The following is a 56,397-nucleotide window of genomic DNA, read 5'->3' as shown; positions in this document are numbered from 1 at the left end:
CCGGTCCTTCGACAGGCCGAACTCCTTCGTGATCAGGCTCCAGGCCAGTTCGATCGCCTGCGGCTTGAAATAATCGCCGAAGGAGAAATTGCCGAGCATCTCGAAGAAGGTGTGGTGGCGCGCGGTATAGCCGACATTGTCGAGGTCGTTGTGCTTGCCGCCGGCACGGACGCATTTCTGCGCCGTGGTGGCACGGTTGTAAGGCCGCTTCTCGACGCCGGTGAAGACGTTCTTGAACTGCACCATCCCCGCATTGGTGAACATCAAGGTCGGGTCGTTACGGGGAACGAGGGACGACGACGGCACCACGGCGTGTTCCGCCTTGGCGAAATAGTCGAGGAAGGCCGACCGGATCTCGTTGACGCCGCTCATCGTGAAATGACTCTGTCGTGCGCTTGGGGCGGTCGAGACGACAACCCGAGGCTTCTTCGTGGCTTGCGCCCTCATAAGGAGGCCGGACCGTCGAGTCACGCCCGCTCCGCGATCGTGCGTTCCTGTTTCTTAACGCTGCACCCTTCGAACGCTCGACGGCGCTCGTCTCTGGACTTGGCGATCGACCAAAGAGCGAGCATCGGGCCGATTCGCACCGATAGGATAGTCCGAACATGAAAGAGGCCGCCGCGATGGTCCGCGACGGCCTCTTTCATGACTTACGAGGCGATCAGGCCTCGCCTTCGTCCAGATCGTCCGCCGTGGGCTTGGCGGTCTCGAGGATCTTGTCGGCCAGCAATCCCGAATTCTGCCGGATCGCGGCTTCGATCTTGTTGGCGATGTCCGGATTGTCGCGCAGGAACCCCTTCGAGTTCTCGCGGCCCTGGCCGAGGCGCTGGCTCGCATAAGAGAACCAGGCGCCGGACTTCTCCACGATCCCGGCCTTCACCCCGAGGTCGATCAACTCACCGACCTTCGAGACGCCCTCGCCGAACATGATGTCGAACTCGACCTGCTTGAAGGGCGGCGCGACCTTGTTCTTGACGACCTTGACGCGGACCTGGTTGCCGATGGCCTCGTCACGATCCTTGAGGGTCGAGATACGACGGATATCGAGGCGCACCGACGCGTAGAACTTCAGTGCATTGCCGCCGGTGGTCGTCTCCGGGCTGCCATACATGACGCCGATCTTCATCCGGATCTGGTTGATGAAGATGACCATGCATTTCGAGCGCGAAATCGAGCCCGTGAGCTTGCGCAGGGCCTGGCTCATCAGGCGGGCCTGAAGGCCGGGCTGGCTGTCGCCCATCTCGCCCTCGATCTCGGCGCGGGGCGTGAGCGCCGCCACCGAATCGACCACGAGCACGTCGATAGCGCCCGAGCGCACCAGGGTGTCGGTGATCTCCAGGGCCTGCTCGCCGGTATCGGGCTGCGAGATCAGGAGATCGTCGAGCTGCACGCCGAGCTTGCGCGCATAGACCGGATCGAGAGCGTGCTCCGCATCCACGAAGGCGCAGACGCCGCCCTTCTTCTGGGCCTCGGCGATGGTGTGAAGGGCAAGGGTGGTCTTGCCTGATGATTCGGGGCCGTAGATCTCGATCACCCGGCCACGCGGCAAGCCGCCGACGCCGAGCGCGATGTCGAGGCCGAGCGAACCGGTGGAGACGGTCTCGACCTCCGCCACCTTATCGTTCTTGCCGAGTCGCATGATCGAGCCCTTGCCGAAAGCACGCTCGATCTGGGACAGCGCGGCATCGATCGCCTTCGCCTTGTCCTTGTCCACCATCGGGGAATCCACAACTTTCAGCGCGGGCTGAGCCATTCGTCGGCATCCTTATGCATGGGGAGAGCTCAAGGCTCAATGTGCCTCGGATGCGAATGATGTACTTGTTTTGTTCTCTTTTTGCAAGGTGCCGGGTGCTGATTTCGCATCATTCGGCGGGAGAACGTCGCCCTAACGGGCGATCGTCTCCTTCACCGTTTCCACGAGCTGCTTGAGGCTGAAGGGCTTGGGCAGGAAGTTGAAATCCTCGCCGTCGGGCAGGTTCTTGCGGAACGCGTCCTCGGCATAGCCGGATACGAAGATGACCTTCAGATCAGGACGGTGCTTGCGCAGTTCGCGTAGCAGCGTCGGGCCGTCCATCTCCGGCATCACCACGTCGGAGACGACGAGGTCGATGGTTTGGTCGACATCGCTGATGAGGGCCAGGGCGTCCAGGCCCGAGGCCGCTTCCAGCACCGTGTAGCCCCGTGCCGACAGGGCCCGGCTGTTGACCGCGCGGACCGGGTCCTCGTCTTCCACCAGCAGGATCACGCCCTGCCCGGTATGATCGGGCGAGGGTTTGCGCGGGGTGGATTGCCCGCTGCCGGGCTTTTCGAGGTCGCGCGCGCCCCTGAGACGGCTCGCGGCGATCTCCGCGTTGCTCTGAGGGGCGGCGGCGGCGGCGATTTCCGGAACGGGCTCGGCCGCGGGTTCGTGACGCGGCAGGTAGATGCGGAACGCCGTTCCACTGCCCACGGTCGATTGCACGTCGATGGTGCCGCCGCTCTGTTTGATGATGCCGAACACGGTGGAGAGGCCGAGGCCGGTCCCCTTGCCGATATCCTTCGTGGTGAAGAAGGGCTCGAAGATCTTCTCCATCACGTCGGGCGGGATACCCTCGCCGGTATCGAGCACCTCGATCAGGACATGATCGCCCGCCGGTGCGCCGGGTTGGCGCTCGTTGGTCTCTTGGCCTTCGAGGATGTTGGCGGTGCGGATGAGCAGCTGGCCGCCATTCGGCATCGCGTCACGGGCATTCACCGCAAGATTGACGATGACCTGCTCGAACTGGTTCACGTCGGCCTTGATCGGCCAGATGTCGCGCCCGTGCTTGAGGTCGAGATCGACACGCTCGCCGAGCAGGCGCTTCAGCAGCAGCGTCAGATCGGACAGGGCTTCGCCGACATTCATCACTTCCGGGCGCAGGGTCTGACGCCGCGAGAAGGCCAGCAGCTGCCGCACCAGGCTCGCGGCCCGGTTGGCGTTCTGCTTGATCTGCATGATGTCCTGGAAGGCCGGATCGGTCGGCCTGTGACTGGCCAGCAGAAGGTCCGAATATCCGATGATGGCCTGGAGGACATTGTTGAAATCGTGTGCGATGCCGCCGGCGAGCTGGCCCACCGTGTCCATCTTCTGCGTCTGGGCGATCTGCTGTTCGAGCTGGCGCTGCGCCGTGGTGTCGAGGGCATAGAGGATCACGCGCTCGCGATCGGCCGGCGTGGCCGCATCCGCTGCCGCCGAGGTGTCGCCGCCGGCCGGGCTGAGCCAGACCCGCGCGGAACGGTTTCCCGGCCCCGCCAGCGCCACCTCGATCGGTTGGACCTCCACGGTCCCGTCGGCGGCCTTCACCAGGGCGCCCTCGAGGACGGCCCGGTCGCGGTCGAGAAGGGCTTCCCACATCGTCGGCTCGGTGCCGAGCTCGCCACGCCCATCCGGCACGGCCTGGCGTGGGGTGCCGCCGAACAACCGGGCGAAGGACGCGTTGGCGCGGGCGATGCGCCCGGTCCGGTCGAGGGTCGCGATGGCGATGGGGCTGTTGTTGAGGAAGCGGGCGAGCCGCACCTCGGCGGCGCGCTGCGGCTCGTCGCTCTCGGCCCCGGCCGAGCGGTTGAGCACGAAGGTGCGCGACGGGCCCGGCTTGCCGTCCTGGCCGAAGGCGACGCGATGGTAGAGCCGGGTCGGCAACGGCTGGCCGTTGCGGCGCCGCAGGTCGAGGTCGAACCGGTCGGTGCGCACCTCGCCGGGCAATCCCTCGGTGGCGGTGAGCACGTCGGCGCTGGGCGCAATATCGGGCAGGCGCAGCCCGCCTGACCCCACGGTCGCGAGGTCGTAGCCGAGCCAGAAGGCCAGCGTCGCGTTCATGTAGACGATGGAGCCTGCCGGATCGATGGACAGGAAGCCGGCCGGCGCATGGTCCAGATAATCGATCGCGTGTTGAAGCTCCTGGAAGACGTTCTCCTGGCGCTCGCGCTCGTGCGTGATGTCGGTGACCGTCCACAGGGTCGCCGGGAGTCTCGGCCTCTCCACCGCGCGCACGGCGATGCGGAACCAGGCGAAGGCGCGCTCGGTCTCGCCCTGAGGCGGGGGCGCCATGCGAATTTCCTCCACGTGGCCGCGCCCGTCATGGGCTGCCTGGGCGAGGCGGTAGACCGCCTCCGACACATCGGGCGAGCCGACGAAGACGCGCTCCACCGGCCTCAGGTTCGAGAAGGTCTCTCCACCGGAAATACGGAGATAGGCTTCGTTGGCGTAGATGAGGCGGCCGCCATCCTCCACCACGATGGCGCCTTCGGGCGACGCGTCGACGATGGCTTTGGTGATGTCGTCGCGCCCGGTCTGTCCCGAGAGCTGGAGCGCGCCGATCGCCAGGGCGAACAGGCAGAACACGCCCGCCATGGCCAGCAGCGCGAGGAGGCCGAGGATCAGCGGCTGCGCCTGTTCGTTCGCGACGAAGGACAAGCCTACCGCCGCGCCCACGAGAAGTCCGGCGAGAACGAGGAGCAGTCCGACCCGCCCAGGCCTCTCCGACCGGTCGATGGCGCTCGACACCGGTTTCGTTGGTCCGCTCACCTCAGCCATTTCGGCGCCATTCCACCCTCGACCGATCCCGGTTAGCGCCCGGGCCGCGTCGGCAGCAAGGGTATCCTCAGGACGTCACGGACCAGTCTCGTCAAAAAAGGTGCATAAAGCGTGGCGTTTTCACGCCGCGCGGCGCTTCAGCCGCATGACGAAGCCGATCACCTCCGCCACCGCGCGGTAATGTTCGGCCGGAATCTCGGAATCGATCTCCACCGTGGCATGGAGCGCCCGGGCCAGCGGCGGGTTCTCCATGATGGGAACATCGTGCTCCTTGGCCACGGCCCGGATGCGCAGCGCGAGGGAATCGACGCCTTTGGCGACGCAGATCGGAGCCGCCATCCCGGCCTCGTAGCGCAGGGCGACGGCATAGTGGGTGGGGTTGGTGAGAATGACCGTGGCGGTCGGGACGTCGGCCATCATGCGCTTGTTGCCCCGCGAGGCGCGGATCTGCCTCATGCGCCCCTTCACTTCCGGATTGCCCTCGCTCTCCTTGTGCTCCTGTTTCATCTCCTCCTTGGTCATGCGCAGCTTCGAGCGCCAGCGGAAGCGCTGATAGAAGGCGTCGCCCATGGCGATGACCACGAACATGGCGAGCATGCCGCCGAGAAGCTTGAGGGCGATGCCCAGGATGGCAGGCAGCATCGCCGCGGGGTCGAGCCGGGCGAAGACCTCGAGCCGGTCGCGCTCGTTCCACAGGATGGTGCTGGCGACGACCCCCACCAGCATCAACTTGGCCAAGCCCTTGATGAACTGGACCATGGCCTCCACGCCGAAGATGCGCTTGACGCCGGCCATCGGCGAGATACGATCGAATTTCGGCATCAGGGCATCGGTGGAGAAGACCAGGGGGTGCTGGACCAAACCGCCGGCGAGGCCCGCAATGACCACGAGGCTGACGGGAATCATGAGCGCCTGGCCGCAGATCAGCAGCATCCTCATCCCCATCTCGGTATAGGCGGTGGGGTCGGAGGGGACCTGATGCGCGTTCATCAGGAAGGCGCGCAAGCTGACGAGGAGGTCCTTGGCGATCGTTCCCGATGCCAGCAACAGCGCCATCGTGAAGGCGGACAGGATGAAGAAGGTGTTGACCTCGATGCTGTTGGCGACGTTGCCCTGCTCGATCGCTTTCTCGATGCGCCGCTGAGTCGGCTCTTCTGTCTTGTCTTCCTGATCGCTGTCGTCGGACATGGCTCAGCGCTCCCCTGTCCGCTGTCTCACAGGTCCTTTCGACACTGCCGTCACCGCCCGGTCAACTCGCCGAGATAGCGGCCGATGTCGTCGAGGAAGACACCCATCATGATGCCGAGGCTGCCGAACAGGATCAGCATGCCGATGAGGACGGAGGCCGGCACGGCGATGAAAAAGACCTGCATCTGCGGCATCAGGCGCGAGAGCACACCGAGCCCGACATTGAACAGGATGCCGAACGCGATGAACGGCGCTGAGATCTGGACCGCCAGGAGGAAGCCCCGCGCCATCGCCCGAAGGGCGAGCTGGGCCGCCTCCCCCATGGCCAGTATGCCGCCGGGCGGCAGCATCACGTAGCTTCGCCCGATAGCGTCGAGAGCCACGTGGTGCAGATCCGTGGCGAGGATGAGGGTGATGCCGAGCATCATCAGGAAATTGCCGAGCGCCGCCTGCTGGCCGCCCTGCGTCGGGTCCACGGTCATCGCGTAGGACAGGCCCAATTGCTGCGAGACGATGACGCCCGTGGTCTGCAATGCGGCCAGCACCATGCGGACGGTGAGGCCGAGGACGAGCCCGATCAGCAATTCGCCGATAAGAAGCGAGATCAATCCGGGGGCCGCGAGGGTGGCGCCCTGCATCGGCAGGAGCGGGCGCACCATCGGGAACAGGATCAGCGAGACCAGCAATGCGAAGGCGAGGCGGATGCGCGGCGAGACTGATTGTTCGCCGAGCCCCGGCAGCAGCATCATCAGCGTGCCGATACGCGCGAAGGTGAGCAGGTAGGCCGCCGCGATGCCAGGCAGAAGCAGGTTCATGACCCTGCATAGCAGCGCCCGGCCCGGCGCGTCACCCGCCGGACACGATGCGGGCGGCGATGCGGGTCATGTAGCCGGCGAGCGCATCACCCATGAAGGGCAGCATGAAGAGAAGCGCTGCGAAGACCGCGACGATCTTGGGCACGTAGATGAGCGTCTGTTCCTGGATCTGCGTCAGCGCCTGGAGCAGCGAGACCACGAGACCGACGACCAAGGCGACGATCATCAGCGGTCCTGCGACCTTGAGAAAGACGAAGATCCCGTCCCGGGAGACGTCGAGGATGGCAAGGCCGGTCATGGAAGTGAGCTCGCGGATTGTTTCAGGGCGGTGGCGATGTCGGCCGGCATCTCATCTGCGCCCTCGTCCTGAGGTGCCGGAGCGGAGGCCTGGAAGGAGGGCTCCAGTTCGCTCGCCGGGCTCTGGAGGGCTCCTTCGAGGCCCGCTGACGCGGGCACTTCATGATGAGGAGGCGGGTAGGAGGGCAACGAAAGGCGGTGGCGACTAAATCTGCATCCGCATGATTTCCTCATAGGCGGAGATCACGCGGTCCCGGACGGCGACCAGGGTCTGGAGTGCCGTCTCGCTCTCCGCCACGGCGGTCACCACATCGACGACGTTGGCCTTGCCGCCCGCCACTGCCAGGGTTTGCGCATCTGCCTTGGCGCCGCTCTCGCCGATCTTGTCCAGGGCCGAGGAAAGAAGCGACGTGAAGCCGCCATCCGCTGCCGAAGTCGGGGCGATCTTGGGCGCGCCGCCCTTCATGCCGCCGATATTCTGGACGGCGGCGTAGGCTCCTGCGGCAAAGGCGTTGGTCGGCATGGCGGCGGACTTTCGGAGGGAGAGGAGCGTCAGGCCTTGAGGATGGCGAGGGTGGCGTTGATCATCTTGCGGGTCGCGGTGACCATGTTCAGATTGGCCTCGTAGGAGCGTTGGGCCTCGCGCATGTCCATGTTCTCGATCAGCCCGTTGACGTTGGGCATCCGCACTTCACCGCGCGCATCGGCGCTGGGATTGCCGGGATCGTATTTGGTGCGGAATGGAGAGGGATCGCGCCTGACCCGCCCGGCCTCCAGCATCGACGCGCCGGTCTCCCGGTCGATGTGCTGGGTGAAAGTCGGAATCTTGCGCCGATAGGGTTCGGCGCCGACCGCGCTCGGGGCCGAATCCGCATTGGCGATGTTTTCGGCGATGATCCGCATCCGGCCCGACTGGGCCTTGAGACCGGATGCGGCGATGGTCAGGGATTTGAGGAAGTCCACGGCAGGTTCTCCGCAAGCTCAGAGGGCGGGACGATCAGCGCTTGCCGATGGCGATCTTCAATTTGTCGAGGCTCTTCTGGTACATCGTCGCGGCGAATTGATATTCGGCCTGGTTGTCACCCGCCTTCATCATCTCCTCCTCCAGATTCACTCCGTTCCCGCTCGGCCTGATCTCAAAGCCATTGAACCGGCGGGGATCGGCACCCGGTCCTTCGGGACCGCCGTTCAGGGCGATGTGGGCCGGGCTGGTGACCGCGAGGCCCGAGTTGCCGCCCATGGAGCCTGCCGGCTGAGCGAGGTCGCCGGCTCCGTTGCCGAAGCGCGGGCTCGCGAGATCACGCGGTTTGAAGCCCGGCATGTCGGCGTTGGCGACGTTCTCCGAGAGCAGCTTCTGGCGCGTCTGGTGCCATTGCATCCGGGTGCGGAGCATGGACAGGATGGGAAGGTCGGTGACGGACACGGTGCTCGAAGCCCCTCGGCGCCGCCGGAATCTCCCGGAGCGCTGGGCAAAATCTGCCGCCTCCATGGTTAATGTTCGGTTAAGAACATTCCTGGACGCGACCGGCGTTCGGGGCGGAAATTTTGTGTTAACGAAGTCTTAAGGAAGAATGCCTGACCAAAGGCTGACCGGGATATCGGCTCCCGCACGCGCCGCCCAATCAAACCGAGTTAGCAGATAGCTTCGATACGGCCTGATGTGCCGTTCGTGAACGATGACGGGTCCGTTTTCGCTCCTCCTCCAGCACATAGCTGAGCTTTACCAGGACCATGGGACATCCCCCCCCCTCTGCAGAGCGGATTATACCAGATGGCCAGACGGAGGCTGATAATATAAATTTACATTTTTACTGATTAACAGGCTGGCTGGATTTTGCTTGCGCCATTAGAGTTCTCGTTTCGGCTGGGCATAATGTATCCGCTGATCAACAGATTTAGTCTCTCCGTTCAGGCGAGGACGAAGAGCGCCATTTCGCAAGCAAATAAATGGCAGCCATGACAAGCAGAATCGGGATGCTAAACCATAGCCATCCCATATCCGGGTAATGGCTGCCCGCTGGGCTGGGGGCCGGTTGGGTCCGACCCGCTTCGGTATGTGGTTGGTCTACGGATTGTGCGAGTGAAGCGGTCGTAGTCACCACCCATATTGCTGGGGTAAGTCGTCTCGCTTTGGACATGACGGATCACTTTCACGCTGACAGTTGCGAGGACGCGACAGCCGGATACTGATCAGGGGTTCGGTACGGTTTCATCCTGCTCGACCGCGTTGGTTATCTCGTCCCCTGTCATCCATTGCACCCCTGCGGGAGAATGAATGGCATGCGCGAATAATCCCATTTGAAGTTTCGTTTTGGCGGCTGCCAGGGCCTTCTCGGAGCTTTCATGCTCCTCGTGATTCCATTGCCCGCCGGCTCGGTTGGTGCTGTCGCCCCATTGCAAGATCCACATCGCGTGCTCCTTCTTCGAGGATCAATCCTGCAATACCCCCGGCTGGTTCCGCGTACGGTGTCGGACAGTGACGGGTCGGCAATCAGATTGACCTTCGGCCTCTCTCAGCCGTCCTTCAGGCTCGAACCCGATGCGTCCTTGCGAAGAGCGCGGCCAGAGCCGCGAGGCAGGCCGTCAATCCCGCCGGGAAGATCAAGGCGAAGATACCGATCGCGCTGTAGACGGCGGCACCGCCAATGGCTCCGATCAGCAGGGCCAACCAAACTGCGGCATCACCAATCCAGCCCAGCGGCGGTCCCGTCCTCGTGAAGGCAGCGGCGATCTTCTGGCCGAGGCTGAACAGCGCTCCCGTGATGAACGTCGTTCCCGCCCGGAAGCCCTGCACCGAGCCGAGAACCGCGTTCTGTGCGCCCATGGCGAGAGCCAGGAAGAACGACACCAGACCTAAATCAGGCAGTTGCAGCCCGAGGGCGAACGCTCCGAAGACCAGGATGGCCTCGTAGGTCAAGACGATCGTCGTCTTCCAGGGCGCGGGCGTGACGATCGACAGGCCGCTGGCAATGGTCGACCCGAGCAGGAACGTGACGATCAGGACTGCCGGTTTTACGATGCCGTCCACCGCACCGTGAGAGATCGACACCCCCATCTGTGTGGTGTTGCCACTCATGAACGATGTGTAGAGCCCAGTGAGCTGAATGAACCCGATGGCATCGATGTAGCCCGCCAGGCCGGTGAGCAGCAGGCCGAAGGTAAGTTGTGACGGTCGGTTCAAGATCCCGCTCTTCGATACGCCCACACAGTTCGACGCGCTGCCAGTCTACCTTGCCGTCCTGACGGCGTCTGGCGCAAGAGCCGGATGGGTGCAGCTCCCGACACGTTAGAACGGGTCGCCGGGAGATGGGCCGGCTGGACTTTTGAAGGACGCCATGGCCGGCCAAGAGGTCATGCGGGTGTTCCTCAGCGGGAATACGACGCTGCTCATTGGATGGATGGTGACGGGAGCGCGCGGCGAGAGGGAACACTGACCGCCGCCGGCTCCCGTAACGGTGGCCGACGTGCCGCCGTTCCTGCAGGTGCCGCGCGCGAAGTAGTCGACGTGTTGAAGGAGTTCCGTGACCTTGTCACCCGGCAGACCGAGGTCACTAACCGGATCGCAAAGACCGTCCGGGTCATCCGTGACCAGCGGGGGCCTGACAGCGGGTTACTGACCGCAATCGTGTGAGAGCGAGCAATCGAGAACCAAATGCACAGATGCGATGCACGTGTTCAGCGCGCCCTTACAGCATACTGGACCCGACGCTGCGCATCCCGACTTTCGGTCATTCTGACAGCACGATCTGGCCCCGCCCGGTGAAAACCGGAGCGGGGTTTCCTTAACGCGTCTTTGCGCAGCGGTGTCTGCTGATCAGTAGCCGCGATAAACCGGGCGACCGTAGGGCCGGTAGTAGGGGCGGGCGTAAGGCCTCGCATAGCCAGGGCCATAGAAGCGGCGCGGGCCGTGATTGATGGAGCCGTTGCCGCGGCAGCGCCCGGTGAAGCGGTCAGGGTAATAGCCGAGGCCGCAATATCCCGCCGCCTTGGTCACAAGACCGTCCTCCAACGCGCCCGCAGCCGGTGCAGCGGCGAATGGGGCTGCCTGTGCGGCACTGCCAAAGCCAATGGCGCTGGCCACGATCGCAATCGCAGAGAGCATTTTGAACGTCATCGTTTTCCTCCAAAACCAACCTTAGGCTGGGCATATCGATGAGCCCAAGCCGTCGCATCAAGGAACCTATACGCCAACTCGATGAATGCGGCATGAGGGCCAGTCACCCTTCACCAGCCCGGTTCACACCACAGCGGATTCTGGTTTTCAATCGAACCAGCGACGAGGCGTGAATCCATAGACGGCCAGGAGCGCCAGCATCGCAAGTAGGAATGGCAGATCGTAGAGAAGCGCCAAGATCAGCAGGCCAAAGTAGCCGATGGCGGCCGAGGCCATGATAACCGCAACATACGGGCTCATTGCTTAGTGCCCCTTCCGAGTCTCCCGCTGCCTGTTTTCACAGCTTGTCCAACTTGGTCATCAATCAGACGGTTCGGTGCATTCGGCACGATAATGCTGTTTCAGCCTTGCACAAACGTATGGTAGCCCATACAAGACTATAGGTAAATGAAATCTATAGTTGTATAATTCACGATCCAATGAAAAAATCAGTTGGCCGCCTTATAAACAATATCTCCGGCGTCGTATTATCTGCTTGGCCGGGTCGAAAGCTGCGAAGAATAGAAACTGAGATCGCCAGAATGGAGCGGATCATTGAAAAAGAAACAATGATGAGTTCGCCTAAACATGATTTAATTAGAAATGCAGAGATGGTTCTTCTAAAACTCAATGGCGACAAAACAAAGTCGCGAAAGAAAAGCCGTCATACCGCATAAATATTGTAGGATAATAAAAATTTTTCTGCTGTAGTGGTACATAACACGTCAGAATCTTACGTAAACATGATTGCCGCTACCGTAAGAGTTCCTGCTTTGCTTAGTCAGATGCATATCGGTGGAACGCCTCATCCGATTAAGGAAGTGCAGAGTAAGGCGGATCGAAACTTTGCCTTGTCGAACGAGGCGACGGGAACCCCTACGTAAGATCCCATCTTTCGGACAAGATGCGATAGGTTTCTGGCGTCCTTACTTGATACATCTACTCCGCAAGGCCGCGTGAGAATGAAAGCCCGTAGTCTGACTAGATATGCCCGCGAATACGCTAGGCTGATGCTACAGCCGGCCTTTCGATTTCCGAATTGGATTTGAAGCAGCGGAATATCCAGCGGATCCCTAGCGCGCCAAGTGCCGTCGCTGCGCTCCAGCCCAACGCGCTATCACGCGGTAGGTACGTTATCAGCCCAAACCATATCTGATAGCTCAGCCATAAGAGTATGAGGCCCGCGATGCCCTTGAGGGGCCTTACGACATATCGAGATTGTGTCGGCACCATTGCTCTTGGCCCCCAAGTCCTGCCCATCCAGGCAGTTCGAGCTTCACCGTTAATATCTGCGCGCTTGCACAGATGACGTGAGACAAGATCCTGCTCGAACATCCGTCTCGCCCAGTCGTTGGTCTCGTTCAAGACGCCAGCGAGGACACCATGACCGAGAAGAAAACGCCCCAAACCGATGAGGCAGGCCCAATGGCTGCGCCGGACCCTCAGGATCCGCTGAACGTACCAATGGATCAGGTCATCACGAAAACCTCGAAGATCGAAGGCAGCCATACGCAGGAAACCATCGATCCGGCGGAGCGGCTGTCTGATGATCCCGAGGAGCAGAACGATCTCGCTTGACCCTCTGCGTGTTGCGAATTCTACCCCGCATGGCTCCGGCCACGCGGGGCATTTCGCTCATCGCTCAACGGGTCAGGCAGCCCCAACCTCGAATTCCATTCCCCGCCCGGGACCCTGGTCGGTATAATCGACTAGTACGTACCCGCGCTCAGCCAAGTCCGCTTCGAGGATATCGCGGTGCTTCCGGTACATCTGGCCGATCGCCAGGGGGGTCAGCCGGGGGTTGCCGCGTCGCAACTGCTCGACGCCAATGCTGACCGGCGCTCCTTCGCGGTCGGCAATCCGAGCAAGGGCAAGCGCCAGTTCGGCGGCCTTCGTCTCCGAGGCGGATTTTGCTTTGAACGCCATCGCGGTCCCCTTCCCTCAAGCCACCCGCAGGGCTGAGCCGGCATACTCGAACCTTAGGCTTCGACAACTGATCGAGGAAACCCCGCGGGCCTTATCGGCCAGTTCAATCGCAAACGCAGCGCTTCTTCGATGATCGCGAAGGACGAGTGCAATCGTCGCCCCGAACGTGAGGCCGTCGTGCCGGCTCAAGCCGGCCTGCAGAAGAAGCGGACCCGGTCGACGAAGTTCGAGATGCTCAGTCCGCGCTTCACGACACAGATTCGGAATAACCCAGCGCGCGTGGTCGAAAGATAGGTCCGTCGTGGCGACCAATCCGCGGGCCTTAACCCCTCGGCCTAATCCGAAGCACGAAGGCTGTTGATGAAACGCCTCGCTATCTCGCGCACAGCCTCATCATCTCGGGTGTCGTCATGAGCCTTGTCCCAAAGATGATCCACGCTGCGGTCGAGTTCGTCCAGTAAGTCCGGGTGGCGCTGGGCGACGAACCGAATCGTGCCAAACAGCAGATGCTCAATCGCGATTTCCCGGCGGTTCGCATCCGCGATCTTGTCCGAGGTCGGGGTGTGAGGCGTATTTGTCATAAACCCACAACGTCACGCACCCTCGCTAGGTTCGCCACGCGAACCCGGTACGAGTGCCGCAGCACCGTGCGTTTGCGGCACGCGAGACGAGGCAGATATCTCGACACAGGACTCGTGGCTCGAACGGTCATCCGGTGCGTCTAACGCTTCACCGCCCAGATCGGCACGGCACCGTGCGGTCGCCCCGGCACAGTCCGAAAGTATCGCGTCCGCTCAAAACGGATGAAGTCCGGCTCGACCTTCGACACGAGATCGCTACTCAGAACGAGGGCTCCGCAGAAATCGGAGCGGATCACGCCGAGTTCGGGGTGCACGCCGAACAAGTCCAGCGTCGTCCAGCCGAGACGGCCAGCCTCGTCGGCGTACTTGTCGAGGAAGTCCAGGGCCGCGGCATGGACGCCCTGCCAATTCTGTACCGTCAGCCCAGGGCAAGGGACCACATTAGGCTTCATGCTGAGGAAGGCTTCACGCCACGATTGGGGGCTGCCCGGTTCGATCTTGAAGGCGGGTGATGCAGACATGGGGCCCGGCAGTTGTGATGGGCCGGACGGAATAGGGGGCGCGGGGCGGAGGCGCTATGCCCGATGCATCACAGGTGACGGCCCAACGTCATCATCCAATCAGTCCGAAGCGGTGTAGGAGCTTCTGTCCATCAAGGCCGCGGCGAACGATTCCCGATGGCGGGCGTTTAAGGCCATGCTTGCGCGATCGCCCCTTCGACAGTCTCATTCCAGGGCATCGGCTATCGCCGATCGTTTCGAGGCTGGAGACGTCACGGCGGGGCTGACGCTCGCAGGCGCCAAGGATCATCCGGCCGTTCGAGCGCTAGGGCTAGCGAGCGAAATCGGGAGTTGGAAGTCGCTGCTCGCTCTGTCGGCTGGTGCTTTGGCCTTGGGCATCGTGAAGCGCGATCGCCGCCTCGCACAGGCAGGCCGACACATGCTCCAGGCCGGTATTCTGGCGAGCGTCGTGAAAACGAGCTTGAAACGGACGGTGCATCGAACGCGCCCAAACGTCCTCATGGATGAGGGGATTTACGCGCGAGGGTGGCCCGGAACCGGCAACGGACCATGGCAATCCTTCCCCTCGGGCCATTCCGCCCTGAGTACTGCGGTCGCTTGTGCCGCCGCTCGAGTCTATCCTGAGGTCAAGGGTGCCGCGTATGTCACCGCTGCCGGGGTTGTCGCAGCTCAAGTTCTACGCGGGGCGCATTTCCCCGCAGATGTGTTGACAGGCGCTCTGATAGGTCTTGCCGCAGAATCGGTGGTCAATAGGCTCACGACGCAAGGCCCGAGGACGCGTTCCTAGCCAAGTTCCCCCACAAATAGGTCGGCTCGCTCCGGCTGTCTCTCGCATCTCAACCTGTGCATGCAATGTGCAGGCTCGTTTAGATTATTATCGCGACGGATCTGTTTTCAGCACCGAGACGACCGGCACGCGATAGTCATTCCGCCGGATCGCGCCGGGCTCCAGCCGCCACAACCTTCATCATGGTGTCGGGCAGCGGGCGCTGTAGCTCGAGGGCGATCTCGGTCGGCGCCTCGAGCCACGCCCGCCACTCCTCCGGTGTCGTCAACAGGACCGGCATGGCCTTCGGGTGAACCGGGCCGACGATCCCATTGGCCTCTGTCGTGAGGAACGAGAACAGCCGGTGCTCGGCCTCCTCTCGGTCGGGGTTCTCGGCCTTGGTACCGCGCACGCCGGTCCAGGGACGCCAGATGCCGGCGAAGGCGAAGAGCGGACGGTCGTCATCGAGGGCGAACCACGTGGGCGTCTTCTTCGGCTTGGTGTCCGCGTACTCGCTGAAAGAGGAGACCGGGACGAGACAGCGGTATTCCGGCTTCAGCCAGGGCCGCCAGTGCGGGCTCTTCACGTTCCGGACGTTTGTGACCGGATGCTCGCCGTACTGCTTCGGACCTGGGATGCCCCATCGAAACATCTCGAGGGCCTGCCTGCCATCCTCGATCCGCACGATGGGCGCCATCTGGTCGGGGAAGATGCCCGGCATCCTCGGGAGGTTTCCGGCGCGATCCTCCGCAACGCCGAATGCATTACGGATGTCTGCCTGCGAAGTGATGAGGCTGTAGAGGTTGCACATTCCAGCACCATTCTGCCGCAGCTACGAACGGCCTTCTGTCACGTTAGCCGAGGCCCTCGGAAGGACAGACGATGACCTCAGACCCACGCACCGCCGGCCCCCGCCCGCCTTTCCCCGGAGACCAGCAGCAGGAACGACCTGGCTTGACCTCGAAGATGACGCCCGTGCCGGACCATGGTGAGGAGAGCTATGTCGGCAAGGGGTTGTTGATCGGCAAGGTCGCCTTGATCACGGGTGGCGACAGCGGAATCGGACGCGCGGTGGCGATCGCCTATGCCCGTGAAGGAGCGGATGTCGCAATCTCCTACCTGCCGGTTGAGCAGTCCGATGCGGAGGAGACCGCTCGGTGGATCGAGAAGGCCGACCGGCGTGCTCTGTTGCTGCCGGGCGATCTACGCGACGAGGCGCATTGCCGTGAACTCGTCGCTCGCACCGTCGAAGCGCTGGGTGGCATCGACATCCTGGTGAACAACGCAGCTGCGCAGACGGTCAACGAAGAGCTCGACGACGTGACGTCGGAGGATCTCGAAGGGTCGTTCAGAGCCAATGTGTTCGCCATGTACTACCTTTGCCAAGCAGCGGTACCACACATGAAACCCGGCTCCGCGATCGTCAATTCGACCAGTCAGCAGTCCAAGATCGCCGATAAGACGATGCTGATCTACGCAGCGACAAAGGGCGCCATCGCGAGCCTCACCATTGGCTTGTCGAACTTGCTCGCCCCCAAGGGTATTCGGGTGAATTGCGTGGCGCCCGGCCCGATCTGGACACCCATCCAACCCATCGTGAAAAGCCCGGAGCAGATCGAGAAGCTCGGAGAGGACACCCCCCTTGGCCGAGCGGGTCAGCCTGCCGAGCTCGCGCCGGCCTATGTCCTTCTGGCTTCGCGCGAGGGCAGCTACATGTCCGGCGCGTTGGTGCCGGTGACAGGAGGCACTCCCATGTTCTAGGCGGGCGGCACATCCCGGCATCGTCGAAAACGGCCGACACGTCACTGTGGGGCTGGACGAGTTCCGTGAGGCGGCGGCTTGCCGGTAGCGGGGTGCGCGATCGACCTACAGACCTCTCTGAGCTGATTTCTCCTCTGTACAGGATCGCACCAAGTCGGAACCAGCACGGCCTCTTGGGCATGACCTCGTGTTCCTCCCCTGAACGGACTTCGCCCGCCCGGCTCATGCCGCGGCGGGCTTTTTGTTTCAGATGAACGTCTCACCGGTCATCGACGACTGGCTGGATGGTCACAATAATTCCATCGACCTCAGCAATACGCTCGCCAAGCACACGATCACTGGCGTATTGCCGCTCCGCTGCTTGAGCTCGTGCGATCGCTCGCTTCTTGGGTGACCAAGCATTTCTGTAAGCTCGGTCATACACGTCAAATAGCACTGGTCGCTGGCGGTCCCGGTTGCTCTTGGCCCTACCGCGGTTATCGCGTGCCGGGCTTTTTCTGTGGGCAACGGCATTCCTGCAATTTCAGCGAGCAGGGGAACGTGCGTTAACCAAATCAACGAGTTACCTTAAACGAAATCTTAACGTTATTGCCTGTGACCGCCCCAAGCGTGATATCAGGACAACCTGTGCGTATGGCCTCGGCCAGAAACCCGAAAGAGCCCGATCTTGTCAGCGTTCTTTAATTCGGACGGCTCGTTTCCGCTCCAGTTCCTGATCATCTTCGCCGTCATCTTCGCCGTGCTGGCCGCGATCGTGCTGGTCTTCCGGCGATTCTCGGGAAGGGGCATGGCGTTGGCCAAATCCGGCCCCCGCGGACGACAGCCCCGCCTCGGTATCGTCGATATCTACGAACTCGACAGGCAGCGGCAACTGATCCTGCTGCGCCGGGACAATGTCGAGCATCTGCTTCTCGTTGGTGGCCCCAACGACGTCATCGTAGAACGCAACATCCATCGTGGCGCCGGCGCCCGCCTCCCTGTCGACGAAGTGGCCAAGGTCGATCCGCTCCAGGAGGAGTCGACCTTCGAGCCTGCGCGGCCGACCGAGCCTCCGATGTTCCAGGCGCCGGTCTTTCAAGTGCCGGATCTGCAGCCGCCGACACCCCAATCTCAAGTCTCGAAAGCTCAGGCCTACAGCGAGCCGAGTTCACCGGCAGCGGCGCCGGAACTGGTGGCAATGCCCAGGCCGCGCAGCGATGATCCCGAAGAGCCGAAGACCGCTCCAAAGCCCAGCAAAGCCGACATCATCGCCGCAAAGGCGGCCCGTCGGAATCCGCCGCCGCTCGCGAACCTCAAGGCCGAAGCCCCCGACCGTCAGCGCCCCACGGAGACACGCTCGGATGCGGCCGATGGACCGGTGTCCTCCGCGGCAACGCCGAATGCCAATGAGGTCGTTGAAGCCCCCCCGGCCCCGGTCGCGCCACCGATGACCGAGCCTGCGCGCACCGAGCCGCCGGTGCGTCCACAACCCACGGCGAAACCCGCCCCGATGGTCGAGCAGGTTCCCGCCGTTCCGCCGCCGCTTGCGCGGCCGACGAGTTCCCGTCCGGTGGACGCGGCGATCCTGTCCGACATGGCAAGGCAGCTCGAAGAAGCTCTTCGCCGGCCATCCGCCGCGATTTCTCCGTCGCCGCAGGCTGTGCCGCCGAAGGCACCCACGCCGCCGGCGGAACCCAAGCCTGCGCCGAGGCCTGAGCCGGTTCTCGATCCGATGACGACAGAGAAATCCGCCCCTGATCGGCCCGTGGATCCGATTGCGGCCGCCATGGCCGAGCCCGCAGACGCCGAACCGCCGCAGGCCGCGGTGCCTCCCAAGGCCGATCCATCGACGGTGAAGCCGAGCCGGGACGAGCCCGTTCCGAGTGAGCCTGCTCCCGACGGTCAGGAAAAGAGCGGACCGGAAGTATTCTTGCCGACACCACCACCTCCTCTCCCAGCCGCTCGGGAACCGGCGAGCAAGGAGCCGCTGGCCCCGCGTCGCGCCACTCCCGCCGCGCAGAATCCATTCTCAGTGGAGGAGATCGAGGCCGAGTTCGCGCGGCTGCTGGGGCGTCCCCTCGATAGGAAGGGCTGAGACCAGCGCCTACTCGGCCGCGGAGCGTGACGGAAAGCCCTTTCCGTCATTGGCCAGTGTGGCCGGCAGGGCGAATACCCCCTCGGTGGGTTCGTCCTTCCGCCCGATAAAACGGCCGAAGAGTCGGACGAAAAGGTGAGACAGGTCGTCGACCAGGACGAAGATGGCCGGCACGAAGATCAGCGACAGGCCGGTCGAGACGATGAGGCCGCCGATGACCGCGACGGCCATCGGCGCGCGGAATTCGCCACCGATGCCGAGCGCCATGGCCGACGGCACCATGCCCGCCGCCATGGCGATGGTGGTCATGACGATGGGGCGGGCGCGCTTACGCCCCGCATCGATGATCGCGGTGGCGCGATCCACGCCCCGCGCCATTTCCTCGATGGCGAAATCCACCAGCATGATCGCGTTCTTGGTGACCACGCCCATGAGCATCAGGATGCCGATGACCACCGGCATCGAGATCGGCATGTGGAAGATCAGGAGACCGAGGATCGCTCCCCCGATGGAGAGAGGGAGCGAGAACAGGATGGTGAGCGGCTGAAGGAAGTTTCCGAACAGCAGCACCAGAACGCCGAAGACCATCATCAGTCCCGCGCCCATGGCGAGGGCGAACCCTTCGAACACCTCGCCCATGATTTCCGCGTCGCCGGTCTGGCTGATGCTCACGCCCGGCGGCAGGTTCTGCGCGGTCGGCAGCGCCATCACGGATTCGATCAGGGTGCCCAGCGCGTCCGAGCCTTCCATGTCGGCCTCCAGGGCCACGCGGATCGAGCGGTCGTAGCGGTCGATCGCCGTGGGACCGCGACCGAGGCTGAGATCGGCCACCGTGGAGAGCGGAACGGAGGCGCCCCCCTTCACCGGGACTTTCAGGCTCTCCAGCTGGGACAGGTCCCCGCGCAGGGCGAGCGGCAGCTGCACACGGATCGGCACCTGTCGGTCGACGGCGTTGAACTTGGCGAGGTTGGCACCGATGTCGCCGATCGTCCCCACCCGCACGGTCTCGGCGATGAGATCCGTGGAGACACCGAGATCGGCGGCGACGCCAGCTTTGGGGCGGATGCGGATCTCGGTACGGTCGAGCGGTGCCGTGGAAAGTACGTTGACGAGGTGGGGCACGGTGGTCGCCTCACGCTGCAACTGCGCCGCCGTCTCCGAGACGAGGCGCAGGTCCGGCCCCGAAATGATGAGCGCGAGATCGCGCTGCCCGCTGTCTCGCAGCGACCAGAACCGGATGTCGGGCTCCTCCCGCAGGATCGCACCGATGACGCTGTCGAGCTGCTTCTGGGTGCGGTGGCGGGCGTTCTTCGGCGTCAGGTTGATGGTGAAGCTCGCGAGCCGCACCTCCTTCTTGGCCGGCAACTGGCGGCCGCCATCCACGAACACGCTGCGGACTTCAGGCAGCGCCCTGATCTTGTCGACGATGCCGTCCGTGACGCGGGTGGTGTCGGCGAGGCGGGCACCGGGCGGCAATTCCACGACGAAGATCGTTCGTGCCGCATCCTCCGCGGGAAGGAAGCCGGCGGGTAGCAGCCCGGTGGACATGATCGACCCGGCAAAGCACGCGAGGCCGACGACCAGCGTGACGTATTTATGCCTGACGGACCAGGCGACCACGCGGGTATAGGCCCGCATCACAGGCCCCTCGCGCTCGTGATCGGGTCCGTGATCGCGCAGGAAATAGGCGGCGAGCAGCGGCGTGATGAGGCGCGCCACCAGCAGGGACATGAACACGGCCGCCGCGATGGTGAGGCCGAACTGTTTGAAATACTGACCGGCGATGCCGCTCATGAAGGAGACGGGTGCGAAGATCGCGATGATCGTCGCGGTGATCGCGATGACAGCGAGGCCGATCTCGTCGGCGGCTTCGAGAGCCGCCCGGTAGGCGGATTTCCCCATCCGCATGTGGCGGACGATGTTCTCGATCTCCACGATCGCATCGTCCACCAGAATGCCGGTCACGAGGGTGATGGCGAGCAGGCTGACGGCATTGAGCGAGAAGCCGAGGGTGCTCATCACCCAGAAGGTCGGCAGCACCGAGAGCGGCAGCGCGATGGAGGCGATGAGCGTCGCCCGCCAATCCCGCAGGAACAGGAACACGACGATGACGGCCAGCGCCGCGCCTTCGATGAGGCTCAGCATCGCCGAATGGTAGTTGCCCACCGTGTTGATGACGGAGGTGTCGATCAGGTCGAACCGGACACCGGGATTCTTCGTGCCGAGATCGGCGATCTTGCGAGCCACAGCGCTGGCGACCTCGGCATCGCTGGCGCCCGTCGCGCGCGAGATCGCGAAAGCCACCACCGGCTCGCCGTTGAAGCGCGCGAAGGTGCGCGGCTCCTCCGATCCGTCCACCAGCGTCGCCAACTCGTCCAGGCGGACCTTGCGGTTGCCCGGCACGACGATCGAGGTTTGGGCCAGGGTATCGAGGCTGGCGGCACCGGCCAGCGTCCGGATCGACTGTTCCTGGCCGCCGAGTTCGCCGCGCCCGCCCGCCATGTCGGCCGAGGTGAGGCGGAGCTGGCGGTTCACGTCCGCCGCGGTGATGCCGAGTGCCAGGAGCCGGTCGGGTTTGAGCGTCACGCGGATTTCGCGAGCGACACCGCCCAGACGCTCGACGCCGCCGACGCCTTTCACGCCCTGGACCTGCCGTGCGATCACGTCGTCGATGAGCCAGGACAGGTCCTCCGGCGTCATCGCCGGCGCCGAGGCGCCGTAGACCATGATCGGCAGCCCGGCGATCTCGACGCGGCTGATGATCGGCTCGTCGATGGTGCGCGGAAGCGTCACCCGCATCTTGGCGATGGCGTCCTTCACGTCGTTGACGGCGCGGTCCACGTTCACTTCGAGGCGGAACTCGATGGTGGTGGCCGAGACGCCCTCCGAGATCGTCGAGATGATGTGCTTGACGCCCTTCACCCCAGCGACCGCATCCTCCACCACCTTCGTCACCTGGGTCTGCAGCTCGGAGGGAGCCGCGCCGGCCTGGGTGACCTGGATCGCCACGATCGGGATGTCGATGTTCGGGAATTGCGTGATCGGCAGCGAGCGGAAGCTGACGAGCCCGAGGATCATCAGGACGAGGAACAGCACGATCGAGGTGATCGGCTTGCGGATCGCCCAGGCTGAGATGTTGAGGCGCATGGGCTGACGGGTCCGATTCTCAGCGCGACGTCACGGAGGCGGCGGCTTCGGCTTTCGGCTGCACCGGTCTGACCCGGTCGCCATGGCGAAGGAAGCTGCTGGCCCTCGCGACGACGGCCTCCCCGGATTTCAACCCCTCGCGGATTTCCATGAACCCGTCCGCCGCGAGGCCGGAGACGACCTTGCGGGCTTCCACCGTGCCGTCATTCACCACGTAGACGAGGGCCGAGCCATCGATCCCGTAGAGTACGGCGGAGAGGGGGACGGCCACGGAATCGCGCCGCGCCACCTCGACCTTGCCGCGCGCGAAGGCGCCGATGCGCAGGGCCGGGTCGCGGTCGAGGCTGATACGGATCTTGCCGAGGCGCGTCAGCCGGTCGATCTCGGGGTCGATCCGTCGGACCTTGCCCGTCACGATTCGCCCCTGATCCGCTTCGAGGCGGACGACATTGCCGAGCATGATGCGCGGCATCCAGGTTTCCGGCACTTCGCCTTCGAGTTCGATCTCGCCGCGCGCGATAAGCCGGAACAACGGTTCGCCCGTGGACGTCGCCGCCGCGCCGATCCGGGCGGTGCGGCGGCTGACGATGCCTCCGTCGGGTGCCTTGATGTCGGTGCGCGCGCGCTTGAGCGCGATCTCGTTGCTCTGCGCCCGCGCCGCCGAGAGATCGGCCTCGGCGAGTTGCAAGCCGCCCTTCGCCGCGGCGAGCCGGCCTTCGCCGCCTTGGGCTGCCGAGACCCGCTGCTCCAGCACCGCCGCCGTGGCGTTCCCGGTCTTGATGAGGGAGCGGGCGCGTTCCAGAGCGAGGTTGGCCTCGATCTGCGCGGCCTCGGATTGGACGATCTGGCTACGGGCCTGAACGATGGCCGCCTGCGCCTTGGCGACGGCGGCGGCGTTGGCCGCCTCCTGCGTGGCGATCATCTCCAACGAGAGCCGGGCCAGGACCTGGCCCTTCGTGACCTCTGCCCCCTCCTCCACCAGCAATTCCGTGATGCGGTAGCCCTCGATCTCAGGCGCCACCAAGATCTCGTCGCGCGGGACGAGCGTGCCGGTGACCACGGCCTGCTCGACGATTTCCCGGCGGTCAGCCGGCACGATGGTCACTGCCGGGGCTGGCGCGGTTGCGCCGCTCACCGGCGGCGCCTCAACCGCCCGAGCCGTCGAGGACAATGCCAAGAGCATGAGGATCGGGAGAAGCTGAAGCAGGCGCATGGAAACGTGGCTCACCGTTCAGCGGAGAAGTCTGGATGACTCAGGCGAAGCGAAGCCGCCGCGCTTGTCTCTTCTCTAAGACGCCGGCCTTTTCATGACGCACGATCAATAGAGGTTTCGCGCTGGCCTGAGCTTCGATCATCCGAGTCGCAGACTTGCGATGGCAGCCTGGCAACCGGGCTGCCGTCATGACTGCTTGGCGAAAGCCTTTTCCAGGAACTTCGCGGCCGAGAGCGCACGAGCATCGTCCCCGAAACGGGCGATGATCTGCACGCCGAGCGGGGCCCCCTCCCCCGGCACGGGGATGGTGACGCAGGGCACTCCCATCAGCGTCCAGAGCCGGTTGAAGCGGGAATCCCCGGTGGAGGCGTACCCCTCCGGCGCCCGGCCCGGGGCCGAGACTGTCAGCAGGATGTCGAGATCGGAATCGCGCAGGATGTCCCGCAGGCTGCGCCTCGCATGATGAGCGACCCGCCGGGCGGCATCGTAGGTAGCGGCCTCGATGGTCCGGGCGGTGTCGAGATGGCCGCGCAGGAGCGGCGGCACCGAATCGCGGTGGGTTTCGTATTCCCAGGCGAGGGCTTGCGCCGATTCGAAATCCTGGATCGTCGCGTGCGCATTGAAGGCATGGCGGAACTCGTCGGGCAACGCGAAGTCGCGGATGTCGGCAGCTGCCGCTTCCGCCATCACCCGCGCCCGGTCGAGAGCCTGCAGCGCGTCGGGTTCGGCGGCCTCGCAATACTCGGGAACGAGGAGGCCGATCCTTGGAATCGGCCCCGTCCCGTCGATCTCCGGCCGGCCGGCGATGAGGGCGAGGGCATGGGCAGCGTCGGCTGCGCTCGCGGCGAACAGGCCGAGTGTGTCCAGGGTCCAGGAGAAGCACTTCACGCCGACCGTCGGCAGCAGCCGGAACGAGGGTTTCACGCCCACCACGCCGCAAAAGGCCGCTGGCCGGATCACCGAGCCGCCGGTCTGTGTTCCCAGTGCCAGCGGCAGCATCCCGGCGGCCACCGCCGCTGCCGAACCAGCGGACGATCCACCCGGGGTCCGGCCCGGCGCGCGGGGATTTCCTGTCTCCGTGGGATCGACGAAGGCGAAGGCGGTCGTCGTGGTCTTGGCCAGGGGCACGGCGCCGAGGCGCTTCAGACGCGCCACGATCGGCGCATCGGCGCGCGGCTGCCAACCGGCATAGATCGACGATCCCATCTGCGTCGGGAGGTGCGCGGTGTCGATGATGTCCTTGAAGCCAACCGCGATGCCGGCGAGCGGGCCCGTATCGGATACCTGCGGGGTTGCATCGGCCGCCACGAAGGCACGGACCGACGGTTCGTGCTCCGCTATCGCGTCCCGGGTCCGCACGATGGCCTGTGCGGGGGTGAGCGTTCCCGCCTCGATACGGGCGCGGAGGGACAGGAGCGAGAGCATCGTCATCGGGTGGCTCGCTGGGGCACGATGAAAGGGAGAGCCGGCGGCTTGTTCCAGGAAGCGCCGTCGGGAGCGGGTGTCACAAGCGTGTCTCGGGCCGCTCGACGAACAGTCGAGGTGATGCCAGGAACGTCGGGAAGCGTCCAGCACATCACGGTGGCGCTGGTGCTGCGGCCTTGCAGCTTCTGCGAGAGTTTTCGATTCCCGCTCAGCTTTGGTCTCGCTCATGCATGGCGGTTGCGTCACCGGTGGGCGACGATGACAAGCGTGCCGGAGACACGCCCGTGGCCGAAACGCTGCGAAGAGGGATGCGAGTGGGCGATGGCGGGAATTGAGACGCAGGTGGTCAAGGATCGCGTGGGAATGATGTGCCAATCCCTGCGCCGCGCCATCGTCGAGCGCGCGCTGGCGCCCGGTGATCGCCTGCCGGAAGATGCCCTTGGCGACCGTTTCGGCGTGAGCCGCACCATCGCGCGGCAGGTGCTGGGGCAACTCGCCGGTGAAGGGCTGGTGGAACTCCGCCGCAACCGGATCGCCATCGTGGCGACGCCGAGCTGGGAAGAGGCACGCGACACGTTCGAGGTCCGCATCTCCCTGGAGCGCCTCGTGGTTCAGCGTCTGGCGGGTCGCCTGACCGCCGAACAGGAAGCGATTCTGCTCGCACATATCGACGAGGAGGACGCGGTCCGTGGCGGACCGGAAGCCCCATCGATCCGGCTCGCCACCGAGTTTCACCTCCTGCTGGCGCGAATGACCGGCAGCCCCGTCCTCGTCCGCTACGTGGCCGAGCTCGGCTATCGCTGCGCGCTGACCCTCTCGCTGTACAGCCGTCCGCACTCCTCGGATTGCGCCGTCAACGAGCATCGCGAGATCGTGGCGGCGCTCATGGCCGGCGACGTCGATCGTGCGACCCATCTGATGGATCATCACCTCGATGCCGTGGCCGTGCGGGCGCATATCGTTGCCGAGCCCCCGCGCGAGCGTGACCTCCGCCGGGTCCTGGCACCCTACGTCACCGAGAAGAGTACTTTGCGACGCCGGGCTAGTTGAAGCGGCGCAAATGCGATTCCGCGCCGGCTTGCGACATGCGCCAATCCGGCGGCTTTAATCTCTCGGCAACCCTGAAAGCCTAGGCCCCTCTCCTCGGACCGTCGGCCCTGACAGGAGAAGCCCGCCTTGCGTGAACCGTTCGTTCCCGATGCGCTGGCCGAGCGGCTGCGGGCCAAGCGGCGCAATACGAGGCCGGTGGCGGCCCTGGTCTGCGAGCCCGCGAAGCCCCTCTTCGCCGAGTTACTCGATGGGCGCGGGCATGGCACCGGGCAGTTCGTGCGTCTGTCGCAGGGAATGGTGGAGCGCATCGCGCGGGTGATGCGCGATGAGGTGGTCGGCGAAGAGGCTTGACCATCCGGCGAGGCCGCATCCCGCCGGGCAGTGTTCCGGTTCGGCGAGAACGGCCTTACAGAGCCGGCGATGGACCTGAGACCTTACCAGCGCGCCAGCCTCGACGCACTCTATGCCTCGTGGCGCAACGAGACCGGCGATGGGCTGATCGTCCTGCCCACGGGGGCGGGCAAGGCCTTCGTCATCGCGGCCCTGGTCCGCGAAGTGCTCGCCGAGCGTCCCGGCGCGCGGATTGCCATCGTCACCCATACCCGCGAGCTCATCGCCCAGAATCATCGTGAGCTCATGACCTACTGGCCGGCTGCGCCGGCCGGTATCTACTCGGCCGGCTTGAACCGACGCGAAACCGCGACGCAGATCCTGTTCTGCGGCATCCAATCGGTCTGGAACCGCTTCGACGCCATCGGTGCCTTCGATGTCGTGGTGGTCGATGAAGCCCATCTGATTCCTCGCGACGCGGAGACTCGCTACGGCCGGTTCCTCGCGGCCCTGCGTGCCGCCCGACCGGAGCTGAGCGTCGTCGGCCTCACCGCGACTCCGTACCGCCTCGATAGCGGCCGCCTCGACGAAGGCGAAGGCCGCCTGTTCGAACGCATCGTGTATGAGGCCAATGTCGGCGACCTGATCCACCAGGGCTATCTCGCCCCGCTGATCTGCAAGGCCACCGCCACGGCGCTCGACGTGTCGGGCGTGGCCAAGCGCGGCGGCGACTACATCCCGAGCGCCCTCGAGGCGGCGGTGAACCAGGATTGGATCACCCGCGCGGCGGTGGAGGAAATGGCCGGTTTCGGCCGCGACCGCCGGGCCTGGCTCGCCTTCTGCGCCGGTGTGGCCCATGCCGAGGCTGTGCGCGATGCGGTGCGGGCGGAAGGCTTCAGCTGCGAGATGGTGACGGGCGAGACCGGCAAGCGCGATCGCGACCGGATCGTGCGTGATTTCACCGCCGGAAGGCTACGCTGCCTGACCTCGGTCGGCGTCCTTTCGACCGGATTCAACGTCCCGCGCGTGGACCTCATCGCTCTGCTGCGGCCGACCCAGAGCACGGGCCTCTACGTCCAGCAGGTGGGCCGTGCGCTGCGGACCGCGCCGGGCAAGTCCGATGCGCTGATCCTCGACTATGCCGGCCTGGTACGGATGCACGGGCCGGTAGATATCGTCACCGCGCGCAGTGCCGCCGCGATCAAGGGCCGAGAGGGAGAGATCCGGGCCAAGCCCTGCCCCGGCTGCGGCGCGCTCATCGCCCTCAATGCCAGCACCTGCGAGGCGTGCTGGGTCGAGCCGGACGAGACCGAGGAGGATGGGCCGAGCCATGAGGCCGCGGCCGATGACGAGCATCCGATCCTGTCCCGCGCGGTACCGGTCTGGCGCGGCGTCTCCCGGTGGCGGCTCGGCCGCCATGCTTCATCCGGCAGCCTCGACGTCGAGTTCCAGACCGATGACGGGTCGAGCCACCGGGTGCGGATCGCCTTGGAGCAGGCCGGATATGGCCGCGAGAAGGCGGTGCAATGGTGGCGTCAGCTCGGCGGGGGGCGCGACGTGCCGATGACCGTCGCCGAGGCCCTGTCGCGGACCGAGGAACTCACCCGCCCGGCCGCCCTTCTGGTCCGAGCCAACGGCCGCTTCTCGGAGAGCGTCAGCTATCGCTTCGCGGACGGCCGGACCTTCGTCGATACGCGGCGGCTCGCCGGAGCCGACGCCTGAGCGCGCTCGCCTAAGCCGAGACGCCGTGCTTCGTGAGCAGTCGTTCGGCACTGTCGTTCCAGACTTCCATCGTCACGATCAGACCGTCACGTACGGTGAAGCGGTCGACATAGCGATTGCCTTCGAACGGCGTTCCATCCGGCCATTCGCCGTAAAGGGTGCCGAGGCTGTAGACCGTGGTGACCCCCTCTCCCGGCACCACGTCCAGACGCTCCATGCGCTTCTTCACCCAGGCATAGCGGCTCGCGTTGAAGGCCGTCACCTCGCGGGGGTGCCGGAAGACCCGGGCGCCGGTGAACACGATCTCGATCCCCGGCGCCATATAGCCCGCGGCGGTTTCCGGGTCGGGCACCATGGAGGCTTCCAGATAGGCGGTGACGATGGCCGCATCGGTGTCGGCTTTGGTTTCGGCCTCTGTCGCTTGGGTCATGCTCTGGTCTCCGTTCGATCCCCACACTGCTCTACGCTCGCCAGAAGTGCATGCAATAAGTGTATGCAGTTTGGCGTGAAAGCAGGCATCACAATCCGCGCTTTTGGAATTAAATAAGAAATATCAACGCTTTGACAAATGGCACGGTGGTTGCGGTGATGGGTGCGATTCCTCCGGAGAGCCGTCCATGCGCAAGCACAGCCCATCATCGCTGACCCGTCGCCTCGCCCTCGGGGCGACCGCGTTGGTCGGTCTCGCGTTCGTCGCGCCGGTGCAGGCGGCGGAGACAATCAAGATCGGCCTCGTAACCGCTTTGTCTGGCCAATCCGCCAAGTCCGGCGAGGCGATCTCGCGAGGCATCGGTCTCGCCATCGACGAGGTCAACGCTGCCGGCGGCGTTCTAGGGCGGCCTCTGGAGCTCGTGGCGCGGGATGACGAGGCCAACCCGTCGAAGGGCGTGCTGGCCGCACGGGAACTGATCCAGCGCGTCGGCGTCGTCGCCCTGGTCGGCGGTCTCGATACCCCGGTCTCGATGGCGATCGTGCCCATCGCCAACCAGATGAAAGTGCCTTTCCTCGGCCCCTGGGCGGCGGGCACCGGCATCACGCGCAACGGTGCCGCCGACAACTACGCCTTCCGCGTCTCGGCGGTGGATGCCCTCGTGGACGAGGCCCTCGTCGCCTATGCGATCAAGACCCATCAGGCGAAGAAGCCCGGCATGATCCTCGTCAACAATGCCTGGGGCGAATCGAACCAGCAGGGTCTGACGGCGGCCTTGAAGACAGCCGGTCTTCCTGCCGCCGGCATCGAGAAATACGAGGCGTCCGATGTCGACATGGTGCCCCAGCTGACGCGGCTGAAAGAGGCCGGCGCCGACACTCTGTTCCTGGTCGGCAATGTCGGGCCCTCGGCCCAGATCGTGAAATCCCTCGACCGGATGGGCTGGAGCGTACCCGTCGTGTCGCATTGGGGCCCCGCCGGCGGTCGCTTCGATGAGCTTGCCGGCCCGAGCGCCGCCAAGGTGCATTTCATTCAGACCTTCACCTTCGCCGGCAATACCTCGCCGAAGGCGATGGCCGTGCTCGATGCCCTGAAGGCCAAGTATCCGGCGATCAAGTCCATGGCCGATGTGACCCCGGCCGTGGGGATCGCCAACGCGTACGACGCGACGCATCTCCTGGCCCTCGCGATTGGCGAGGCCAAGTCCACAAAGGGGTCGGACGTGCGCGACGGCTTCTACAAGATCGCCACCTATCCCGGCCTGATCAAGACCTACGACAAGCCCTTCGCCCCGGACCGTCACGACGCGCTCGGCCCACAGGATTACGTGTTCACGCGGTTCAAGGACGGCGAGATCGTCGCCGTGGCGAACTGAGGAAGCGGCCATCGCCGTTCATCCCACCCGCGACCTCATCCTGTGGCGCCGCGAAGCGGCCTCGAAGGAGGTCTCCGGAACTCACTGTGCGAACTGGACGCCTCCTTCGAGGCCTCCGCTTCGCTGCGGCGTCTCAGCGATGAGGTGGCTGGGTGGGACGGACTACATGATACGGTGAAAGTGAGAGTTCCATGTTGACCGGCTCCCTTGTGAGCGGCCTCGGTCTCGGGAGCATGTATGGGCTCATCGCCCTCGGCTTCCACGTGACCTACGCCGTCTCCGGTACGGTGAATTTCGCGCAAGGAAGCGCCGTCACCCTCGGGGCGGTGCTGGGCTACATGCTCGGCGTTACATTGGGCTGGCCGATGCCGTTGGCAGTGGCCGCAGCCCTGGCCGGCTGCGCGTTTCTCGGCATCGTGGTCGAGCGCATCCTGGTGCGCCCCTTCGTCGAGCGGAACTCGGATGCCTGGCTCCTCGCCACGGTGGCCGGGGGCGTGGTGCTCGACAACGTTATTCTGTTCACCTTTGGCAAGGAGCCGCGCAGCCTGCCCTCCCCGCTCGCGCGCAACCCGGTCGATTTCTTCGGCACCGGAATATACCCGCTGCAGATCGTGATCCCGGTGGTCGGTCTGGCCGTCGCCTTCGCCATCCGCACGGTGTTCCGGCGGACCGATCTCGGTCGGGTCTTGCTGGCCGTGGCGCAGAATGCCGACGCTGCGCGGCTGATGGGCATCGACGTGCGTCGGACGGTGGCTTGCGCCTTCGCGCTCTCCGCCCTGCTCGCGGGCGCGGCGGGCCTCCTCATCGCCCCGCTGTTCTCGGTCTCGGCCGAGATGGGCACCCTGTTCGGCATCAAGGCCTTCGCCGTCGCCATTCTCGGCGGGATCGGCTCCGCCACCGGCGTGGTCCTGGCCGGTCTGCTCTACGGCGTCGTGGAAGCCCTGGTCACCGGCTATCTCGGTTCCGGCTACACCCAGATCGTCGTGTTTTCGGTGATCATCCTCGCGCTGGCTTTGCGCCCCGACGGCCTTCTCGGCCGGGCCGCCGTGAACAAGGTCTGAGCCGATGCGCTCCGGAAGCTCCGCCCTGCCCCTCGCCATTCTCGCCCTCACCGTCGCGGGGATCGGCCTCGTGGCCGCCACCGACGGGTACAGCCATTTCATCATCGCCCTCGTGGCGTTGACGACGCTGGCCGGAACGGGGCTGAACGTCCTCCTCGGCCTGACCGGCCTGATCTCCTTCGGCCATGCCGGTTTCTACGCGATCGGCGCCTATGCGAGCGCCATCCTGACCCTTTCCGGGGTGAGCTTCTGGCTGGCGCTCCCCGCCGCCGGCCTGCTCTCCGGGGTTCTCGGCGGCGTGCTCGCGATCCCCGCCATGCGGGTCAAGGGCCCCTATCTCGCCATGGTGACCATCGCCTTCGGCTTCATCGTCGAGCATGGGCTGATCGAGGGCGGCGCGCTCACCGGAGGCCAGAACGGCCTCGTCATCGCCACCGGCCCGACCCTGTTCGGATTCCCGTTCCTGGAGCGCGAACTCGCGATCCTGTCGGTCCTCGGCGCCGGCCTCGCCCTCTACGGCTTCCATCGCCTCGCGCGCAGCCGCCTTGGCCTCGCCATGCGGGCGGTGCGGGACGCGGATGTCGCCGCCGCGTCCCTCGGCTTCGATCCGGTGCGGGTGAAGACCCTGGCCTTCATGATCTCGGCGGCACTGACCGGCCTCGCCGGGGCGGTGCTGCCGCCGTTGATGCTGTTCATTGCGCCGAGTTCGTTCCCGTTCACCCAGTCGATCCTGTTCGTACTCTCGGTGGTGGTGGGAGGCGCCGGCACAGTGCTGGGGCCGCTCTTCGGTGCCCTGGTCACCGTTCTCCTGCCAGAGACCCTCTCCGGGCTCGCAGAGTACCGCCTGCTGTTCTTCGGCCTCGCGACGCTGGTGGTCCTGTGGCTGGTGCCGGCCGGCATCGTCGGGAGCCTCGCCCGGCTCCTGCCGCGCCGCGTTTCCGGGACTGCGTCTGGAACCGGCGGCGACGTCGTGTCCTACTTGGCGCAGACGCAGCCGGAAGCGCTCTCGGTGGAGGGGATCGGCATCAGCTTCGGCGGCATCAAGGCTGCGGAGGGCGTCTCGGTGAACGCCGCACCTGGCGCCGTCACGAGCATCATCGGCCCGAACGGGGCCGGCAAGACCACCGTGCTCAACATGGTCTCGGGGTTCTACCGGCCCGGTGCCGGGGCGATCCGACTCGCGGGTCGGGATCTCGCCGGTCTGCCCGCTCACCGTATCGCCCGCGCCGGCATTGCCCGGACCTACCAGACCACGCGGCTGTTCGGTTCACTGTCGGTCATCGACAACGTGGCCCTCGCCATTGCCCCCGGGCGTCTGTTCCGAGCAGGCGCGAGAAGCGATGTCGCCGCCTCTACCGCCCTCCTCGCCTTCGTCGGCTATACCGGAGCCCTCCACCGGCCCGCCGCCGAACTGCCTCACGTGGATCGCCGCCTCGTCGAAATCGCGCGGGCCCTGGCCGGTCAGCCACGCGTCCTTCTGCTTGACGAGCCCGCAGCGGGCCTCACTCGCGCTGATACCGACCGTTTGGGTGGTCTCCTGCGCCGCATCGCCGATTGCGGTATCGTGGTGGTTCTCGTCGAGCATGACATGCCCCTCGTCATGGGCATCTCGGACCATATCCTCGTCATGGATGCCGGACGGCCCATCGCGCGGGGGGACGCTCCTGCGGTACGGGCCGATCCCGCCGTCCTGCGGGCCTATCTCGGTGGTGCCGATACCCCTGCCCGGCCGCGCCCGTCCCCTTGGAAAGGTCCCGCCGACGCGGTTCTCTCGGCTCTCGACCTGACCGCGGGTTACGGCGCCGCACCGGTCCTGGACCGGCTGTCGCTGGATGTCCGTCCCGGCGAGACCGTCGCGCTCCTCGGCGCGAACGGGGCGGGAAAATCCACCGCCATGCGTGCGTTGAGCGGTCTCCTCCGCCCGGTAGAGGGCGCGGTGATCCTGGAGGACCGTGCCATCGCCGGCCTACCGGCCCATGCCATTGCCCGCCTCGGCCTCGCCCTCGTGCCTGAAGGCAGGCAGGTCTTCCCGGAACTCTCCGTGTTGGAGAACCTCCGGCTCGGCGCGCATGGACGCAAGGCCCCGATCGATCCGAGTGAGATCGAGGCCCTGCTCGACCGGTTTCCCCGCCTTCGCGACCGGGCAACGAGCCGGGCCGGGCTACTTTCGGGCGGCGAACAGCAGATGCTGGCCATCGCTCGCGGGATGATGGCGCAGCCGCGCATCCTCCTCCTCGACGAACCCTCGCTCGGGCTCGCCCCGTCCATGATCAACGCCCTCTACGCCGTCGTGGCCGAGTTGCGCGACCAGGGCGTGACCATCCTCATCGTCGACCAGATGGCCGCACTGGCCTTGACCGTGGCGGATCGCGGCTACGTGCTGGAACAGGGCTGCGTCGTCGCCTCGGGCTCGGCGGCGGAACTCTCCGCCGATGAGACCCTTGCCGCGGCCTATCTCGGTGCTGCCTGACAATTCGAGGGAATGAGATCGATCATGGAGCGCGATGCATTGACGGATGCACCGAAACACCACGGCCGCTACCGCTATAGCGCCCTGCCCGATCGTCCCGTCTACGACTGGCCGGGGGGGAAGCGCCTCGCGGTCTATGTCGCGCTCAATCTCGAGACTTTCGATTTCGGATCAGGCCTCGGCGCTGAACTGGCTCCCGGCGGTCCCCAGCCGGACGTGCTGAACTATGCTTGGCGCGACTGGGGCAATCGCGTCGGCGCCTGGCGGATGAAAGCGCTGTTCGACGAGCTTTGCCTTCCCGCCAGCGTCCTTGCCAACAGCCGGATCTACGAGGATTGCCCCGGTCTGATCGAGGCTTTCCGGGCGCGCGGCGACGAGATCGTCGGGCATGGCCGCAGCAATGCAGAGCGACAGAGCAGCCTCGACGAGGATGCCGAACGCGCCCTCATCGCCGAAGCCACGGCCATCCTGACTCGGGAGGAAGGCAAGGCCCCCGCCGGATGGCTCGGTCCCTGGATCTCGCAATCTCGCGTGACGCCGGACCTCCTGGCCGAGGCGGGATACCGCTATCTCCTCGATTGGGCCCATGACGACCAGCCGATTTGGTTCTCCACACGCGGAGGCGGGCGCATCCTTTCGGTGCCGTATCCCCAGGAACTCAATGACATCCCCGCTGTCGTGGCGAGGAAAGATTCCGCGCGGGACTTCGCCGATATGATCGTCGATGGCTTCAACGAGATGCTGCTGCAATCGGAGCGGGCCCCGCTTGTCATGGGGATTGCCCTGCACCCCTATATCGTCGGTCAGCCGCATCGGCTGCGGCCGCTTCGGGCGGCGCTTGCCCACATTGCCTCCCACCGCGACGAAATCTGGCTCACCACCGCTGGAGCCATCGCCGCCCACGTGACGAGCCAGGCGGGACCGGAGCGGGGATAGCGCCACCACTTCGCATGTTGCTCTGACCCAGAGCGCCCGCGTGGTTTGTTCCGTCAGTAAGCGATATGGCTATTAAAGGCTGGAAGGCGCGCAAGGCTTGCGCCATATAGGGGACATGACCGAAACATCGACATACCCCTACACCCTGGAAATCCTCAGCCCCCGCACCGAGGGCGCGACCTACCAATGGGCCATTCGCAAGGGTGGCAAGCTGGTTCAGCGCTCGGACCGAAGCCTGACCAGCGAGGCCAAGGCCCGCGAGAACGGTCTCGCTCAGATCGAGAAGCTCCTATCGGGTTTTGGCGAGCGATAAGCTCGGTTTTCTCCGGTTCCGCACCCGGATAGCGGCCGGTCCTAGTTGAACGCTGGACCGCCGCTAAGACCGTATCGCCGGAACGTGACGTGGGGTCGGGCCTCCCCAATTGGCTTCAGCCGATGGGGTATATGGCGTCACGGTTGACGCCTTTGCCCTTCCACGAACGCTGAACACCTTCCTGACTACCCTGGCCGCAGCGACCTAGTCCGAATGGGTCCTGCCGGCCGCTTTGCAAATTGCGTTGGCATATTATATCCCAGTATGTGTCTCTGACGCCGATTGCTGGGAGGTCGCTCGATGGTGAAGCTGGTGCAACCCGATCGTCCAATCTGGCCTCCTTTTCCGGACGAACCCAATGAGGTGCCTCCTTCGATAGAGGATGGGCTTCAGGGCGGAACGCCAAGCGAGCGGATACCGCAGGCGGAACCTGGATACAGCCATGCGACCGAACGTAAGGAGCTTGTTCGACCCGCCATATTGCCGGGTTCATAGCTGGCTGCCTACACAGGTCTTGAGTTGTGGCGAGTGTGATAGGCTGCAAAGCTTGAAACTGATCGCCCTCACGTAGGTTGACGTCTCAGAGATTCACTTGTGAATTCTGGGACGTTTCATGACGAAGATCGCCACTTTCTTCCTTGCGGTGATGCTGACTGCGTCCGCTCCCGCCTTGGCGCAATCGACAGGGCCGGCGGAAATCAAGCAACCCGGCCCGGCACGTATGACAACGCCAGGGACCACCGGCGCACCGGTGGTGAAGCCGGGGGGCATCGACAATAGTGGTCCAGGCTCTATTGGAACCGAGGCGTATGGTGCCGTAGGCGCGGAAAGCCGTTCGAATAACTCGGGTGCTGCGGGCAACGCCAACAAGCCTGAAGTCGCGATCCCCAACACGGGCGGCGGTGGTGGACGATAAACCGCGCGTCGGACGTATTCCCACAAGCGTATTGGCGCTAGTCAGTTGCTCGTGCCGACGGTATAGATCCGGGCTTTCGTTGAACGAGGGCTGTATATCGGCGGATATGACTTGGCTGATACGATGATATCATCTCAACATTAGATTTTATTCATTCGAGTGCTGAAAATTATAACGCTACGGGTGTGATGAGTTCGTGGCCTGTATGGCATTCAAGCAATCCGGTATTTGCACTTTGGCGGAAGCCGCTCCGCTTAATCGACCGTAGACCAGTTATGAGACGATCGACCGGCCCGCGCGAGGAGGGCGCCATCGCGAGCCGGTCGATGTACCGCGCATTCACCGGGTGAACGCGCGATGTCGGCATGCCCGAAGCGGTCGGGCATGATTGATGTGTCCCCTCACGATGCGGCCGGGTGAGCCATCGAGGTCGCGCCGGCAATCGTCCGGTCCTTGTCCGGAACTCGCTTCACGCGGAACCAGAGGGCATAGAGCGCGGGGAGGAACAGCAGGGTCAGAAGCGTCCCGACACCGACGCCTCCGATGAGGACGTAAGCCAGCGCCCCCCAGAACACCGAGTAGGTGAGCGGGATGAAAGCGAGCATGGCGGCGGCTGCGGTCAGGATGACGGGGCGGGCGCGCCGCACCGTCGATTCGACGATGGCGTCGTAATCCGACAGGCCCGCTTCACGGTCGTGGTGAATCTGGTCCACCAGAATCAGCGTGTTGCGCATCAGGATGCCGGACAGGGCGATCAACCCCAGGATGGCGTTGAAGCCGAAGGGCTGGTGAAAAATCAGCAGAGTCGGCGCGGCACCGACCAAGCCCAGCGGGGCGGTGGCGAAAACCATGAACATGGCCGCGAACGAACGCACCTGAATCATGATGACCGTGAGGGTCACGATCAACATGATCGGGAAAACCGCCACGAGCGACATCATCGCCTTCGCGCTTTCCTCGACCGCGCCGGCTGTGTCGATGCGGTAGCCCGGGGGTAGCTTGGCCTTGATCGGATCGAGCAGGGGCGCGACCTGAGCGTGGATGTCCGGTGGCTGCTTTCCGTCGATCACGTCGCCCTGGACGCGGATATAGGTCTCGCGATTGTAGCGCTTCAGGACCGCGTCCTCGCTGGTGCTCTCGAGCCGGGCGACTTGGGACACGGGCACTTGGCGGCCGTCCTTCGTCGCCAGCGTCAGGTCACCGATTTCGCCGAGTGAGCGCCGCTCCGGGCCGGGGCTGCGCAGCAGCACATCGACCGAGCGCAGGTTCTCGCGCACCTGCGTGGCGGGGGTGCCGTTCAGATAATTCTGCAGCTGCTGGCCTGCCTCCTTCGGGGTCAGCCCGATCAGGCGCAGTCGCTCCTGGTCGAAGGCGAGCCTCAGATTGGGGGTCTTGTCGCCCCAGTCCAGATGAACCAGGCGCAGGTTCGGGTTGGCCGCCATGACCTCTCGGATCTCGGCTGCGATGCCACGGATCACGTCGAGATCAGGGCCGACGACCCGGAAGGCCACGGGGAAGCGGATGGGAGGGCCGAACACGATCTGCAGCACGCGCACCCGCGCCTCGGGGAAGCGGCCCTCATCGACGAGTTTGCGGACCCTGCCGCGTAGGACGTCGCGGGTCGCCGCATCGGCGGTCTGCACCACGATTTGGGCGAAGGCCGGATCTGGCAGTTCGGGATCGAAAGAGAGCACGAAGCGGGGCATGCCCTGGCCGATATAGCTCGTGATCTCCCCAGCCTCGGACAGTTCGCGTACGGCCGCTTCGATCCGCTTGACGCTGGCCTCGGTGGTGGCGAAAGCCGATCCCGCCGGCAGGGTCACCTCGACGATGAGTTCGGGGCGCTCGGAATTCGGAAAGAACTGCTGTTCGACCTTCCCCATGGCGACCACCGCGAGCGCGAACAGACCTACCGTGATGCCGGCTGCCATCCATTTGTGGTCGACCGACATCCGCACGACGCGGCGTAGGCGCTGGTAGTTTTTCGTGGCGTAGATGGCCTCGTGGCCGCCTTCCACTTTCTTGATGTTCGGCAGAAGCTTGACGCCGAGATACGGCGTGAAAGTCACGGCGACGATCCAGGAAATGATCAGCGAGAAGGCTACGACCCAGAAGATGTTGCCGGCATACTCCCCGGCGGTGGAAGCGGCGAAGCCCACCGGCAGGAAGCCCGCGATGGTGACAAGCGTGCCCGTCAGCATCGGCGCGGCGGTGGCGCTCCAGGCATAGGTCGCGGCCTCGATCCGGTCGGCGCCTTCCTCCATGCGCACCACCATCATCTCGATGGCGATGATGGCGTCATCGACGAGTAGCCCGAGCGAAATGATGAGGGCGCCCAGTGTGATGCGGTCGAAGTCGCGGCCCGTCACCATCATGACGACGAACACCGCCGAGAGGGTGAGCGGCACGGCGAGCGCCACGACGATGCCGACCCGGAAGCCGAGCGCCACAAGGGAGACGAAGATCACCACGCCGAGGGCCGTGAAGAACTTGACCATGAATTCATGGATGGCGTCGTCGATGACCTTGGCCTGGTCGGTGATCTTGGTGAATGTGATGCCCACCGGCGTCTCGTGATGGATCGCCACCTCCTCGGCATTGAGGGCCGCGCCGAGGTTCAGGCCATTGAAGCCGGGCTTCATCACGAGGCCGAGCATGAGCGCCGGTTCGCCGTCGTTGCGGATCTCGAAGGTCTTCGGGTCTTCGTAGCCGCGCTTGACCTCGGCGATATCGCCGAGCTTGAGACTGCGGTCCCCGGCCGCAACGGGGAGGTTTCGGATCGCGTCGAGTCCGTCGATGGCGCCGTCCAGGCGCAGGTAGACGCGTGGACCCACCGCCTCGACGAAGCCTGCCGGTGTGACGTCGTTCTGATTGGCCAGCGCCGCCAGCACTTGCTGGCCGGTGATTCCGAGGGTGGCGAGGCGCTGATACGAGATTTCGACGAAGATCTTCTGGGCCTGCTCGCCGAGGATATTGATCTTCTCGACGCCGGGGACGCGCAGCAGGCGCTGGCGCATATCCTCGGCCCGTAGCACCAGCTGCCGGTGTGGAAGGCCCTTTGCCTGCACTGCGTAGAGGGCGAAATAGATGTCGGAGAATTCGTCGTTGAACAGCGGCCCAAGCACGCCACGTGGCAGGCTGGAGGCCTGATCGGAAAGCTTCTTCCTGGCCTGATAGAACTCCGATTGGAGCTTGGCCGGCGGCATGTTGTCCTTGAAAATGACCTTGGTCATCATCAGGCCGGGCCGGACCGTCGTCTCGGCGCGATCGTAGTAGACGAGTTCCTGCAGGCGCTTTTCGAGCGGGTCGGCGACCTGACGCTGCATTTCCTCGGCGGTGGCGCCGGGCCAGGCCGCCGAAACCGTCATCACCTTGACGGTGAAAGCCGGATCTTCTCCGCGCCCGAGCTTTTCGAACGCGAAGAAGCCGGCACCCGTTAGAGCAATAAGGAGAAAGAGCGTGACCGCTCGTTCTCGGACCGCAAGTGCTGAAAGGTTGAAGCCGCTCACCGCACGACTCCCGTCATGCTCGCCGGGGCCGGCCTGACCTTCTGGTCGGGCTTCAGAAGATGAGCACCCAGCGCCACGATGCGGTCACCCGCACTCAGGCCCGCGACGATGTCCGCGCGCTCCTCGCCCACACGAGCGACCTTCACGACTTGAGGCCGCACTGTTTCGGTGGCTGCGTCGTAGCGCCAGACGGAGGTACCTTGGCCTTGGTCGAATAGCGCGCCAAGCGGAACTTCCACCGCGGCGGCACGGCCGGCACTCAAGGTCTTGAGCAGCAGGGTCACGGTCGCGCCGAGTGGCGCGGTCTCGCCGCCGCCCGACAGAATGTAGCGCGCGCGGTAGGTGCGCGTGGCGGGGTCGGCGGTTGCCGAGAGTTCACGTAGCCGCGCGGGATAGGTGCTCTCGCCTTCGGCATAGAGGGTGGCCGAGGCTTCGCCTTGCGCGGCACGCCGGCTGCCCTCCGGCAGGAACACTTCTGCCTCGCGGGCGCCATCGCGTGCCAGTTTCACCACCGTCTGCCCGGCGGCGACCACCTGACCGGGCTCCGAGGGGACCTCCATCACGACCCCGTCCGCATCGGCCTGCAACTCGGCATAGCCGGCCTGGTTGGCGATCTGGCTCGCTTGGGCTTCGGCATTGGCGAATTGCGCGATGGCGGCGTCAGCCGCGCCTTTGTTCTGATCGTAGGTCTGTTTCGAGGTCCAGCCGTCGGAGACGAGTTTCCGGCTGCGCTCCTCGTCGGCTTTGGCCTTGATCATCTGTGCGCGGGCGGCCTCGACGGAGGCGCGGGCCGCGTTGAGCGCGAGGCTGAAATCGGTCCGGTCCAGGCGCATCAGAGGCTGGCCGCGCGTCACCCGGTCACCCGGATCGACGAGACGTTCGAAGATCTTACCTCCGACGCGGAAGCCGAGATTGCTCTCGGTGCGAGCCCGGATCACCCCCGTGTAGCGGGCCATCCCGCTGCCGCTGCGCACGACCTCCACGGTCTGGACCAAGGGCGGCTGAGGTGACACGGCGGTCTCGGCCGGCGAGCATGCCGTCAGGGCAAGCCCGATCATCCCGAGCGCAATCCTCGCATCCATTACGCATTCCCCGTCGGCGACTCACTACCAATAAGATGATGAGTAACATATATTTTGCCAGAGAGAAGCGTCAAGATGCCTCGCTGTGGAGCGCGCCCTGTCTGAGGACGTCGCTCTCGGCCTATCGTGGGGAAAGGCGGCTCTGCCGGTACTGAAGGCCGCGGCGGTTAGAGTTTCGTCGTCTCCGCCCGCATTGTGATCGGGCCGCCAGGGACTCACAGCGAAAATCTGAGAACACGGGCAACGGCATGAGCCGATGCTGGGTCACGCCGCACAAAGAGGCCTTGCGACTCCCGTTTTCAACGAAACAGCTGGCGCCGAGGCCGAAAAATAGGGTCAGCCCCGCATGGGGCGGGCTTGCAGGATGGCAGCCAGCACGAAGGGGCGCTTCATTAGGGGGCCGGCATTGCCCCGGTTGACGAAATCATTCGCGCCAGGATGCCGTCGAACGGCTTTTCCCAGATCGAGACGGTAGCCTTCCTTGAAAACGAAAGGCGGCGCCATCGAATTTGCAAGAAACACTTCGACGGCAGCCGCCACTTCCTCTTGGGAAATCAAATTCAGGTCGCACAGGGCGGCTGTCGTCAGCTTTTCGGTCATTCCGAATGGTAGAGCCGCGCCGCTTTCCGGGCAACCATTTGCGCGCCCAGTGCGTCGGCATTCTTCATCGGGCAAGCCATGCCTGACGGTGCAAGCTCGGGCGCATCATATCAGCCTCGGCCCACCACGTGCACAACCGCGACGCGGGGATAGGACAAGGTCAGAAAGCTGTAGTTTGACAGGGGTTTAATGGTTGATGGCGGAGGGAGCGGGATTCGAACCCGCGATACCGTTTCCGGTATACACACTTTCCAGGCGTGCGCCTTCAACCACTCGGCCACCCCTCCAGTCTCACACGTCGATGCCAGCCAAAGAGGCGGCGGCGATGCGCGAGTGGCGTGCTGTACAAGCCGCGTTCTCGGCGTGCAAGGGACCAGAGCACCGATCGGGTGAGGAAACGTCCGATTTCGCGCTTGCTCCGGTCTACCTGTGTCTCAATGGCACCGGGCGGGCGCATCGGAACGCGGCATGCGTTGCGCCATGCGAGGGGGGCTTGGACCGCCACGCGAGGGGGTCTTAGACCGCCATGCGGCGGGTTTTGCGCGATCAGGCGCATTGCGCATCGCGGGGGCTCGAGCGTGGCCTGTCATTGCCGGTTCCATCGTCGAGCGCCGGGATAAAACCGAGTGGTTCGTTTGGTCGTCGGCGCTCGCTTCGGCAGGCCCGGATGAACAGACCGTGTCCTGCCGTTTGCTGATGTCCCTTCCGTTGAAGGTCCGTTCCGGTTTGCCCGTCTAGCCACGGCTCGGGGGACGTGGTTTGCCGAGCATTCCATGGAGGGGCGCGTCGGCCTGTAAGACGCCTTCCCAGATAGACTAGTTGGATAGCGGCTCTCCGGTTTCTAGTCCTTTTTATGCAATTGCCGCATCACTTCGCATCTGGTTTCTAGAAACGGCAGATTGCGACGAGATCCTGGCGAGTTTTCGTCGTGCATCGACCTGAACGTTGCGATGCAGCGAGGAGCGGGACATGCCTTCGATCAAGTATACGTACGGCGTTGAATTCGATCCTAACGCGAGCCTTGCGATATCGATATCGAACGCGATCTATGACGATGACGGCGCAAAGTACAAATTTCGCGGTCAGATCAACAACGACCCCTATGGGAATGTGATTGCCCAGCTCTATAATGGCATCAACAATCTGTCGGAGGATTATGTCCTTGAACAATACAAAGTCAGTTTCAGCATAAATTTCTCGGATACTACGGGAAACGTGACGCTGAATGGGCATGATTTCGATGACATCATTCAGGGCGGCGTGGGAGACGACATTCTTCGCGGTGGTGCGGGCGACGACACGATACGCGGCATGGGCGGGGCCGACACGTTCTGGGGCGGTGACGGCGACGACCGCCTCGTCGTAAGGGAGGCGGGCGCAAGCGTTCACGGCGATGCCGGCATGGACAAACTGTTCCTGCAGGGAGGAGACAGTTTCGTCTTCACTGATGATACGCTGCAGAATGTCGAGACCATTCATCTCGGTGCGGGCTCCGAATTGGACCTTTCCGCCGTCACGGCGGGCGTGACTATCATCCAGACCAGCAAGATCGGACTTCCGGGCACGATCGTTGGCACTCAGGATGCCGACACGATCATCGCAGGTGGTGGATACGTCTCTATCAGGGGCGGCGACGGCGACGATGTTCTCAAAGGGACGACCGGATTGCCCAGCTTCGCCGGAGAGGGTGGGAACGATGTCATCACCCTCGGCATGCAGGGCGGCTACGCAACCGGGGGCGAAGGCGATGACGTACTTGTCGGAAGCTCCGTGGCACCGAGCGCACTACACGGCGATTCCGGCAACGATCGCATCAAGGCCGGTGCGGGTGGAGCGACGATCGGGGGCGGCGCGGATGCCGACAAGCTGTTCGCCAATTTGGGAGAGGACCTGTTCGTCTTCACCGCCGGTTTTGGCCGCGACAACCTCTATGGCCTCGATGTCGAGAACGATCGCATCGCTGTGGCCATCGCGGGTGTGGAGTCCGGCGATCTCATGTTCCGTTCGATGAATGGCGGGCAGGATACGCTGGTGACGTTCCGCGGCGTCGAAAGCAGCAACAAGATCATCCTGCACGACGTCCACCTCGCCGACCTCAAAATGGCCCAGGACGACCTGTTCCTTTTTGGTGCGTGACGGCGAGACTGGCCGCGAGATCTCCGCCCCACCGCACGGCTCCGTCCCGAGCCGTCGACCCGCCCGGCTCAGGCCGCGGCGGGTTTCTGGCTTCGCCCGAATGCGCCGAGCATGAGAAGAGTCGGGGATGGCTTTGGACGGGTCCATGGGCCGGGACCCCGGAGGCTTCGATCTGCGCGGTAAAAGCATCACGGAAGCCCCGTCGTTTCTCGCAAGTCACGAATGACACTTTGGCACCATGATAAACATATGTGTATGTATTTCCGCGCAAATCCTTAAATTGTGCTTAGTATTCATTAGATCTGGAACATGGAGGATGAGTAATTATTGACCGCCGTCAGTAACGGAGAATGCCTATGTCGAACATTCGCTTGCTCGCACTCGTCGCTCTACTCGGCATGGTCCCGGTCGGGACCGCAACGGCCCAGCAGGGCACAGGATCGCCGGGCGCCAGCGGGGCTCCTACGGGGGCCGAAGGGCAGAAGGTCGAGACCGGCAAGGAGATGACGGGCGGCGAGCGCGGCGGCGGATCGGGAAATACCGGAGTCCCCGGTGGCTCTCCGGCAGCCGATGGCAACAAGACGCAGGATAGCCGGACCACCAAGACCCGCGATCGCTGATCTGCCCCTGCCTCGTTCCAGCCGGAGCGCTCCGCGCCGAAGCGGGTTCCGGTTCGGCGAAAAAGAGCGCGGCACGAGGAAGGCCTGGAGATGTGCCCCGGCCCGACGTGGTCGGGCGCATCTCTCGGCGGATCACTCCGCGCCCGGCAATCGATGCTTTCGGCGCCGTATTAGAGGCGGCCGAGAGCGCTCTCTTCTGGAAGCGAGCCTCCCTCCCCTCCTAGCGCCCCTCCCCTCAAGCCGGTTCGGTCGCCAACGAGCCGGATTTGGTGGTGGCAGTCCTCAAAAATTAACTCTTCGCTAACCCTGAGCCCGGCAATTCTTGCCGGGTCCACGTGGGACGTGAAGGGTGTCGAGTATGAGCGAGACGGGCGCCGCCGCGCCGGCTCAGGGGCCGGGTCTGGGGCAGTTCGCGAGTTTCGCGATGCCCAACCGCGCCAACCTCACCGCTCTGTCGAAGCGCACCGACCTGTTCTTCGCCACGGCGGTGATGGGCATCCTCACGGTGCTCATCTTCCCGCTGCCGGCCTTCCTGCTCGACCTGCTGCTGGCCGTCTCGATCATCATCTCGGTCATCATCATGATGACGGGCCTGTTCATCGACAACCCGCTCGAATTCACCGTCTTCCCGACCCTGCTCCTCGTCGCGACCCTGTTGCGGCTGGCCCTGAACCTCGCCTCGACGCGCCTCATCCTCGGCCATGGCCATGAGGGAACGGCGGCTGCAGGCCACGTCATCGAAGCCTTCGGCAACTTCGTGATGGGCGGCAACTTCGTCATCGGCATCATCGTGTTCGCGATTCTCATCATCGTGAACTTCGTCGTCATCACCAAGGGATCGGGCCGTATCGCGGAAGTCGCGGCCCGCTTCACCCTCGACGCGATGCCCGGCAAGCAGATGGCGATCGATGCCGATCTCTCGGCCGGTCTCATCGACGAGAAGGTGGCGAAGGCCCGGCGCGCCGCGCTGGAGGAAGAATCCTCCTTCTTCGGTGCCATGGACGGTGCCTCGAAATTCGTGCGCGGAGACGCCATCGCCGCGCTGCTCATCACCTTCATCAACGTCATCGGCGGCATCATCATCGGCGTGGCCCAGCAGGGCATGCCCTTCGGTGCCGCCGCGAAGACCTACACGCTGCTCACCATCGGTGACGGCCTCGCCAGCCAGGTTCCGGCCCTCATCGTCTCGACGGCGGCCGGTATCCTCGTCTCGAAGGCGGGCGTGAAGGGATCGGCCGACAAGGCGCTCGGCAAGCAGCTCGCCAACTACCCGAAGGCGCTCGGCATGTCGTCGGGCGTGATGGTTCTGCTCTCGCTGCTGCCGGGCATGCCGATGCTGCCCTTCCTCGCCCTCGCCGGCGCTTCGGGCTACGCCGCATGGCACTTCGCCAAGGTCGCCCGCGAGGCCCCGCCCCTTGATTCCGACGGTGCGCCGATGGACGCCACCGCCGTGGCCGCCGCCCAGGCCGCCAAGGAGGAGACGGTGACCGATCTCCTCAAGCTCGACGATCTGAAACTGGAAATGGGCTACGCGCTCCTCGCCCTCGTCAACGGGCAGGAGGGCCAGGACCGCCTGACGGACCAGATCAAGGCCCTGCGCCGCCAACTCGCGGCGGAACTCGGCTTCGTCATGCCCTCGGTCCGGATCCTCGACAACGTCCAGCTCGATTCCAACGCCTATGTGGTCCGGGTGAAGGAGATCGAGGCCGGCACGGGTCAGATCTTCCCCGGTCAGTTCATGGCGATGGACCCGATGGGCGGACAGGTGCAGCTGCCCGGGCAACACATGCTGGAGCCAACTTTCGGCCTGCCCGCCACCTGGATCGACGCCTCCCTGCGCGATCAAGCGCAGCTCAAGGGCTACACCGTGGTGGATGCGGCCACCGTGGTCTCGACCCATCTCACCGAGATCATCAAGGCGCATGTCTCCGAGCTTCTCAACCATGTGGAGGTGCAGAAGCTGCTGAAGGAGCTCTCGAAGGACCACGCCGACCTCGTCAAGGAGGTGGTGCCCTCGCAGATCGGCACCACGGGCATCCAGCGCGTGCTGCAATACCTCCTCGCCGAGCGGGTCTCGATCCGCGATCTCGGCTCCATCGTGGAAGGCATCGCCGAGGTGGCGGGCCATGTGAAGAATCCGCGCGACATCGTCGAGCATGTCCGAGCCCGTCTCGGTCGCCAGATCTGCGCGCAGTACCAGGGGCATGACGGCATGCTGCCGATCATCACCCTCTCGCCGCTCTGGGAGCAGGCGTTCCTCGAATCCATCGCCGGGGAGCGCGACGAGCGCTACCTCGCGATGCAGCCCTCCAAGCTGTCGGAATTCGTCAACACGGTGCGCGACCGCTTCGAACAGGCCGCGCGGATGGGCGAGATGCCGGTCCTCGTCACCTCGGCCCAGGCCCGGCCTTTCGTGCGCTCGATCATCGAACGTTTCCGCCGCGAGACGGCCGTCATGAGCCAGGCGGAGATCCACCCGCGCGCGCGGCTGCGGACGGTCGGTTCGGTCTGAGGCCGGGATCCGGAAACACGGTGAGGGTCCGCCCGACCGTATCGCGGCGCTCTAAAAGGCTCCCTGAGCCGTTTTCCCAAAGCTCTGCCTCATCCTGAGGTGCCGCGTAGCGGCCTCGAAGAAGACGTCCAGAGATCGCGCGACCACTGGAGGTCTTCTTCGAGGCCTTCGCTGCGCTTCGGCACCTCAGGATGAGGCGATCTAATTGGATGATGGACCTTGGCACAGGTGCCCGCTGGGACATCCGAACGATCGGAGTCTCAGAGCGGCTTCTTCTCGAGCCGCTTCTCGATCCTGTTCGGATCGATGCCCGGGGCGACGACGGGGGGAGCGGGCACGGCGGAGGCCGGCGGCGCTTTCGCGAGGTCGGCCAGGCGTGAGCGCTCGTAGAGCAGGACGACCACCACCGAGATGAGCGCCGGGATCCAGAAATAGAACACCCGGAACACGATGACGGCCGCGATGATCGCGTCCTTCTGGCCGGGATCGGTGATCTGCATCGCCGTGATGAAGACGAGTTCGAAGACGCCGAGCCCGCCCGGGGCGTTCGAGACCAGGGCGACGGAGAACGAGGCGAGGAAGATCGCGATGACCGCGATCGGGCCGGGATTCACCGCTTCCGGCAGGGCGAAATACAGGATGCCGGCGGCGCCGAGCAGCTCGAGGGGGGCCGCCAGGAGCTGGCGTCCCATGATCGCCGGGCGCGGATATTCGAGCTTGAACTTGCGGATGTGGAGCGGCGGAAGGCGCAGGATCGACCCGGCGACGTAGAGCGCGACGAAAGCCAGCAGCCCGATGCCGACGATGAGCGCAGTCTTCGGGTCGGTGAGGAAGCCCGGCAGGATGCCTTTGAGCCGCGAGAGCAGCTGCGGCTCGACCACGAGGACGACACCGCCGAGGAGCACCGTTCCGAGGAAGAAGGTGAAGGAGCAGAGAGCCACCAGCACCGCCACCTGGGCGGCCGAAAGGCCCTTCGCCGTATAGGCCCGGTAGCGGACCAGGGCGCCGGAGAAGACCGAGGCACCGATATTATGGGACAGCGCGTAGGTGGTGAACGAGCACACCGCCACGAAGAACCACGAGATGCCGCGCACCCCCAGATGCAGCAGCGCGATCCGGTCGTACCAGGCCAGGGCCGCATAGGCGACGAGGGTGGAAAGACCGGCCAGCACCATGCGATGCGGCGGAATGGCGACGATGGCCGCCCATACCGCCGCCATCGAGGTCGTCTTCAGCTCCTGGTAGAGAAAGTAACCGGAGATGGCGATCGCCAGGATGCCGATGAGCGGCCAGGCGAAATCCTTGATTGTCTTCATCACGAACCGGTCATGCCCCCACAGCCCAGCCTACCTGCACGACCGCGAGGAGCATCGCAAGCGAGACGGCCGGCCCAGGCATTACCCGGACAGATGTCATGTGAACATGACGACTTCGTGCCGCCCGCCGCGCCGCTCGTTCAGGCGCGGATGCGGGAGAGGCCGATACCGTCCATGGCCGCCTGATCGCGGGCCGCCTCGGCGACGCGTTCCGCCGTGCGCTCGCGATCCTCGAGGATCTCGATCTTCTTGAGCTCCTCGAACGCCTCGCCGAGTTCGGCCTTGGCGTCCGTGAGCTGGCCTTCCAGGGCGAGCGCGGATTGGCGCATGTTGTCCCGGCGGGTCGCGGCGGCGCGGGCATAGGTCGGATAGGCGAAATGGCCGGTGTCGGTGATGCCCGCGCGGCCTTCCTCATAGGCGACCTCGCGGTCGAGCTCGGACGCCATCCGGTTGAAATCGGCCATCATCATCTCGATTTGCGTCACCCGCCGACGCTTCTCGTCGACCTGGAAGCGGCGCAGCCGGATCAACGTGTCACGCGATTTCATATTGAGGGTCCCATTCCACGCCACGCACGAAAGGCCGGCGCCGTCGGCGCCGGAGACGAGAGAGAAGACGTTCCGGACGTCACTCAGGCGCCGCCGACGATCGCTGCCAACCGTTGGTAACCCTCGCCTATCGAGGTTGCTTCTTCCTTACTCTGACCCAGAAAAGCCTCGATACTTGGCATCAACCCGACGGCTTCGTCCACTTCCGCCGACGCGCCGGCCCTGTAGGCGCCGAGTCTGATGAGTTCCTCCATGTCGGCATAGGTGGAAAGGATGCGCCGGGCGCGCCTCACGGTCGGCAGATGGACGGGGTCGCAGGAGCGCGGCATGGTCCGCGAGACGGAGCGCAGGACGTTGATGGCCGGGTAGCGTCCCCGCTCGGCGATGCCGCGCTCCATCACGATATGCCCGTCGAGGATGCCGCGCACCGCATCGGCAACGGGCTCGTTATGGTCGTCGCCCTCCACCAGCACGGTGAAGAGGCCCGAGATCGCGCCCTGCCCCGTGCCGGGTCCGGCCCGCTCCAGCAGGCGCGGCAATTCGCTGAACACCGTCGGCGTGTAGCCCTTGGCGGTGGGCGGCTCGCCCGCGGCGAGGCCGATATCGCGCTGGGCCATGGCGAATCGGGTAATCGAATCGATCATGCAGAGAACCTGCGCGCCCTGATCGCGAAAGTACTCGGCCATGGCCAGGGTGACGTAGGCCGCGTTGCGCCGCATGAGGGCCGGCTCGTCCGACGTCGCCACCACCACCACCGAACGGGCGAGGCCGGCGGGGCCGAGATCGTCCTGGAGGAATTCCTGCACCTCGCGCCCGCGCTCGCCCACGAGGCCGATCACCGCCACATCCGCCGCCGTGTAGCGGGCGAGCATGGAGAGGAGGACGGACTTGCCGACCCCGGAGCCGGCGAAGATGCCCATGCGCTGGCCGGCGCACATGGTGATGAAGGTGTTGATGCAGCGGATGCCGAGATCCAGCGGCGGGCCGACCCTGCGCCTTGCATGGGCCGGGGGCGGATCGGCGCGCAGGGGGTAGATGGCCGGACCCGGCGGCAGCGGGCCGAGCCCGTCCACCGGACGGCCGAGAGCGTCGATGGTCCGCCCGAGCCAGCCGGCGGAGGGGCGGATCGCGCCGGCGGCCTCGTCGCGCACCATGGCCGGACAGCCGCGCCGAACGCCTTCGAGCGAGCCGAACGGCATGGCCAGCGCCCGGTCGCCCTGGAACCCGATGATCTCGCAGGGCACGGCGCCGCCGCCATGCTCCACCATGATGTCCAGGCGCCCGCCGAGCCGCATGGCGGCGACCGGCCCGGCGACCTCGACCAGCAGGCCCTTGATCGCCACGACGCGACCGAAGGTCTCCAGGGTCTGAATGCCGGCGAGTGCGGCCTGGGCCGCAGCGAGATTCAGCGTGGGAGAAACGCGGGGCCGGTCCGTCATCTGCGCGTCTCTCAACGATTCATTTACCTCCCTCCTTAACACTGCGTACATCGGGCTTGAAGCGGTCCGTCGTCATTCATGAACGGACATTCGTTCGTTCAGGCTGCGATGCATCGCTTGGGCGTGTCAGTTGAGATACAGCTATCGACGAAGGCAAATCTATCAAGTGCTTAGCTGAATGTTTTCGTGTAATGCTTGCGCCGGCCCCTCACCTCTCGGGGCCGGATCGCCGATCGGTCGCAGCATCATTTTCGGAAACGTTCAATTCTGTGCTTGCCACCGAGAATCAGGTTTTGTTAACGATTAACCATTAGCGTTTCACGTCTATGACGAGGGAGCGTCCGCCACGGGCCGGTGGTGGACGAATGGCGGGGGCTTGCCCGAACGCTGAATACGGCCGGCTGGGCTGGGGACCGACGATGCGGGTACTTCTGATCGAAGACGACAGCGCGACCGCGCAGAGCATCGAACTGATGCTCAAGTCGGAGAGCTTCAACACCTACACGACGGATCTCGGCGAGGAAGGTATCGACCTCGGCAAGCTCTACGACTACGACATCATCCTTCTCGACCTGAACCTCCCCGACATGTCGGGTTACGAGGTGCTCCGCAATCTGCGCGTTGCGAAGGTCAAGACGCCGATCCTGATCCTCTCCGGCATGGCCGGCATCGAGGACAAGGTGAAGGGCCTCGGCTTCGGAGCCGACGATTACCTCACCAAGCCCTTCCACAAGGACGAGCTGGTCGCCCGCATCCATGCGATCGTCCGCCGCTCGAAGGGCCATGCCCAGTCGGTCATCACCACCGGCGACCTGATCGTGAATCTCGATCAGAAGACCGTCGAGGTCACCGGCAGTCGGGTCCATCTCACCGGCAAGGAGTACCAGATGCTGGAGCTCCTCTCGCTGCGGAAGGGCACGACTCTCACGAAAGAGATGTTCCTCAACCATCTCTACGGCGGCATGGACGAGCCCGAGCTCAAGATCATCGACGTCTTCATCTGCAAGCTGCGCAAGAAGCTCGCCAACGCCTCCTCCGGCAAGAACTACATCGAGACCGTCTGGGGACGCGGCTACGTCCTGCGCGAGCCGAACGAAGGCGAAGAGCGGATCGCCGTCTGATCCTCCTCGCTTCGGAACTCGGAAAAAAAGGCCTCGCGTGAGCGGGGCTTTTTTGTTGCGGCGAAGGGCCAATCGAAAGGGCGGGCCCGAGTAGCGTTTCGCGCACCGGTAAGCCCTGTCCCAAGATCGCCGTCGTTCATGGCGTCTCAGCGCTCGTTCTTATCCGAATCGATCCGGATCGTGAGGTGAGCGCTTCCTTGCATCAGAAGGACGACCGTACTTCCGATTTTCGAGAGAGGAATGCCGGTCAATGACAATTCGCCGGTCGCGAAAGCCGACGACACCCTTTGTCGTTCGATCTCCCGCCCATCGATGGCGAGGGTCGCGAGCTTGCCGGATTGTCGGTCGGCCAGAGCCGCGAGACGTTTCGCGCTCTCAGGGTCGAGGAGCAGACGCGCGGTCGCTCTGTTCGAAGCGCGCGCGTCACGCTTGATCGCCGCCTTCGCGACCCGCAGGGGGATTGTTTCGGCCATTGCGGGCTGAATCGGGATTATTGCCCCTATGAGAGCCAGGATGGCGAACTGCTTCATGTCGTCAAACCCGTTCTGCAGACGAGCCGGCCTCGCCTGAGCGGGGAGGAACTACAACCCCACGACCTTGCGCAGCATCGGCTGAGGCTGCGTGGCCAAGCCCGGCCGTGCCGCGCTTGGCGCCTGGCCATAGAGCCCGCGATGCTGAGGGTGCGGCACGAGCCGGTCGGTGAGCCCGATCACGGTTTCGGCCGCGCCGAGAAGGACGACGCCGTCCGGGGTCAGGCTGGAGCTGAGACGTCCCAAAACGTCGCCCTTCGTCGGTGCGTCGAAATAGATCAGCACGTTGCGGCAGTAGATGATGTCGAACGCTCCGAGCGATTCGAACGGATGCAGCAGGTTCAGCGGGCGGTAATCCACCATCTGGCGCAGGCTGGCGGAGATGCGCCACTGATCGCCCACCTGCTCGAAATGCTTGAGCAGGGATTGGACCGGCAGGCCGCGCTGCACCTCGAAATGGCTGTAGAGGCCGGCCTTGGCCTTATCCAGCACCTCGGTCGAGAGGTCGGTGGCGACGATATCCACCTGCCAGCCGGCAAGGCGCGGTGCCGCGTCCTGGATCAGCATGGCCAGGGAATACGGCTCCTGGCCCGTGGACGCCGCCGCGCACCAGATCCGAAGGCGGCGCTGGCTCGCGCGCCGAACCAGGGCTTCCGGCAACAGCACGTCCCGGAACAGATCGAAGGGCACGCGGTCCCGGAAGAAGAAGGTCTCGTTGGTGGTCATCGCCTCGACCACCGCGCGTTCCAGGCTCGGGTCACGCGGGGACTTCAGCGCGTTGACCAGATCGTGGAGGGTCGCGAGGGTGAAGCGCCGGCAGACGGGCGTGAGCCGGCTCTCGATGAGGTAGCGCTTCTCGGCACTGAGAGCGAGGCCCGACCGCGTCTTCAGGTAGCTGCGCAGGAAGTCGAATTCGAGATCGGTCATGCGCCATGCCCCGTCAGGAGGTTGCGGAGTGCCGGGCCGATCTCGCCGAGCGGTAGCACGGCCTGGGCGAGGCCGGCCTTGGCGACGCTGCCCGGCATGCCCCAGACGGTGCTGGTCGCCTCGTCCTGGGCGAGCACGGCCGCCCCCGCCTCCGTCAGCGAGCGAGAGCCGTTGGTGCCGTCGGACCCCATTCCGGTGAGGATCACCGCGAGGGCCGCCGAGCCGTAGAGGGCTGCGGCGTCGTGGAACAGCACGTCCACCGCCGGGCGGCAGAAATTCACCACCGGCCCATCGTCGAGGCGGATGGAGAGGTCGTTCCGGCTGCCCTGCAGGCCCATATGGCGGCCGCCCGGGGCGACGTAGATTCGGCCCGGCACGATACGCTCGTCGGGCTTGCCCTCCGCCGCCGGAATACCGGTCCTGGCACCGAGATGCTCGGCGAAGACCGCCGTGAAGACCGGTGGCATGTGCTGGACGATCAGGACCGGAAACTGCCGCAGGGTCGCGGTTCCGATCTTCTCCAGCACTTCGCCGACGGCGCGCGGGCCGCCCGTGGACGAGCCGATGAGCAGGCAGCGCGGCGGGATTCCCGTTCGGGTTTTCGGGCGCAGGACGAAGGGCGTCGCCGGCCGTTGGGCCGGTGCAGTGGCGATCTGGGCCGCTCCGACAGGGGCTGGCGCGGAATGGGGCCGCCGCCGGGCGCGGGCCGCTCCGAACACGCGGACGCGCTCGATCAATTCGGCGCGGAACGTATCGGAGGTGGTGACGCCGCGATTGCTTTCCGGCTTGGCGAGGTAATCGACGGCGCCGAGGGCGAGGCATCGCAGGGAGATGTCGGCGTTACGCGTCGTCAGCGTCGACATCATCACGACCTGGACGCCAGGGCTCTTGGCGAGAATCAGAGGCAGGGCCTGCGTCCCGTCGAGCTCCGGCATGTCGATGTCGAGAAGCACCACGTCGGGATCGGTGCGCGACATGGATTCCAGCGCGATCCGGCCGTTCGAGGCCGTCGCCACCACCTCGAACCCGGCTTCGCCGATCCACCGGGCCACGAGGCCGCGAACCACGGCGGAATCATCGGCGATCATGACCCGCACGCGAGCGGCGTTGCTCGCGGCGCCCCCGGTATGCGGAGCGAAGGCGGGGGCGGAGGCGGCAGCGGCCATGGAACTCTACGCTTCGTCGGGACGACGGGAAAACCTCAGCGACGATGGGGCGGGACTGGAACCCACCCTGTCTCCGGGTCAGGCGGCGTCGGCCTGCTGGCCGAATCCAACCTGTTCGAGCTTGGCCGTGACGATGTCGCGGTCGAACGGCTTCATGATGTACTCGTCGGCGCCGGCATGCAGCGCCCGTGCGATGGCACCGACGTCGTTCTCGGTGGTGCAGAACAGAACCTTCGGCGCCAGGCCTCCGGGTGTCTGGCGCAGGACCCGGAGGAACTCGTAGCCATCCATGGTCGGCATGTTCCAGTCGAGCAGGATGACGTCGGGCATCGCTTCGACGCAGGCCGTCAGGGCCTTGGCGCCGTCCTCGGCCTCCCCGACCTTGAAGTTCATGGACTCGAGGATACGCCGCGCGACTTTCCGGATGACGGCGGAATCATCGACGATGAGGCAGTTCTTCATGGGGCTGTCCTCGATCTGGATGGTCAAGCGGCACCGGCGACGTCGAGTTTCGTTCCGAAGGCGAGCAGCGCGTCGACATCGAGGATGACGAGAAGTCTTCCATCGAGCCGGTGCACCCCGAGCGAAAGATTGCGCCAGCGGGAATCGAGGTTGATCGGCACGGGCTCATGCGTCTCCGCTCCGAGCTTCAGCACCTCGCCGACACCATCGACCACGAGGGCGAAGGTTTCGCCACCCTGTTCGAGGCCGATCGCCATCTTCTGGCTGTCGTCGGCACGGTCGGCGAGACCGAGACGGCGGCGCAGGCACAGGGCCGTGACTACGCGTCCGCGCAGGTTGAGGAGGCCGACGATCTCCATCGGCGCCAGCGGGACGGGCGTCACGCCGGCGGGAATGAAGACGTCGTGGACCCGGTCGATCGCGAGGCCGAACATCGTGTCGGCGACGAAGACCGTGATGAAGTCCGTGGTGGCGCCGGAATCGACGCCTTTGTTGCTGTTGGCGGCCTGCATCATGGCTCAGATTCTCCGATTCTGTTCGAAGGCCGTGTTCAGGCGGCTTTGGGAAGGCTGACGATATCGATTTCGCTGAGGGCCGAGATCAGCCCGCTGCGGTCGAACTTCGCCACCAGATCGAGGATCGAAAGCGACCGGGCGCGCTCGATGGCATCGACGCCCACCGTGCCGGAGAGGCCGATGACCGGGAGCTGCGAGACCCGCTCATCGCCCTTCCGCATGGCGGCGACCAGGTCGAAGCCGTTGCGGCCCGGCATTTCCAGGTCGCACACCACCACGTCGATCCGGCTGTTGTTCACCAGGGTGGTGAGAGCGGCTTCCGCGCTTCCGGCGGTGATCACGTTGTAGCCGGCGGCCTTGAGGACCGGGCTCAGCATGTCGCGAAAGAAGGCGGAATCGTCGACCAGGAGCAGCGTCGCGCTGCGCTTCTCCGGCTTGTGCGCGCCCCGCGCCCAGTCGTCATAGGCGAGCGGCAGGAAGTGGGCGATGTTGATGATCTCGGTGGCGCGGCCGCGCAGGACCGCCGAGCCGATGAGGTCCGAACGCTCGGCCGCGATCTCCACGTCGAGGCGCTCCTCGACGATGTCGATGATCTCGTCCACGACCAGGCCCATGGCCCGTTCGCCGTCCGAGAACACCACCAGCGCCTGCGTGCCTTCGCTCCTGATCTCGATCGACTGATCGGCCGGGACCAGCGGCATGAGCCGGCCACGGTACTGGATCAGCGGGCGTCCGCCGACCCACTCGATCTTGTTGGCTTCGATCTCCTCGAGACGTGTCACGAGCGAGAGCGGCACCGCCTTGAAGCTGCCTCCGCCGCCCTTGAATACCAGCAGCGTCGCCTTTGCGTCGGCGGCATCGGTCTCCTCCGGCTCGGCATCCACCGGGATGACGCCGGTCTGCGTACCCTGGCTGACCTGGCGGGCGATGCCGTTCGGATCGACGATCAGGACCACGGCACCGTCGCCGAGGATGGTATTACCGGCGAAGAGCGGCAGATGGCGCAGCTTCGACGACATCGGCTTCACGACGATTTCTTCCGTGTGGAAGACCTCGTCCACGAGGATGCCGAAACGCTGGCGTCCGACCTGGGCGACGACGACGAAGCCGGAATCGATGCTATCGGCGTTCTCCTGCTGCCCGAGCACCCCGGTCAGGGTGACGATCGGGAGAAGGCGCTCGCGCAGGCGCAGCACCGGCGATCCGTTGATGCGCTCGACCTTCTGGGCCGTGGCCTTGTCGACGCGCACGAGTTCCAGCACGGCCACCTGCGGCACGGCGTAGCGAAGGTCGCCGGCCTTGACGATGAGGGCGGCGATGATCGCCAGCGTGAGCGGGATCTTGATGGTGAAGGTGGTGCCGCGGCCGAGTTGCGTGTTGATGTCGATGACGCCGCCGATCAGCTCGATATTGGTCTTCACCACATCCATGCCGACGCCGCGGCCGGACACCGAGGTGACCGCCTTCGCCGTCGAGAAGCCGGGATGGAAGATGAACTTCGCCACCTGGGCGTCGGTCATCTTGTCGATCTCGGACTGGCTCGCGACGTTGCGCTCCACGGCCTTGCGGCGGATGGCGGCGAGATCGAGGCCCTTGCCGTCATCGGCGATCTCGATCGTGATCGTTCCGCCTTCGTGATAGGCGGCGAGACGGATCGTGCCACGGGCCGGCTTGCCGGCCGCTTTCCGATCCGCGGTGGATTCGATGCCGTGGTCGGCCGAATTGCGCACCATGTGGGTGAGCGGGTCCTTGATGACCTCGAGGACCTGACGGTCGAGCTCGGTCTCGGCGCCGCTCATGATGAGCTCGATCTGCTTGCCGAGTTCCGACGACAGGTCGCGAACCACGCGCGGCAGCTTCTGCCAGGCGTTGCCGATCGGCTGCATGCGCGTCTTCATGACGCCTTCCTGCAGCTCGGCCGTCACGTGGCTGAGGCGCTGCAGGGGAACCTTGTAGGTGGAATCGTCGTGGCGACGGGCGATCTCGAGGAGCTGGTTGCGGGTCAGCACCAGCTCGGACACCATCGTCATGAGGTGTTCGAGCGTGTCCACGTTGACGCGGATGCTTTGGACCTTCGAGGCTCCGCCCTCGGATTCCCCGGAGGGAGCGTCCGACCCGTTCTTCCGGTTGGCGCCCTTCGAGGACGAATCCTCGGCCAGCGACGCAGGTTCGAACTCGGGAACGGTGAATTCGGGCTGCTTCGGTTCGGCCATGGCGACGGGGGCCGGCTCGAGGGGGAGCGGCTCCGACAGGTCGGGACCTTCGGCTTCGAGGAAGGCGCGCTCCAGATCGTCGAGGGAGACTTCGCCGGGCTTGAGCTCACGCACGACGGGGTCGGGGAGCTTTGTCTCGACCACGGCGGCCGGCGCCACGAACGGGGCGGCCGACATCGCGTCGAGGGCATTGATCAGGTCGTCGTCGTTTCCGGCCGGCTCGGTGCCGGCGATCTCGAGATCGCCGAGGATCTGCTTGAGCCGGTCCAGCGTCACCAGGATCAGGCTGACGGCGGGGCTGCTCACCGGCATGCCGTCGCGGAACTGGCCCATCAGCGTCTCGGCTGCATGCGCCAGCGCTTCCAAGCGCGGAAGGCCGAGGAAGCCGCACGTGCCCTTGATCGTGTGGACGAGGCGGAAAATGTTCCGCAGGATCGTCTGGTTGTTGGGGTCCTGCTCGAAGCGGACGAGTTCGGCGTCCACCGTGTCGAGATGCTCTGCGCTCTCGGTCAGAAACTCACGCAGCAAGTCATCCATTAGAGGCACTCGGTCCAGACGCGCACTAGGTTTGTGCGAAGTCCACCTTGAGGCCGACAGGTTAGTGAAGAGTTTCGAGAGAGAGACAAATCCACAAGTCGCGGCAGGATTTGATTGAGGCCTGCCGCGACAGTCGGGCCCG

The 56,397-nt window shown here is 64.9% G+C and carries 51 protein-coding genes and 1 tRNA gene (1 of these 52 only partly in view); 18 read left to right on the top strand and 34 right to left on the bottom strand.

Annotated elements, in window-relative coordinates:
* From alaS to IPV08_RS17800, 13 genes are all read right to left on the bottom strand, one after another.
* Positions 1 to 372, bottom strand: the beginning of a protein-coding gene (gene alaS / locus IPV08_RS17860; protein WP_207412857.1) for an alanine--tRNA ligase. 2,307 nt of this gene lie to the left of the window's left edge; only the first 372 of its 2,679 coding nucleotides appear in the window; the start codon lies at positions 370 to 372; its stop codon lies off the left edge, out of view.
* Positions 373 to 661: 289 nt separating this feature from the next.
* Complete coding sequence (recA, locus tag IPV08_RS17855; RefSeq protein WP_056432636.1) at positions 662 to 1,753, bottom strand: recombinase RecA; 1,092 nt, start codon at positions 1,751 to 1,753, stop codon at positions 662 to 664.
* Positions 1,754 to 1,885: 132 nt separating this feature from the next.
* Positions 1,886 to 4,552, bottom strand: coding sequence for a response regulator (locus tag IPV08_RS17850; protein ID WP_207412856.1), 2,667 nt, complete (start codon positions 4,550 to 4,552; stop codon positions 1,886 to 1,888).
* A 120-nt stretch (positions 4,553 to 4,672) separates the two neighbouring features.
* Positions 4,673 to 5,740: a flagellar biosynthesis protein FlhB gene (gene flhB, locus IPV08_RS17845; RefSeq protein WP_207412855.1), complete on the bottom strand. Its 1,068-nt coding sequence runs from the start codon at positions 5,738 to 5,740 to the stop codon at positions 4,673 to 4,675.
* 50 nt (positions 5,741 to 5,790) lie between these two features.
* On the bottom strand, positions 5,791 to 6,555 hold the full coding sequence (fliR, locus tag IPV08_RS17840) for a flagellar biosynthetic protein FliR (protein ID WP_207412854.1): 765 nt from the start codon (positions 6,553 to 6,555) through the stop codon (positions 5,791 to 5,793).
* 31 nt (positions 6,556 to 6,586) lie between these two features.
* Positions 6,587 to 6,853 carry a flagellar biosynthesis protein FliQ gene (fliQ, locus tag IPV08_RS17835; RefSeq protein WP_027174271.1) on the bottom strand — a complete coding sequence of 89 codons (267 nt, stop codon included), beginning with the start codon at positions 6,851 to 6,853 and terminating at the stop codon, positions 6,587 to 6,589.
* A 204-nt stretch (positions 6,854 to 7,057) separates the two neighbouring features.
* Positions 7,058 to 7,375: a flagellar hook-basal body complex protein FliE gene (gene fliE / locus IPV08_RS17830; protein WP_056432623.1), complete on the bottom strand. Its 318-nt coding sequence runs from the start codon at positions 7,373 to 7,375 to the stop codon at positions 7,058 to 7,060.
* A gap of 29 nt (positions 7,376 to 7,404) precedes the next feature.
* Positions 7,405 to 7,815, bottom strand: coding sequence for a flagellar basal body rod protein FlgC (flgC, locus tag IPV08_RS17825; RefSeq protein ID WP_056432620.1), 411 nt, complete (start codon positions 7,813 to 7,815; stop codon positions 7,405 to 7,407).
* A gap of 34 nt (positions 7,816 to 7,849) precedes the next feature.
* Entirely contained in the window at positions 7,850 to 8,275 is a 426-nt protein-coding gene (flgB, locus tag IPV08_RS17820) for a flagellar basal body rod protein FlgB (RefSeq protein ID WP_056432617.1), read from the bottom strand.
* A gap of 767 nt (positions 8,276 to 9,042) precedes the next feature.
* Positions 9,043 to 9,261, bottom strand: coding sequence for a hypothetical protein (locus IPV08_RS17815; RefSeq protein WP_207412853.1), 219 nt, complete (start codon positions 9,259 to 9,261; stop codon positions 9,043 to 9,045).
* 115 nt (positions 9,262 to 9,376) lie between these two features.
* The gene (locus IPV08_RS17810) at positions 9,377 to 10,033 is read right to left on the bottom strand and encodes a YoaK family protein (RefSeq protein WP_207412881.1); all 657 of its coding nucleotides are present in this window, start codon (positions 10,031 to 10,033) and stop codon (positions 9,377 to 9,379) included.
* 633 nt (positions 10,034 to 10,666) lie between these two features.
* Positions 10,667 to 10,966, bottom strand: a complete 300-nt coding sequence (locus IPV08_RS17805; protein WP_056432608.1) for a hypothetical protein — start codon at positions 10,964 to 10,966, stop codon at positions 10,667 to 10,669.
* 147 nt (positions 10,967 to 11,113) lie between these two features.
* Entirely contained in the window at positions 11,114 to 11,266 is a 153-nt protein-coding gene (locus IPV08_RS17800; protein WP_207412852.1) for a hypothetical protein, read from the bottom strand.
* A 1,122-nt stretch (positions 11,267 to 12,388) separates the two neighbouring features.
* Here IPV08_RS17800 and IPV08_RS17795 point away from each other — a divergent pair.
* Positions 12,389 to 12,583 (top strand): hypothetical protein, encoded by a 195-nt coding sequence (locus IPV08_RS17795; protein ID WP_207412851.1) that lies wholly within the window; start codon positions 12,389 to 12,391, stop codon positions 12,581 to 12,583.
* A 72-nt stretch (positions 12,584 to 12,655) separates the two neighbouring features.
* On the opposite strand, the gene IPV08_RS17790 is transcribed toward IPV08_RS17795, so the two are convergent.
* The gene (locus tag IPV08_RS17790; RefSeq protein WP_207412850.1) at positions 12,656 to 12,931 is read right to left on the bottom strand and encodes an adenylosuccinate synthase; all 276 of its coding nucleotides are present in this window, start codon (positions 12,929 to 12,931) and stop codon (positions 12,656 to 12,658) included.
* A 129-nt stretch (positions 12,932 to 13,060) separates the two neighbouring features.
* On the opposite strand from IPV08_RS17790, the gene IPV08_RS17785 reads away from it, so the two are divergent.
* Complete coding sequence (locus tag IPV08_RS17785; RefSeq protein ID WP_207412849.1) at positions 13,061 to 13,225, top strand: DUF4113 domain-containing protein; 165 nt, start codon at positions 13,061 to 13,063, stop codon at positions 13,223 to 13,225.
* Between the two features lie 41 nt (positions 13,226 to 13,266).
* Here the strand turns inward: IPV08_RS17785 and IPV08_RS17780 are convergent, their stop codons facing one another.
* Both IPV08_RS17780 and IPV08_RS17775 read right to left on the bottom strand, forming a co-directional pair.
* Positions 13,267 to 13,512 carry a hypothetical protein gene (locus IPV08_RS17780; RefSeq protein WP_207412848.1) on the bottom strand — a complete coding sequence of 82 codons (246 nt, stop codon included), beginning with the start codon at positions 13,510 to 13,512 and terminating at the stop codon, positions 13,267 to 13,269.
* 140 nt (positions 13,513 to 13,652) lie between these two features.
* Positions 13,653 to 14,033: a hypothetical protein gene (locus IPV08_RS17775; protein WP_207412847.1), complete on the bottom strand. Its 381-nt coding sequence runs from the start codon at positions 14,031 to 14,033 to the stop codon at positions 13,653 to 13,655.
* 175 nt (positions 14,034 to 14,208) lie between these two features.
* Here IPV08_RS17775 and IPV08_RS25110 point away from each other — a divergent pair, with 175 nt between their 5' ends.
* Positions 14,209 to 14,820, top strand: coding sequence for a phosphatase PAP2 family protein (locus IPV08_RS25110; protein ID WP_207412846.1), 612 nt, complete (start codon positions 14,209 to 14,211; stop codon positions 14,818 to 14,820).
* Between the two features lie 136 nt (positions 14,821 to 14,956).
* On the opposite strand, the gene IPV08_RS17765 is transcribed toward IPV08_RS25110, so the two are convergent.
* Positions 14,957 to 15,610: an SOS response-associated peptidase gene (locus IPV08_RS17765; protein ID WP_207412845.1), complete on the bottom strand. Its 654-nt coding sequence runs from the start codon at positions 15,608 to 15,610 to the stop codon at positions 14,957 to 14,959.
* Between the two features lie 71 nt (positions 15,611 to 15,681).
* Here IPV08_RS17765 and IPV08_RS17760 point away from each other — a divergent pair, with 71 nt between their 5' ends.
* A complete protein-coding gene (locus IPV08_RS17760; protein ID WP_207412844.1) occupies positions 15,682 to 16,560 on the top strand; it encodes an SDR family oxidoreductase in 879 nt (292 codons plus the stop codon).
* Positions 16,561 to 17,227: 667 nt separating this feature from the next.
* Positions 17,228 to 18,634, top strand: coding sequence for a hypothetical protein (locus IPV08_RS17755; RefSeq protein ID WP_207412843.1), 1,407 nt, complete (start codon positions 17,228 to 17,230; stop codon positions 18,632 to 18,634).
* A gap of 9 nt (positions 18,635 to 18,643) precedes the next feature.
* On the opposite strand, the gene IPV08_RS17750 is transcribed toward IPV08_RS17755, so the two are convergent.
* The 3 genes from IPV08_RS17750 to IPV08_RS17740 form a co-directional block, all read right to left on the bottom strand.
* Positions 18,644 to 21,781, bottom strand: coding sequence for an efflux RND transporter permease subunit (locus IPV08_RS17750; RefSeq protein WP_207412842.1), 3,138 nt, complete (start codon positions 21,779 to 21,781; stop codon positions 18,644 to 18,646).
* A 19-nt stretch (positions 21,782 to 21,800) separates the two neighbouring features.
* Complete coding sequence (locus IPV08_RS17745; RefSeq protein ID WP_207412841.1) at positions 21,801 to 22,994, bottom strand: efflux RND transporter periplasmic adaptor subunit; 1,194 nt, start codon at positions 22,992 to 22,994, stop codon at positions 21,801 to 21,803.
* 186 nt (positions 22,995 to 23,180) lie between these two features.
* Entirely contained in the window at positions 23,181 to 24,419 is a 1,239-nt protein-coding gene (locus tag IPV08_RS17740) for an amidase (protein ID WP_207412880.1), read from the bottom strand.
* Positions 24,420 to 24,740: 321 nt separating this feature from the next.
* On the opposite strand from IPV08_RS17740, the gene IPV08_RS17735 reads away from it, so the two are divergent.
* From IPV08_RS17735 to IPV08_RS17725, 3 genes are all read left to right on the top strand, one after another.
* On the top strand, positions 24,741 to 25,469 hold the full coding sequence (locus tag IPV08_RS17735) for a GntR family transcriptional regulator (protein WP_207412840.1): 729 nt from the start codon (positions 24,741 to 24,743) through the stop codon (positions 25,467 to 25,469).
* 126 nt (positions 25,470 to 25,595) lie between these two features.
* Complete coding sequence (locus IPV08_RS17730; RefSeq protein WP_207412839.1) at positions 25,596 to 25,820, top strand: hypothetical protein; 225 nt, start codon at positions 25,596 to 25,598, stop codon at positions 25,818 to 25,820.
* 69 nt (positions 25,821 to 25,889) lie between these two features.
* Positions 25,890 to 27,521, top strand: a complete 1,632-nt coding sequence (locus IPV08_RS17725; protein WP_207412838.1) for a DEAD/DEAH box helicase — start codon at positions 25,890 to 25,892, stop codon at positions 27,519 to 27,521.
* Positions 27,522 to 27,531: 10 nt separating this feature from the next.
* Here IPV08_RS17725 and IPV08_RS17720 read toward each other — a convergent pair whose 3' ends face one another.
* Positions 27,532 to 27,951: a nuclear transport factor 2 family protein gene (locus IPV08_RS17720; RefSeq protein WP_207412837.1), complete on the bottom strand. Its 420-nt coding sequence runs from the start codon at positions 27,949 to 27,951 to the stop codon at positions 27,532 to 27,534.
* A 187-nt stretch (positions 27,952 to 28,138) separates the two neighbouring features.
* Between IPV08_RS17720 and IPV08_RS17715 the strand changes: the two genes are divergently transcribed.
* From IPV08_RS17715 to IPV08_RS17690, 6 genes are all read left to right on the top strand, one after another.
* The gene (locus tag IPV08_RS17715; protein WP_207412836.1) at positions 28,139 to 29,326 is read left to right on the top strand and encodes an ABC transporter substrate-binding protein; all 1,188 of its coding nucleotides are present in this window, start codon (positions 28,139 to 28,141) and stop codon (positions 29,324 to 29,326) included.
* 191 nt (positions 29,327 to 29,517) lie between these two features.
* A complete protein-coding gene (locus IPV08_RS17710) occupies positions 29,518 to 30,387 on the top strand; it encodes a branched-chain amino acid ABC transporter permease (protein WP_207412835.1) in 870 nt (289 codons plus the stop codon).
* 4 nt (positions 30,388 to 30,391) lie between these two features.
* Positions 30,392 to 32,857, top strand: a complete 2,466-nt coding sequence (locus IPV08_RS17705) for a branched-chain amino acid ABC transporter ATP-binding protein/permease (protein WP_207412834.1) — start codon at positions 30,392 to 30,394, stop codon at positions 32,855 to 32,857.
* A gap of 24 nt (positions 32,858 to 32,881) precedes the next feature.
* The gene (locus IPV08_RS17700) at positions 32,882 to 33,793 is read left to right on the top strand and encodes a polysaccharide deacetylase family protein (protein WP_207412833.1); all 912 of its coding nucleotides are present in this window, start codon (positions 32,882 to 32,884) and stop codon (positions 33,791 to 33,793) included.
* A 115-nt stretch (positions 33,794 to 33,908) separates the two neighbouring features.
* Entirely contained in the window at positions 33,909 to 34,106 is a 198-nt protein-coding gene (locus IPV08_RS17695) for a hypothetical protein (RefSeq protein WP_018042694.1), read from the top strand.
* A gap of 613 nt (positions 34,107 to 34,719) precedes the next feature.
* Positions 34,720 to 35,022, top strand: coding sequence for a hypothetical protein (locus tag IPV08_RS17690; protein WP_210348538.1), 303 nt, complete (start codon positions 34,720 to 34,722; stop codon positions 35,020 to 35,022).
* 401 nt (positions 35,023 to 35,423) lie between these two features.
* Here the strand turns inward: IPV08_RS17690 and IPV08_RS17685 are convergent, their stop codons facing one another.
* From IPV08_RS17685 to IPV08_RS17670, 4 genes are all read right to left on the bottom strand, one after another.
* Positions 35,424 to 38,531 carry an efflux RND transporter permease subunit gene (locus IPV08_RS17685; protein ID WP_207412832.1) on the bottom strand — a complete coding sequence of 1,036 codons (3,108 nt, stop codon included), beginning with the start codon at positions 38,529 to 38,531 and terminating at the stop codon, positions 35,424 to 35,426.
* Positions 38,528 to 39,613 carry an efflux RND transporter periplasmic adaptor subunit gene (locus IPV08_RS17680; protein WP_207412831.1) on the bottom strand — a complete coding sequence of 362 codons (1,086 nt, stop codon included), beginning with the start codon at positions 39,611 to 39,613 and terminating at the stop codon, positions 38,528 to 38,530. Before IPV08_RS17680 ends, IPV08_RS17685 begins: the two co-directional genes overlap by 4 nt.
* Before the next feature lie 336 nt (positions 39,614 to 39,949).
* Entirely contained in the window at positions 39,950 to 40,213 is a 264-nt protein-coding gene (locus IPV08_RS17675; protein WP_056432548.1) for a hypothetical protein, read from the bottom strand.
* A 197-nt stretch (positions 40,214 to 40,410) separates the two neighbouring features.
* Positions 40,411 to 40,500: transfer RNA gene (locus tag IPV08_RS17670), tRNA-Ser, on the bottom strand.
* A gap of 682 nt (positions 40,501 to 41,182) precedes the next feature.
* On the opposite strand from IPV08_RS17670, the gene IPV08_RS17665 reads away from it, so the two are divergent.
* The 3 genes from IPV08_RS17665 (at position 41,183) to flhA (ending at position 45,481) form a co-directional block, all read left to right on the top strand.
* Positions 41,183 to 42,349 (top strand): calcium-binding protein, encoded by a 1,167-nt coding sequence (locus tag IPV08_RS17665; protein ID WP_207412830.1) that lies wholly within the window; start codon positions 41,183 to 41,185, stop codon positions 42,347 to 42,349.
* Between the two features lie 356 nt (positions 42,350 to 42,705).
* Positions 42,706 to 42,969: a hypothetical protein gene (locus IPV08_RS17660; RefSeq protein WP_056424916.1), complete on the top strand. Its 264-nt coding sequence runs from the start codon at positions 42,706 to 42,708 to the stop codon at positions 42,967 to 42,969.
* A gap of 358 nt (positions 42,970 to 43,327) precedes the next feature.
* The gene (gene flhA / locus IPV08_RS17655) at positions 43,328 to 45,481 is read left to right on the top strand and encodes a flagellar biosynthesis protein FlhA (RefSeq protein ID WP_056424913.1); all 2,154 of its coding nucleotides are present in this window, start codon (positions 43,328 to 43,330) and stop codon (positions 45,479 to 45,481) included.
* A gap of 260 nt (positions 45,482 to 45,741) precedes the next feature.
* On the opposite strand, the gene IPV08_RS17650 is transcribed toward flhA, so the two are convergent.
* The 3 genes from IPV08_RS17650 to fliI form a co-directional block, all read right to left on the bottom strand.
* Entirely contained in the window at positions 45,742 to 46,797 is a 1,056-nt protein-coding gene (locus IPV08_RS17650) for a lysylphosphatidylglycerol synthase domain-containing protein (protein ID WP_056424910.1), read from the bottom strand.
* Positions 46,798 to 46,937: 140 nt separating this feature from the next.
* Entirely contained in the window at positions 46,938 to 47,345 is a 408-nt protein-coding gene (fliJ, locus tag IPV08_RS17645; RefSeq protein WP_027174293.1) for a flagellar export protein FliJ, read from the bottom strand.
* 83 nt (positions 47,346 to 47,428) lie between these two features.
* Positions 47,429 to 48,784 (bottom strand): flagellar protein export ATPase FliI, encoded by a 1,356-nt coding sequence (gene fliI / locus IPV08_RS17640; RefSeq protein WP_056424907.1) that lies wholly within the window; start codon positions 48,782 to 48,784, stop codon positions 47,429 to 47,431.
* 419 nt (positions 48,785 to 49,203) lie between these two features.
* Here fliI and IPV08_RS17635 point away from each other — a divergent pair, with 419 nt between their 5' ends.
* A complete protein-coding gene (locus IPV08_RS17635; RefSeq protein WP_018042682.1) occupies positions 49,204 to 49,905 on the top strand; it encodes a response regulator transcription factor CtrA in 702 nt (233 codons plus the stop codon).
* A gap of 146 nt (positions 49,906 to 50,051) precedes the next feature.
* Here IPV08_RS17635 and IPV08_RS17630 read toward each other — a convergent pair whose 3' ends face one another.
* From IPV08_RS17630 to IPV08_RS17605, 6 genes are all read right to left on the bottom strand, one after another.
* Positions 50,052 to 50,378, bottom strand: coding sequence for a hypothetical protein (locus tag IPV08_RS17630; RefSeq protein ID WP_207412829.1), 327 nt, complete (start codon positions 50,376 to 50,378; stop codon positions 50,052 to 50,054).
* Positions 50,379 to 50,486: 108 nt separating this feature from the next.
* Positions 50,487 to 51,362 carry a protein-glutamate O-methyltransferase CheR gene (locus IPV08_RS17625; protein ID WP_207412828.1) on the bottom strand — a complete coding sequence of 292 codons (876 nt, stop codon included), beginning with the start codon at positions 51,360 to 51,362 and terminating at the stop codon, positions 50,487 to 50,489.
* Positions 51,359 to 52,528, bottom strand: a complete 1,170-nt coding sequence (locus tag IPV08_RS17620; RefSeq protein WP_207412827.1) for a chemotaxis response regulator protein-glutamate methylesterase — start codon at positions 52,526 to 52,528, stop codon at positions 51,359 to 51,361. Before IPV08_RS17620 ends, IPV08_RS17625 begins: the two co-directional genes overlap by 4 nt.
* A 78-nt stretch (positions 52,529 to 52,606) precedes the next feature.
* Entirely contained in the window at positions 52,607 to 52,990 is a 384-nt protein-coding gene (locus IPV08_RS17615; RefSeq protein WP_056425005.1) for a response regulator, read from the bottom strand.
* Between the two features lie 23 nt (positions 52,991 to 53,013).
* A complete protein-coding gene (locus tag IPV08_RS17610) occupies positions 53,014 to 53,502 on the bottom strand; it encodes a chemotaxis protein CheW (protein ID WP_056425002.1) in 489 nt (162 codons plus the stop codon).
* A gap of 38 nt (positions 53,503 to 53,540) precedes the next feature.
* Complete coding sequence (locus IPV08_RS17605) at positions 53,541 to 56,255, bottom strand: hybrid sensor histidine kinase/response regulator (protein WP_207412826.1); 2,715 nt, start codon at positions 56,253 to 56,255, stop codon at positions 53,541 to 53,543.
* Positions 56,256 to 56,397 lie beyond the last annotated feature (142 nt).

Source organism: Methylobacterium sp. SD274 (assembly GCF_017355285.1).
GTDB lineage: Bacteria > Pseudomonadota > Alphaproteobacteria > Rhizobiales > Beijerinckiaceae > Methylobacterium.
Note: the sequence above shows the minus strand (reverse complement) of the source record. Positions and strands in the feature narration are given on the sequence as shown.

What these genes read in the sequence shown, in the direction of transcription:
- fliR (WP_207412854.1), bottom strand. Translation starts at nt 6,555, where the DNA reads ATGAACCTGCTTCTGCCTGGCATCGCGGCGGCCTACCTGCTCACCTTC.
- IPV08_RS17635 (WP_018042682.1), top strand. Translation starts at nt 49,204, where the DNA reads ATGCGGGTACTTCTGATCGAAGACGACAGCGCGACCGCGCAGAGCATC.
- IPV08_RS17710 (WP_207412835.1), top strand. Translation starts at nt 29,518, where the DNA reads ATGTTGACCGGCTCCCTTGTGAGCGGCCTCGGTCTCGGGAGCATGTAT.
- IPV08_RS17615 (WP_056425005.1), bottom strand. Translation starts at nt 52,990, where the DNA reads ATGAAGAACTGCCTCATCGTCGATGATTCCGCCGTCATCCGGAAAGTC.
- IPV08_RS17790 (WP_207412850.1), bottom strand. Translation starts at nt 12,931, where the DNA reads ATGGCGTTCAAAGCAAAATCCGCCTCGGAGACGAAGGCCGCCGAACTG.
- IPV08_RS17705 (WP_207412834.1), top strand. Translation starts at nt 30,392, where the DNA reads ATGCGCTCCGGAAGCTCCGCCCTGCCCCTCGCCATTCTCGCCCTCACC.
- IPV08_RS17690 (WP_210348538.1), top strand. Translation starts at nt 34,720, where the DNA reads ATGACGAAGATCGCCACTTTCTTCCTTGCGGTGATGCTGACTGCGTCC.
- IPV08_RS17850 (WP_207412856.1), bottom strand. Translation starts at nt 4,552, where the DNA reads ATGGCTGAGGTGAGCGGACCAACGAAACCGGTGTCGAGCGCCATCGAC.
- IPV08_RS17725 (WP_207412838.1), top strand. Translation starts at nt 25,890, where the DNA reads ATGGACCTGAGACCTTACCAGCGCGCCAGCCTCGACGCACTCTATGCC.
- recA (WP_056432636.1), bottom strand. Translation starts at nt 1,753, where the DNA reads ATGGCTCAGCCCGCGCTGAAAGTTGTGGATTCCCCGATGGTGGACAAG.
- IPV08_RS17765 (WP_207412845.1), bottom strand. Translation starts at nt 15,610, where the DNA reads ATGTGCAACCTCTACAGCCTCATCACTTCGCAGGCAGACATCCGTAAT.
- IPV08_RS17650 (WP_056424910.1), bottom strand. Translation starts at nt 46,797, where the DNA reads ATGAAGACAATCAAGGATTTCGCCTGGCCGCTCATCGGCATCCTGGCG.
- IPV08_RS17695 (WP_018042694.1), top strand. Translation starts at nt 33,909, where the DNA reads ATGACCGAAACATCGACATACCCCTACACCCTGGAAATCCTCAGCCCC.
- IPV08_RS17800 (WP_207412852.1), bottom strand. Translation starts at nt 11,266, where the DNA reads ATGAGCCCGTATGTTGCGGTTATCATGGCCTCGGCCGCCATCGGCTAC.
- IPV08_RS17805 (WP_056432608.1), bottom strand. Translation starts at nt 10,966, where the DNA reads ATGACGTTCAAAATGCTCTCTGCGATTGCGATCGTGGCCAGCGCCATT.
- IPV08_RS17675 (WP_056432548.1), bottom strand. Translation starts at nt 40,213, where the DNA reads ATGACCGAAAAGCTGACGACAGCCGCCCTGTGCGACCTGAATTTGATT.
- IPV08_RS17660 (WP_056424916.1), top strand. Translation starts at nt 42,706, where the DNA reads ATGTCGAACATTCGCTTGCTCGCACTCGTCGCTCTACTCGGCATGGTC.
- IPV08_RS17780 (WP_207412848.1), bottom strand. Translation starts at nt 13,512, where the DNA reads ATGACAAATACGCCTCACACCCCGACCTCGGACAAGATCGCGGATGCG.
- IPV08_RS17750 (WP_207412842.1), bottom strand. Translation starts at nt 21,781, where the DNA reads ATGCGCCTCAACATCTCAGCCTGGGCGATCCGCAAGCCGATCACCTCG.
- IPV08_RS17610 (WP_056425002.1), bottom strand. Translation starts at nt 53,502, where the DNA reads ATGCAGGCCGCCAACAGCAACAAAGGCGTCGATTCCGGCGCCACCACG.
- IPV08_RS17785 (WP_207412849.1), top strand. Translation starts at nt 13,061, where the DNA reads ATGATCGCGAAGGACGAGTGCAATCGTCGCCCCGAACGTGAGGCCGTC.
- IPV08_RS17715 (WP_207412836.1), top strand. Translation starts at nt 28,139, where the DNA reads ATGCGCAAGCACAGCCCATCATCGCTGACCCGTCGCCTCGCCCTCGGG.
- IPV08_RS17605 (WP_207412826.1), bottom strand. Translation starts at nt 56,255, where the DNA reads ATGGATGACTTGCTGCGTGAGTTTCTGACCGAGAGCGCAGAGCATCTC.
- IPV08_RS17815 (WP_207412853.1), bottom strand. Translation starts at nt 9,261, where the DNA reads ATGTGGATCTTGCAATGGGGCGACAGCACCAACCGAGCCGGCGGGCAA.
- flhA (WP_056424913.1), top strand. Translation starts at nt 43,328, where the DNA reads ATGAGCGAGACGGGCGCCGCCGCGCCGGCTCAGGGGCCGGGTCTGGGG.
- flhB (WP_207412855.1), bottom strand. Translation starts at nt 5,740, where the DNA reads ATGTCCGACGACAGCGATCAGGAAGACAAGACAGAAGAGCCGACTCAG.
- IPV08_RS17740 (WP_207412880.1), bottom strand. Translation starts at nt 24,419, where the DNA reads ATGCTCTCGCTCCTGTCCCTCCGCGCCCGTATCGAGGCGGGAACGCTC.
- IPV08_RS17665 (WP_207412830.1), top strand. Translation starts at nt 41,183, where the DNA reads ATGCCTTCGATCAAGTATACGTACGGCGTTGAATTCGATCCTAACGCG.
- IPV08_RS17625 (WP_207412828.1), bottom strand. Translation starts at nt 51,362, where the DNA reads ATGACCGATCTCGAATTCGACTTCCTGCGCAGCTACCTGAAGACGCGG.
- IPV08_RS25110 (WP_207412846.1), top strand. Translation starts at nt 14,209, where the DNA reads ATGCTTGCGCGATCGCCCCTTCGACAGTCTCATTCCAGGGCATCGGCT.
- IPV08_RS17620 (WP_207412827.1), bottom strand. Translation starts at nt 52,528, where the DNA reads ATGGCCGCTGCCGCCTCCGCCCCCGCCTTCGCTCCGCATACCGGGGGC.
- IPV08_RS17630 (WP_207412829.1), bottom strand. Translation starts at nt 50,378, where the DNA reads ATGGCCGAAACAATCCCCCTGCGGGTCGCGAAGGCGGCGATCAAGCGT.
- IPV08_RS17720 (WP_207412837.1), bottom strand. Translation starts at nt 27,951, where the DNA reads ATGACCCAAGCGACAGAGGCCGAAACCAAAGCCGACACCGATGCGGCC.
- IPV08_RS17745 (WP_207412841.1), bottom strand. Translation starts at nt 22,994, where the DNA reads ATGCGCCTGCTTCAGCTTCTCCCGATCCTCATGCTCTTGGCATTGTCC.
- IPV08_RS17700 (WP_207412833.1), top strand. Translation starts at nt 32,882, where the DNA reads ATGGAGCGCGATGCATTGACGGATGCACCGAAACACCACGGCCGCTAC.
- fliE (WP_056432623.1), bottom strand. Translation starts at nt 7,375, where the DNA reads ATGCCGACCAACGCCTTTGCCGCAGGAGCCTACGCCGCCGTCCAGAAT.
- IPV08_RS17795 (WP_207412851.1), top strand. Translation starts at nt 12,389, where the DNA reads ATGACCGAGAAGAAAACGCCCCAAACCGATGAGGCAGGCCCAATGGCT.
- fliQ (WP_027174271.1), bottom strand. Translation starts at nt 6,853, where the DNA reads ATGACCGGCCTTGCCATCCTCGACGTCTCCCGGGACGGGATCTTCGTC.
- fliI (WP_056424907.1), bottom strand. Translation starts at nt 48,784, where the DNA reads ATGACGGACCGGCCCCGCGTTTCTCCCACGCTGAATCTCGCTGCGGCC.
- IPV08_RS17775 (WP_207412847.1), bottom strand. Translation starts at nt 14,033, where the DNA reads ATGTCTGCATCACCCGCCTTCAAGATCGAACCGGGCAGCCCCCAATCG.
- IPV08_RS17680 (WP_207412831.1), bottom strand. Translation starts at nt 39,613, where the DNA reads ATGGATGCGAGGATTGCGCTCGGGATGATCGGGCTTGCCCTGACGGCA.
- IPV08_RS17760 (WP_207412844.1), top strand. Translation starts at nt 15,682, where the DNA reads ATGACCTCAGACCCACGCACCGCCGGCCCCCGCCCGCCTTTCCCCGGA.
- IPV08_RS17735 (WP_207412840.1), top strand. Translation starts at nt 24,741, where the DNA reads ATGGCGGGAATTGAGACGCAGGTGGTCAAGGATCGCGTGGGAATGATG.
- fliJ (WP_027174293.1), bottom strand. Translation starts at nt 47,345, where the DNA reads ATGAAATCGCGTGACACGTTGATCCGGCTGCGCCGCTTCCAGGTCGAC.